Source organism: Streptomyces huiliensis (genome assembly GCF_020037025.1).
Classification (GTDB): domain Bacteria; phylum Actinomycetota; class Actinomycetes; order Streptomycetales; family Streptomycetaceae; genus Streptomyces; species Streptomyces huiliensis.
The window spans coordinates 1-57,114 of sequence record NZ_JAIQLH010000059.1 but is presented as its reverse complement, the minus strand read 5'-3'; the positions used below and the strand labels follow the sequence as shown (position 1 = coordinate 57,114).

50 protein-coding genes and 2 tRNA genes (1 of these 52 only partly in view) are annotated in these 57,114 nt (G+C 73.3%); 20 read left to right on the top strand and 32 right to left on the bottom strand.

The features are described 5' to 3' along the window. The 14 genes from glyA to JNW98_RS13120 all read right to left on the bottom strand — a co-directional run. On the bottom strand, positions 1–773 hold the 5' portion of the coding sequence (glyA, locus tag JNW98_RS13185; protein ID WP_223768360.1) for a serine hydroxymethyltransferase. Its footprint begins 469 nt before the window's first position; 773 of the gene's 1,242 nt are visible here — the first part of the coding sequence; it begins with the start codon at positions 771–773; its stop codon lies off the left edge, out of view. A 271-nt stretch (positions 774–1,044) separates the two neighbouring features. Further along, entirely contained in the window at positions 1,045–1,695 is a 651-nt protein-coding gene (locus JNW98_RS13180; RefSeq protein WP_223768359.1) for an arsenate reductase/protein-tyrosine-phosphatase family protein, read from the bottom strand. Continuing rightward, on the bottom strand, positions 1,692–2,339 hold the full coding sequence (locus tag JNW98_RS13175) for an L-threonylcarbamoyladenylate synthase (RefSeq protein WP_004953289.1): 648 nt from the start codon (positions 2,337–2,339) through the stop codon (positions 1,692–1,694). The genes JNW98_RS13180 and JNW98_RS13175 overlap by 4 nt, the downstream gene beginning before the upstream one ends. A 47-nt stretch (positions 2,340–2,386) precedes the next feature. Continuing rightward, entirely contained in the window at positions 2,387–3,232 is an 846-nt protein-coding gene (gene prmC, locus JNW98_RS13170; protein ID WP_223768358.1) for a peptide chain release factor N(5)-glutamine methyltransferase, read from the bottom strand. Positions 3,233–3,280: 48 nt separating this feature from the next. Beyond that, entirely contained in the window at positions 3,281–4,360 is a 1,080-nt protein-coding gene (gene prfA, locus JNW98_RS13165) for a peptide chain release factor 1 (protein WP_223768357.1), read from the bottom strand. Between the two features lie 117 nt (positions 4,361–4,477). Further along, positions 4,478–4,702 (bottom strand): 50S ribosomal protein L31, encoded by a 225-nt coding sequence (rpmE, locus tag JNW98_RS13160; RefSeq protein WP_223768356.1) that lies wholly within the window; start codon positions 4,700–4,702, stop codon positions 4,478–4,480. A gap of 167 nt (positions 4,703–4,869) precedes the next feature. Beyond that, on the bottom strand, positions 4,870–5,985 hold the full coding sequence (locus tag JNW98_RS13155; RefSeq protein WP_223768355.1) for an LCP family protein: 1,116 nt from the start codon (positions 5,983–5,985) through the stop codon (positions 4,870–4,872). 387 nt (positions 5,986–6,372) lie between these two features. Beyond that, a complete protein-coding gene (gene rho / locus JNW98_RS13150; RefSeq protein ID WP_372459234.1) occupies positions 6,373–8,781 on the bottom strand; it encodes a transcription termination factor Rho in 2,409 nt (802 codons plus the stop codon). A 414-nt stretch (positions 8,782–9,195) separates the two neighbouring features. Further along, entirely contained in the window at positions 9,196–10,110 is a 915-nt protein-coding gene (gene thrB, locus JNW98_RS13145; RefSeq protein WP_223768354.1) for a homoserine kinase, read from the bottom strand. Between the two features lie 492 nt (positions 10,111–10,602). Continuing rightward, positions 10,603–11,685: a threonine synthase gene (gene thrC / locus JNW98_RS13140; RefSeq protein WP_223768353.1), complete on the bottom strand. Its 1,083-nt coding sequence runs from the start codon at positions 11,683–11,685 to the stop codon at positions 10,603–10,605. Between the two features lie 16 nt (positions 11,686–11,701). Beyond that, a complete protein-coding gene (locus tag JNW98_RS13135; RefSeq protein WP_223768352.1) occupies positions 11,702–12,994 on the bottom strand; it encodes a homoserine dehydrogenase in 1,293 nt (430 codons plus the stop codon). A gap of 151 nt (positions 12,995–13,145) precedes the next feature. Beyond that, complete coding sequence (gene lysA, locus JNW98_RS13130; protein WP_223768351.1) at positions 13,146–14,537, bottom strand: diaminopimelate decarboxylase; 1,392 nt, start codon at positions 14,535–14,537, stop codon at positions 13,146–13,148. Positions 14,538–14,581: 44 nt separating this feature from the next. Then, the gene (gene nrtL, locus JNW98_RS13125) at positions 14,582–15,409 is read right to left on the bottom strand and encodes an ArgS-related anticodon-binding protein NrtL (protein ID WP_223768350.1); all 828 of its coding nucleotides are present in this window, start codon (positions 15,407–15,409) and stop codon (positions 14,582–14,584) included. Positions 15,410–15,518: 109 nt separating this feature from the next. Then, positions 15,519–16,025, bottom strand: a complete 507-nt coding sequence (locus JNW98_RS13120) for a response regulator (protein ID WP_223768383.1) — start codon at positions 16,023–16,025, stop codon at positions 15,519–15,521. Positions 16,026–16,161: 136 nt separating this feature from the next. Here JNW98_RS13120 and JNW98_RS13115 point away from each other — a divergent pair. From JNW98_RS13115 to JNW98_RS13100, 4 genes are all read left to right on the top strand, one after another. Beyond that, positions 16,162–16,233: transfer RNA gene (locus JNW98_RS13115), tRNA-Arg, on the top strand. Positions 16,234–16,821: 588 nt separating this feature from the next. Beyond that, positions 16,822–19,860: a D-alanyl-D-alanine carboxypeptidase gene (locus tag JNW98_RS13110; protein WP_223768349.1), complete on the top strand. Its 3,039-nt coding sequence runs from the start codon at positions 16,822–16,824 to the stop codon at positions 19,858–19,860. 216 nt (positions 19,861–20,076) lie between these two features. Further along, positions 20,077–22,254 (top strand): penicillin-binding protein 2, encoded by a 2,178-nt coding sequence (mrdA, locus tag JNW98_RS13105; protein WP_223768348.1) that lies wholly within the window; start codon positions 20,077–20,079, stop codon positions 22,252–22,254. Between the two features lie 145 nt (positions 22,255–22,399). Then, positions 22,400–22,472 (top strand) — tRNA-Arg (locus tag JNW98_RS13100). A gap of 101 nt (positions 22,473–22,573) precedes the next feature. Here the strand turns inward: JNW98_RS13100 and JNW98_RS13095 are convergent. Beyond that, positions 22,574–23,389 (bottom strand): polysaccharide deacetylase family protein, encoded by an 816-nt coding sequence (locus tag JNW98_RS13095; RefSeq protein WP_223768347.1) that lies wholly within the window; start codon positions 23,387–23,389, stop codon positions 22,574–22,576. Positions 23,390–23,540: 151 nt separating this feature from the next. After that, positions 23,541–24,701 carry a ferritin-like domain-containing protein gene (locus JNW98_RS13090; RefSeq protein WP_223768346.1) on the bottom strand — a complete coding sequence of 387 codons (1,161 nt, stop codon included), beginning with the start codon at positions 24,699–24,701 and terminating at the stop codon, positions 23,541–23,543. Positions 24,702–24,926: 225 nt separating this feature from the next. Here JNW98_RS13090 and JNW98_RS13085 point away from each other — a divergent pair, with 225 nt between their 5' ends. From JNW98_RS13085 to JNW98_RS13070, 4 genes are all read left to right on the top strand, one after another. Further along, entirely contained in the window at positions 24,927–25,859 is a 933-nt protein-coding gene (locus JNW98_RS13085) for an AurF N-oxygenase family protein (RefSeq protein WP_223768382.1), read from the top strand. Positions 25,860–25,902: 43 nt separating this feature from the next. Continuing rightward, entirely contained in the window at positions 25,903–26,637 is a 735-nt protein-coding gene (locus tag JNW98_RS13080; RefSeq protein ID WP_223768345.1) for a TetR/AcrR family transcriptional regulator, read from the top strand. A gap of 43 nt (positions 26,638–26,680) precedes the next feature. Next, positions 26,681–26,980 (top strand): DUF8847 domain-containing protein, encoded by a 300-nt coding sequence (locus tag JNW98_RS13075; RefSeq protein ID WP_223768344.1) that lies wholly within the window; start codon positions 26,681–26,683, stop codon positions 26,978–26,980. A gap of 98 nt (positions 26,981–27,078) precedes the next feature. Next, entirely contained in the window at positions 27,079–27,756 is a 678-nt protein-coding gene (locus JNW98_RS13070) for a coiled-coil domain-containing protein (RefSeq protein ID WP_223768343.1), read from the top strand. 65 nt (positions 27,757–27,821) lie between these two features. Here the strand turns inward: JNW98_RS13070 and JNW98_RS13065 are convergent, their stop codons facing one another. Genes JNW98_RS13065 through JNW98_RS13045 form a run of 5 tightly spaced genes read right to left on the bottom strand, consistent with a single transcriptional unit; the run spans position 27,822 to position 33,261 of the window. Continuing rightward, positions 27,822–29,087 (bottom strand): styrene monooxygenase/indole monooxygenase family protein, encoded by a 1,266-nt coding sequence (locus JNW98_RS13065; RefSeq protein WP_223768342.1) that lies wholly within the window; start codon positions 29,085–29,087, stop codon positions 27,822–27,824. A gap of 20 nt (positions 29,088–29,107) precedes the next feature. Continuing rightward, positions 29,108–29,719 carry a GTP-binding protein gene (locus JNW98_RS13060; RefSeq protein ID WP_223768381.1) on the bottom strand — a complete coding sequence of 204 codons (612 nt, stop codon included), beginning with the start codon at positions 29,717–29,719 and terminating at the stop codon, positions 29,108–29,110. Between the two features lie 10 nt (positions 29,720–29,729). Next, positions 29,730–30,152 (bottom strand): DUF742 domain-containing protein, encoded by a 423-nt coding sequence (locus tag JNW98_RS13055; protein ID WP_223768341.1) that lies wholly within the window; start codon positions 30,150–30,152, stop codon positions 29,730–29,732. Then, complete coding sequence (locus JNW98_RS13050; protein ID WP_372459235.1) at positions 30,149–30,643, bottom strand: roadblock/LC7 domain-containing protein; 495 nt, start codon at positions 30,641–30,643, stop codon at positions 30,149–30,151. Before JNW98_RS13050 ends, JNW98_RS13055 begins: the two co-directional genes overlap by 4 nt. Before the next feature lie 50 nt (positions 30,644–30,693). After that, positions 30,694–33,261: a sensor histidine kinase gene (locus JNW98_RS13045; RefSeq protein WP_223768340.1), complete on the bottom strand. Its 2,568-nt coding sequence runs from the start codon at positions 33,259–33,261 to the stop codon at positions 30,694–30,696. A 343-nt stretch (positions 33,262–33,604) separates the two neighbouring features. On the opposite strand from JNW98_RS13045, the gene JNW98_RS13040 reads away from it, so the two are divergent. After that, positions 33,605–34,378, top strand: coding sequence for a protein phosphatase 2C domain-containing protein (locus JNW98_RS13040; RefSeq protein ID WP_223768339.1), 774 nt, complete (start codon positions 33,605–33,607; stop codon positions 34,376–34,378). A gap of 286 nt (positions 34,379–34,664) precedes the next feature. Here the strand turns inward: JNW98_RS13040 and JNW98_RS13035 are convergent, their stop codons facing one another. Beyond that, positions 34,665–35,159 carry a MarR family winged helix-turn-helix transcriptional regulator gene (locus JNW98_RS13035; protein ID WP_372459232.1) on the bottom strand — a complete coding sequence of 165 codons (495 nt, stop codon included), beginning with the start codon at positions 35,157–35,159 and terminating at the stop codon, positions 34,665–34,667. Positions 35,160–35,389: 230 nt separating this feature from the next. Between JNW98_RS13035 and JNW98_RS13030 the strand changes: the two genes are divergently transcribed. Beyond that, on the top strand, positions 35,390–36,247 hold the full coding sequence (locus JNW98_RS13030; protein WP_223768338.1) for a lysozyme: 858 nt from the start codon (positions 35,390–35,392) through the stop codon (positions 36,245–36,247). 108 nt (positions 36,248–36,355) lie between these two features. Here the strand turns inward: JNW98_RS13030 and JNW98_RS13025 are convergent, their stop codons facing one another. Together JNW98_RS13025 and JNW98_RS13020 are read right to left on the bottom strand one after the other, a co-directional pair. Next, positions 36,356–39,238 carry a M4 family metallopeptidase gene (locus JNW98_RS13025; protein WP_372459231.1) on the bottom strand — a complete coding sequence of 961 codons (2,883 nt, stop codon included), beginning with the start codon at positions 39,236–39,238 and terminating at the stop codon, positions 36,356–36,358. Between the two features lie 251 nt (positions 39,239–39,489). Further along, a complete protein-coding gene (locus tag JNW98_RS13020) occupies positions 39,490–40,443 on the bottom strand; it encodes an NAD(P)-dependent oxidoreductase (RefSeq protein ID WP_263420721.1) in 954 nt (317 codons plus the stop codon). A gap of 59 nt (positions 40,444–40,502) precedes the next feature. Here JNW98_RS13020 and JNW98_RS13015 point away from each other — a divergent pair, with 59 nt between their 5' ends. Both JNW98_RS13015 and JNW98_RS13010 read left to right on the top strand, forming a co-directional pair. Then, positions 40,503–40,991, top strand: a complete 489-nt coding sequence (locus JNW98_RS13015) for a MerR family transcriptional regulator (protein ID WP_223768337.1) — start codon at positions 40,503–40,505, stop codon at positions 40,989–40,991. 4 nt (positions 40,992–40,995) lie between these two features. Further along, on the top strand, positions 40,996–41,643 hold the full coding sequence (locus JNW98_RS13010) for a LysE family translocator (protein WP_223768336.1): 648 nt from the start codon (positions 40,996–40,998) through the stop codon (positions 41,641–41,643). A gap of 57 nt (positions 41,644–41,700) precedes the next feature. Here the strand turns inward: JNW98_RS13010 and JNW98_RS13005 are convergent, their stop codons facing one another. Continuing rightward, positions 41,701–42,159 carry a lamin tail domain-containing protein gene (locus JNW98_RS13005; RefSeq protein ID WP_223768335.1) on the bottom strand — a complete coding sequence of 153 codons (459 nt, stop codon included), beginning with the start codon at positions 42,157–42,159 and terminating at the stop codon, positions 41,701–41,703. A 221-nt stretch (positions 42,160–42,380) separates the two neighbouring features. Continuing rightward, positions 42,381–42,641, bottom strand: a complete 261-nt coding sequence (locus JNW98_RS13000; RefSeq protein ID WP_223768334.1) for a GntR family transcriptional regulator — start codon at positions 42,639–42,641, stop codon at positions 42,381–42,383. A gap of 158 nt (positions 42,642–42,799) precedes the next feature. Between JNW98_RS13000 and JNW98_RS12995 the strand changes: the two genes are divergently transcribed. Continuing rightward, a complete protein-coding gene (locus JNW98_RS12995) occupies positions 42,800–43,447 on the top strand; it encodes a CatB-related O-acetyltransferase (protein ID WP_223768333.1) in 648 nt (215 codons plus the stop codon). An 8-nt stretch (positions 43,448–43,455) separates the two neighbouring features. Here JNW98_RS12995 and JNW98_RS12990 read toward each other — a convergent pair whose 3' ends face one another. Continuing rightward, positions 43,456–44,460 (bottom strand): aldo/keto reductase, encoded by a 1,005-nt coding sequence (locus JNW98_RS12990; protein ID WP_223768332.1) that lies wholly within the window; start codon positions 44,458–44,460, stop codon positions 43,456–43,458. A gap of 134 nt (positions 44,461–44,594) precedes the next feature. Here JNW98_RS12990 and JNW98_RS12985 point away from each other — a divergent pair, with 134 nt between their 5' ends. Beyond that, positions 44,595–45,422, top strand: a complete 828-nt coding sequence (locus tag JNW98_RS12985; protein WP_223768331.1) for a class I SAM-dependent methyltransferase — start codon at positions 44,595–44,597, stop codon at positions 45,420–45,422. Between the two features lie 14 nt (positions 45,423–45,436). Here JNW98_RS12985 and JNW98_RS12980 read toward each other — a convergent pair whose 3' ends face one another. Next, positions 45,437–45,988, bottom strand: coding sequence for a Uma2 family endonuclease (locus tag JNW98_RS12980; RefSeq protein WP_223768330.1), 552 nt, complete (start codon positions 45,986–45,988; stop codon positions 45,437–45,439). Between the two features lie 152 nt (positions 45,989–46,140). Between JNW98_RS12980 and JNW98_RS12975 the strand changes: the two genes are divergently transcribed. After that, complete coding sequence (locus JNW98_RS12975; RefSeq protein WP_223768329.1) at positions 46,141–46,503, top strand: hypothetical protein; 363 nt, start codon at positions 46,141–46,143, stop codon at positions 46,501–46,503. Positions 46,504–46,534: 31 nt separating this feature from the next. On the opposite strand, the gene JNW98_RS12970 is transcribed toward JNW98_RS12975, so the two are convergent. From JNW98_RS12970 to JNW98_RS12960, 3 genes are all read right to left on the bottom strand, one after another. After that, positions 46,535–47,395 carry an MBL fold metallo-hydrolase gene (locus tag JNW98_RS12970; protein ID WP_223768328.1) on the bottom strand — a complete coding sequence of 287 codons (861 nt, stop codon included), beginning with the start codon at positions 47,393–47,395 and terminating at the stop codon, positions 46,535–46,537. A gap of 74 nt (positions 47,396–47,469) precedes the next feature. After that, positions 47,470–49,878 carry an endopeptidase La gene (gene lon, locus JNW98_RS12965; RefSeq protein WP_223768327.1) on the bottom strand — a complete coding sequence of 803 codons (2,409 nt, stop codon included), beginning with the start codon at positions 49,876–49,878 and terminating at the stop codon, positions 47,470–47,472. A 128-nt stretch (positions 49,879–50,006) separates the two neighbouring features. Beyond that, positions 50,007–51,050 carry a helix-turn-helix domain-containing protein gene (locus JNW98_RS12960; protein WP_223768326.1) on the bottom strand — a complete coding sequence of 348 codons (1,044 nt, stop codon included), beginning with the start codon at positions 51,048–51,050 and terminating at the stop codon, positions 50,007–50,009. A 191-nt stretch (positions 51,051–51,241) separates the two neighbouring features. On the opposite strand from JNW98_RS12960, the gene JNW98_RS12955 reads away from it, so the two are divergent. Next, complete coding sequence (locus tag JNW98_RS12955) at positions 51,242–52,117, top strand: NAD(P)-dependent oxidoreductase (RefSeq protein WP_223768325.1); 876 nt, start codon at positions 51,242–51,244, stop codon at positions 52,115–52,117. A 275-nt stretch (positions 52,118–52,392) separates the two neighbouring features. Here JNW98_RS12955 and JNW98_RS36595 read toward each other — a convergent pair whose 3' ends face one another. Then, on the bottom strand, positions 52,393–53,595 hold the full coding sequence (locus JNW98_RS36595; protein ID WP_372459230.1) for a rhomboid-like protein: 1,203 nt from the start codon (positions 53,593–53,595) through the stop codon (positions 52,393–52,395). Positions 53,596–53,804: 209 nt separating this feature from the next. On the opposite strand from JNW98_RS36595, the gene JNW98_RS12945 reads away from it, so the two are divergent. The 4 genes from JNW98_RS12945 to JNW98_RS12930 all read left to right on the top strand — a co-directional run. Then, positions 53,805–54,536 carry a spermidine synthase family protein gene (locus tag JNW98_RS12945; protein ID WP_372459229.1) on the top strand — a complete coding sequence of 244 codons (732 nt, stop codon included), beginning with the start codon at positions 53,805–53,807 and terminating at the stop codon, positions 54,534–54,536. A gap of 90 nt (positions 54,537–54,626) precedes the next feature. Next, positions 54,627–55,364 carry a response regulator transcription factor gene (locus tag JNW98_RS12940; RefSeq protein ID WP_223768322.1) on the top strand — a complete coding sequence of 246 codons (738 nt, stop codon included), beginning with the start codon at positions 54,627–54,629 and terminating at the stop codon, positions 55,362–55,364. A gap of 85 nt (positions 55,365–55,449) precedes the next feature. Then, positions 55,450–56,541: a sensor histidine kinase gene (locus JNW98_RS12935; RefSeq protein WP_223768321.1), complete on the top strand. Its 1,092-nt coding sequence runs from the start codon at positions 55,450–55,452 to the stop codon at positions 56,539–56,541. 261 nt (positions 56,542–56,802) lie between these two features. Then, positions 56,803–57,114 (top strand): 2-oxoglutarate dehydrogenase E1 subunit family protein (locus tag JNW98_RS12930; protein WP_223768320.1); only part of this gene is annotated, 312 nt, incomplete at its 3' end.

The following is a 57,114-nucleotide window of genomic DNA, read 5'->3' as shown; positions in this document are numbered from 1 at the left end:
AACACCGCCCGGTCCACGCGGTCGCCGAGCCGCCCGCCGCACAGCAGCATCCCGCCGCGCGGCCCGCGCAGCACCTTGTGCGTGGTGGCGCACACCACGTCCGCGTACGGCACCGGGCTGGGCGCCGCTCCCCCGGCGACCAGGCCGATGGGGTGCGCCGCGTCCACGATCAGCAGCGCGTCCACCTCGTCGGCGATCTCGCGGAAGAGGGCGTAGTCCGGGTGGCGCGGATACGCGGTGGAGCCGCAGACGATCGCCCTCGGGCGGTGGGCCCGGGCCAGCTCCCGCACCTGGTCGTAGTCGATCCGGCCGGTGTCCGCCCGCACCCCGTACCCCGTGAAGTCGAACCACCGCCCCGAGAAGTTCGCCGGCGACCCGTGGGTGAGGTGCCCGCCCTCCCGCGGGCCCATGGCCAGCACCCGGTCCCCCGGGGCCAGCAGCGCCGCGTACGCGGCCAGTACGGCCGCCGATCCCGAGTGCGGCTGCACGTTCGCGTGCTCCGCCCCGAACAGCGCCCTCGCCCGCTCCAGGGCCACCCGCTCGGCCATGTCCACGACCTCGCAGCCGCCGTGGTGACGCGCTCCCGGGTAGCCCTCCGCGTACTTGTTCCCCAGCGGCGAGCCGAGGGCTTCCAGCACGGCGGGTGAGGCGAAGTTCTCCGCCGCGATCAGCTGGAGTCCTGCGGACTGCCGTCTCGTCTCGGCGAGGATGATGCCGGCGATCTCGGGATCCTGACGCGTGAGCGCGTCGGCCGCTGCTTCGGTGACGGGCATCGGGGGCTCCGTGCGGTGGGCGTGAGCAGTGTGCTCACCCCCAATGTAGGCCGGGTGCGGGCCGCGTGCAGGGTGCCCCGGTCCCGCCCCTTCGCCGATTCCCGGGGGCCAGCCCCCGGGCCCCCTGAAACCGCGCTTCGCGCGGTTGTCCTCAAACGCCGGACGGGCTATATCAGCCCGTCCGGCGTTTGAGGACGAGCGGCGCAGCCGCGACAAGCGGGGTCTGGGGCGCAGCCCCAGGAAACGGTGAAAGGGCGGGACCGGGGCACCCTCAAACCGCCGGGACCCCGGTCAGGGCCGTCACCACAGGATCCAGCGCCAGCTGAATCTCATCCCCGATCGACCGGAAGAACGTGATCGGCGCCCCATACGGATCGTGCACCTCATCCGCCTCCGCGTCAGGCGCCAACAGCCACCCCCGCAACGCGGCAGCGGCCTGCACCAGAGCCCGAGCGCGCTCGACGACACCCCCCGCCCCGTCGGGAGCGGGCAAGGTCGTCGGATCGATGGCCCGCACCAGCCGCGTGAACTCCTTCAGCGTGAAGGTCCGCAGCCCGGCCGAGTGCCCCATGGAGATGACCTGGGCCCGGTGATCACGCGTAGCGGTGAGCACCAGATCCGCCCGGATGACGTGCTCGTCCAGCAGCTCCCGCCCGGTGAACCCGTCCGGATCCGCGCCGAAGTCGGCCAGCACGGTGGCCGCGTGGGCCTCCATGGGCGCGCCCTCGTGCCCCCAGGTGCCGGCGCTCTCCACCACCAGCCCGCCCGCGTCCGGGTCGCCGAGGCGCGCGGAGAGGGCATGGCGGGTCAGCCGCTCGGTGATGGGCGAGCGGCAGACGTTGCCGGTGCTGACGTGGAGGATGCGGAAGGTGTCGGTGCTCGTCTCCGGTCCCGCTATGCCACGCCCCTGCGGGGCGATCAATTCGCCACCTCGAGGTCGGGTACCACCTCGCGGAGCTGCTCGGCGCTGATGGCGCCGGCCCGCAGCAGCACCGGCACCTTGCCGGTGACGTCCACGATCGAGGACGGCACGTCCGCGGGGGTGGGGCCGCCGTCGAGGTAGACGGAGACGGAGTCGCCGAGCATCTCCTGGGCGGCGTCGCAGGTCTGCGGCGCGGGGTGCCCGGTGAGGTTGGCGCTGGAGACGGCCATCGGGCCGAACTCGGTGAGCAGTTCGATGGCCACGGGGTGCAGCGGCATGCGCACCGCGACCGTGCCGCGGGTCTCGCCGAGGTCCCAGGTCAGCGACGGCTGGTGGTTGGCGACGAGGGTGAGCGCGCCGGGCCAGAAGGCGTCGACGAGCTCCCACGCCTGCTCGGAGAAGTCGGTGACGAGCCCGTGCAGGGTGTTCGGGGAGCCGACGAGGACGGGCGAGGGCATGCCCCGACCGCGGCCCTTGGCCTGGAGGAGGTCGCCGACGGCGTCGCGGCTGAAGGCGTCCGCACCGATCCCGTACACGGTGTCGGTGGGCAGCACGACCAGCTCGCCGCGGCGGACCGCGGCGGTCGCCTCACGCAGACCGGTCCTGCGGTCGGTCGCGTCGCCGCAGTCGTATCGCCGAGCCATTGAGCCAACCTCCTCGTACGGGGCAGATGTCTGGGGTGCCGTGGCGGTCACGGCAGGGCCTTCCGGGCCGTGGCGAACCGGGGCCTGTTGTTGAGGTCGGGGTGGTCGGCCGCGTCGGCCCAGCCCCGCTCCTCGGTGAAGATCCACGGCACCTGGCCGCCCTGGGTGTCGGCGTGCTCGATGACGACCACGCCGCCGGGGCGCAGCAGCCGGTGCGCGGTGCGCTCCAGGCCGCGGATGGTGTCGAGGCCGTCCTCGCCCGAGAACAGCGCGAGCTGCGGGTCGTGGTCGCGGGCCTCGGGGGCGACGTACTCCCACTCGGTCAGCGGGATGTACGGCGGGTTGCTGATGACCAGGTCGACCTGGCCGTCGAGCTCGGGGAGCGCGTCGAGCGCGTTCCCGTGGTGCAGCTGGACGCGCGAGCCCTCGACGTTCTTGCGCGCCCAGGACAGGGCGCCCTCGTCCAGCTCGACGGCGTGCACGCGCGACCGCGGCACCTCCTGGGCGAGCGCCAGGGCGATGGCCCCGGAGCCGGTGCACAGGTCGACGATGAGCGGCTCGACGACGTCCATGGCGCGGACCGCGTCTATGGCCCAACCGACGACCGACTCGGTCTCCGGCCGGGGGACGAAGACGCCGGGGCCGACCTGGAGCTCCAGGTAGCGGAAGAAGGCGCGCCCGGTGATGTGCTGGAGGGGTTCGCGGGCCTCGCGGCGGGCGATGGCCTCCCAGTAGCGTGCGTCGAAGTCCGCGTCGGCGACCAGGTGCAGCTCACCCCGTTTGACGCCGTGCACGAAGGCCGCGAGCTCCTCCGCGTCGAAGCGCGGGGAGGGCACGCCGGCGTCGGCCAGCCGCTGGGTGGCCTGTGCCACCTCGGCGAGCAGCAGGTTCACTGGACCTTCCTCCTGTTGCGCTCCATGACCGGATTCCGTACGCGGTCTCTACTGTGCGGCAGCCAGCTTGGCCGCCGAGTCGGCGTCGACGCACGCCTGGATCACGGCGTCCAGCTCTCCGTCGAGCACCTGGTCCAAGTTGTACGCCTTGAAGCCGACCCGGTGGTCCGAGATCCGGTTTTCCGGGAAGTTGTACGTCCGGATCTTCTCGGAGCGGTCGACGGTGCGGACCTGGCTGCGGCGCGCGTCCGCGGCCTCGGCCTCGGCCTTCTCCTGCGCCGCGGCGAGCAGCCGGGAGCGGAGGATGCGCAGGGCCTGCTCCTTGTTCTGGAGCTGGCTCTTCTCGTTCTGGCAGGAGGCCACGACGCCGGTCGGCAGGTGGGTGATGCGGACGGCCGAGTCGGTCGTGTTGACGGACTGGCCGCCGGGCCCGGACGAGCGGTAGACGTCGATCCGCAGGTCGTTGGGGTTGATCTCGACGTCGATCTCCTCGGCCTCGGGCGTGACGAGCACGCCGGCGGCGGAGGTGTGGATGCGGCCCTGGGACTCGGTGGCCGGCACGCGCTGCACGCGGTGCACGCCGCCCTCGTACTTCAGCCGGGCCCAGACGCCCTGGCCGGGCTCGGTGGCGCCGTTGCCGCCCTTGGTCTTGACGGCGACCTGGACGTCCTTGTAGCCGCCGAGCTCGGACTCGGTGGAGTCGATGATCTCGGTCTTCCAGCCCACGCGCTCGGCGTAGCGCAGGTACATGCGCAGCAGGTCGCCCGCGAACAGGGCGGACTCGTCGCCGCCGGCGCCGGCCTTGATCTCCAGGATGACGTCCTTGTCGTCGCTGGGGTCGCGCGGGACGAGCAGCAGACGGAGCTTCTCGGTGAGCTCCTCGCGCTGCTTCTCCAGCACCTTGACCTCGGCGGCGAAGTCGGGGTCGTCGGCCGCGAACTCACGGGCCGTGTCGATGTCGTCCGCGGTCTGCTTCCAGGAGCGGTACGTACCGACGATCGGGGTCAGCTCTGCGTAGCGCTTGTTGAGCTTGCGGGCGTTGGCCTGGTCCGCGTGGACGGAGGGGTCGGCGAGCCGCTTCTCGAGGTCGGCGTGCTCGCCGATCAGTTCCTCGACTGCCTCGAACATCAAGATTCCCTAAGCGAAGGTGACGGAGCTGCTGAAGTGACGGACCGGCCGGACGACAAAGCGCCGGTCCGGCCGTCCCCCGCCGAGGAGGGACGACCGACCGGCGCCTGCGGGTCGCTACTTCTTGGCGGTCCCGGCGTTCTTGCCGAAGCGGGCCTCGAACCGCGCCACACGGCCACCGGTGTCGAGGATCTTCTGCTTGCCCGTGTAGAACGGGTGGCACTCGGAGCACACGTCGGCACGGATGGTGCCGTCGGCGACGGTGCTACGGGTGGTGAACGAGGCGCCACAGGTGCAGCTGACCTGGGTCTCGACGTACTCCGGGTGGATGTCGCGCTTCAAGGGTTCTCCTAGGTTCGGGAGGGCACCGGGTCGTGCGGCGGGATTGCCGTACGTGAACCGGGGCCGACGTACCAGTCTGCCAGTACCGGCCGCATCCCCCAAAACGGGGTCCGGGAGCCCGTTATTCCCGGGCCCCGGCCTGCGGCGTTCGGCGGGTTTCGGCGGGGCTACTTCACGACGCCGTCGGCGTCCGTCTTCGTCCCCTCGCCGTCCTTGAGGGCCGACGCCGGGATCTGCTTGTCCTCGTGCAGCGCCTGCCACATCTCCTTGGCGGCCTTCAGCGGCACCACGCGGTTCTTGTCCAGCGGGTCGGTGGTGACGGGCAGGGTCACCATGTGCATGTCCCCGGAGCCGATGCCCTTGAGGCCGTTGGCGAAGGAGAGCAGCTTGTCGACCGAGGCCAGGTCGGAGTCGGTGGTGAGCGCCTTGGTGGCGGTGTCCGCGATGCCGTAGAGCTTGGTGGGGCTGGTGAACAGGCCAACCGACTTGATCTGGTCGATGAGGGCCTTGATGAACGCCTGCTGGAGCTTGATCCGGCCGAGGTCACTGCCGTCGCCGACGCCGTGCCGGGTACGGACGAGGCCGAGCGACTGCTCCCCGTTGAGGGTGTGCTTGCCGGCCGGGAGGTCGAGGTGGCTCCACTTGTCGCGGATCGGCTTGGTGGTGGTCACCTCGACGCCGCCGAGCTTGTCGATGAGCTTCTGGAAGCCGGCGAAGTCGACCTCCAGGTAGTGGTCCATCCGGATCCCGGTCATGGCCTCGACGGTCTTCACCGCGCAGACCGCGCCGCCCACCGAGTACGCGTCGTTGAACTGCGCCCGCCGGACGGCCGGGCTGGTCTTCCCGTCGAGCGTCTTGCACTCCGGCCGGGCGACCATGGTGTCGCGCGGGATGCTGACCACGCTGGCCTGCTTGTGACCCGCGTAGACGTGGACGATCATCGCGGTGTCGGACCGGGAGCTGCCCTCGTCCCGGCCGTACTTCTTGTTGTCGCCGGCCCGCGAGTCGGAGCCCAGGACGAGGATGTCCTGCGAGCCGTTGTCGACGTTCTCGGGGCGGTCGGTGCCGAGCGCGGAGTTGATGTCCACGCCGTGCAGGTTGCCGTTGAGCTTGAAGTAGACGTATCCGAGTCCGGAGCCGCCCAGGACGACCAGCGCCGCGGCCGTCCAGAGGACTATTCGCCAGCCCGTGCGGCGCGCGCGGGGCTTGCGCCTGCGGCCATGGGGTCCGCCGGGACGGCGACGGCGCGCTCCCGCCTGCGTGCCCCTGGTCTCGTCCGCCATACGCTCCTCAGTCCTCCGCTGGTTCGGCTTCCCCCCTGCCGCCCGATCAGGCGCGGTGCCTCGCCACATTCAGACGGCGAGGTCTGCGACAGGGTTGCACGGGGCCGTGTGAGCGCCTTCTTAGGAACCGACCGGCCGGAACGACATGACAAACCCACCCACACCCCTTGTCACCTGCGTTTTCACCCGCCGCGTAGGCATCGGAGCGCCGTGCTGCGTCGGGTGTTCCTGTGGCGGAAGTCTCAAAAGGTCACGGTGAGGACTCGGCAAGATCACGAAGAAAACACCGGGCGACGGGGAGCCTCCCGGAAACGCTCCTGGAAACGCGGAACCTCCCCGCCACCGAGGTGACGGGGAGGTTCCGGTGGACTGCCGGCGGTCGCCGGGTCAGTCGTTGCCGTTGCCCGGCGCGGGCGCCGTCTTGGCGATCTGCATCAGGAACTCGGCGTTCGACTTCGTCTGCTTCATCTTGTCGAGGAGCAGTTCGATGGCCTGCTGCGAGTCCAGCGCGTGCAGCACCCGGCGGAGCTTCCAGACGATGGAGAGCTCCTCGCCGCCGAGCAGGATCTCCTCCTTGCGGGTGCTGGACGGGTCGACGTCCACCGCGGGGAAGATGCGCTTGTCGGCGAGCTTCCGGTCGAGCTTGAGCTCCATGTTGCCGGTGCCCTTGAACTCCTCGAAGATCACCTCGTCCATCCGCGAGCCGGTCTCGACCAGCGCGGTGGCCAGGATGGTCAGCGAGCCGCCGTCCTCGATGTTCCGCGCGGCACCGAAGAACTTCTTCGGCGGGTACAGCGCGGTCGAGTCGACACCACCGGACAGGATGCGGCCGGAGGCCGGCGCCGCGAGGTTGTAGGCGCGGCCCAGGCGGGTGATGGAGTCGAGCAGCACGACCACGTCGTGACCCAGCTCCACGAGGCGCTTGGCGCGCTCGATGGCCAGCTCGGCGACGGTGGTGTGGTCCTCGGCCGGGCGGTCGAAGGTCGAGGAGATGACCTCGCCCTTGACCGACCGCTGCATGTCGGTGACCTCTTCCGGACGCTCGTCGACCAGGACGACCATCAGGTGGCACTCGGGGTTGTTGGTGGTGATCGCGTTGGCGATCGCCTGCATGATCATGGTCTTGCCGGTCTTCGGCGGAGCCACGATCAGACCGCGCTGGCCCTTGCCGATGGGGGCGACCAGGTCGATGATACGGGTCGTCAGAACGCCCGGGTCGGTCTCCAACCGGAGCCGGTCCTGCGGGTAGAGCGGCGTCAGCTTGTGGAACTCCGGGCGGCCGCGGCCGGTTTCGGGCGCCATGCCGTTCACCGAGTCGAGCCGCACGAGGGCGTTGAACTTCTCGCGGCGCTCGCCGTCCTTCGGCTGCCGCACGGCGCCGGTGACGTGGTCGCCCTTGCGCAGGCCGTTCTTGCGGACCTGGGCGAGGGAGACGTAGACGTCGTTCGGGCCCGGCAGGTAGCCGGAGGTGCGGATGAACGCGTAGTTGTCGAGGATGTCGAGGATGCCCGCGACGGGGATCAGGACGTCGTCCTCGGACAGCTGCGGCTCGTTCGCGAACTCGTCGCGGCCACGACGGCCCCGGCGGTCGCGGTAGCGGCCGCGACGGCCGCGACGGCCGCGACGGCCGCGACGGCCGCGACGGCCGCGACGGCCGCGACGGCCGCGACGGCCGCGACGGCCGCCCGCCTCGTCGTCGAAGTCGTCCTGCGGGGCCTCGGCGCGCCCGGCGCGCTGCTGGCGGTCGCCGCGCTCCTGGCGGTCCCCGCGGTCGCCCCGCTCACGGCGGTCGCCCTTCTGGCCGCGGTCGCCGCGCTCCTGGCGGTCCCCGCGGTCGCCCCGCTCACGGCGGTCGCCCTTCTGGCCGCGGTCGCCGCGCTCCTGGCGGTCCCCGCGGTCGCCCCGCTCACGGCGGTCGCCCTTCTGGCCGCGGTCGCCGCGCTCCTGGCGGTCCCCGCGGTCGCCCCGCTCACGGCGGTCGCCCTTCTGGCCGCGGTCGCCGCGCTCCTGGCGGTCCCCGCGGTCGCCCCGCTCACGGCGGTCGCCCTTCTGGCCGCGGTCGCCGCGCTCCTGGCGGTCCCCGCGGTCGCCCCGCTCACGGCGGTCGCCCTTCTGGCCGCGGTCGCCGCGCTCCTGGCGGTCCCCGCGGTCGCCCCGCTCACGGCGGTCGCCCTTCTGGCCGCGGTCGCCGCGCTCCTGGCGGTCGCCCTTGGCACCCCGGCCCTCGGCGGTGTCCGCCGCGGCCTCGGGCTTCTCCGAGGTCAGCACCTCGGCACGGGTCTCGGTACGCGCCTCGGCCGCGGTCTCCGGGGAGCCCGCGGGGGCGGTGGCGCGACGGCGGCGGCGCTCGCCGGCCGGCGCCTCCTCGGCGCCCGGCTGGCCCGGGATCTCGATCTGCTGCTGGGCGGCGGGTGCCTTCTCGGCGGGCTTCTCGGCGGCCTCGCCGGTACGGGCCCGGGAGGTGGCGCGGCGCTTCGGCTTCTCCGCCGGCTGCTCCGCGGCCGGCTCGGCGGCGGGCTTGGCGGAGGCGCCGGAACCGGCCTGCCTCTCCTTGATGACCTCGATCAGCTGGCCTTTGCGCATCCGCGCGGTGCCCTTGATGCCGAGGCTGGAGGCGAGCTGCTGGAGCTCGGCCAGGACCATGGCGTCGAGGCCCGTGCCCGAGCGTCGCCGCTTGGGGGCGGCGGAAGCACCGGTGGCAGGCGCGGGAGCGTCCGTGGCGGGCGCGGAGGCATTGCCTGCGGCACCCTTGGTGCCCGCGGCGTTCACGCCCATCAGATCGGTGGTGTCGCTCACGAAGGGGTCCTTCCCTGGAGCGGGCGTCGGCCTGTCTGGCTCGGCGACCGGTTGTGCTGTCCGGCTGCGGTCCTGCTTGCGGACCGGGCCGGGGCGGTGGTCCGCCGCGGTACGGCGGAAGAATCAGTGCGTTGATGCCGACGTGGGGAAATCAGTGAGGACAAGACGCATCGCATCACTCATGTCGCCCACGCCGATTTCCGGAGCGTGCTCGAATCTGCTCAGGCAGTCTGGGAGGCTCCCGGAAGAAAAGCGGTCCCTGATCGGGACACAGAGCACCGAGCCGACGTGGCTTCGGGTGCAGACTTGAGGTTAACACTACCGGATCCCACAAACATTCCCCCTCTCAAAGTCCGGCAACCGCGTTTTCCGCGGGGCCTTCCTCGACGGTGTGCCACCGCGTTCCGCCCCTTGTCAGGCGAGCGGCAGCACACTCGTCCCCCCGGCGTCGAGGGACAGCCGGTTGGCCGCCCATCCCTCGCCCGCCAGCCGTGCGACCTTGTCCGCCGCACTGTCCTCGACCAGCGCGAGCACCGTGGGGCCCGCGCCGGAGACGACCGCGGGGACGCCGTCCGCCCGCAGTCGGTTGACCAGGGCCACGCTCTCCGGCATCGCCGGGGCGCGGTACTCCTGGTGGAGCCGGTCCTCGGTGGCCGGCAGCAGCAGCTCGGGGCGCCTGGTCAGGGCCTCGACCAGCAGCGCGGCCCGGCCGGCGTTGGCCGCCGCGTCCACATGGGGGACCTGCCGCGGCAGCAGGCCGCGCGCGGTCTCCGTCGCCACCGGACGGCCGGGCACGAAGACCACCGGAACGATGGAATCGGCGGGGTCCATCCGCACCGCGCGCGCCGCTCCCCCGTCCATCCACGCAAGGGTGAATCCGCCGAGCAGGCAGGCCGCGACGTTGTCCGGGTGGCCCTCGATCTCGGTGGCCAGCTCCAGCATCGCCGTGGCGTCGAGCCGCTCGGCCCCGCCTATGGTCACCGCCCGGGCGGCGACGATGCCGGCGCAGATCGCGGCGGCCGAGGAGCCCAGGCCGCGGCTGTGCGGGATGCGGTTGGCGCAGACGACCTCCAGGCCGCGCGGCTGGCCGCCCAGCAGGTCGAACGTGGTGCGCAGGGACCGTACGAGCAGGTGACCCTCGTCGCGCGGGAGCGAGTCGGCGCCCTCGCCGGCGATGTCGATGTGCAGCCCGGATTCGGCCACCCGGACCACGACGTCGTCGTAGAGCCCCAGGGACAGACCGAGGGCGTCGAAGCCGGGACCGAGGTTGGCGCTGGTGGCGGGGGTGCGCACTCGGACGGCGGCGGCGCGGAAGGCGGGACCGGCCATCGCTCGATGACTCTCCTTGATGTGGCCTTGGTAGGGCGTGCGACATCCGCAAGGGCCGCGACGGCGATGCCGCATGGAGGGCGGCTTGGGTCAGCGACGGGGCGGAGTGAGGACAGCCTATCGAAGGAAGGTTCTGTGGCGACATAGGGCGCACAGGAGGCGCGCGATGCGTGTCGCACGCCAAACCGTGCCCCGTGTCGACTTTGGCGGACTTTCGTCGGGGTTGTGACCTGGGAATTCGCGAATTCGAGGGGGAGCGGACGGAATTTTTCGCTCTCCGCGTCACCGGATCCGCCGTGTCGCGCCCGGTGTCGCCCCGTGTCGCCCGGTGTCGGAGAAACCGGGTGACTTTCCAGGGCCAGGCGGCTGTCTCCCGGAGGCCGGGTGGCCGTCCCGTGCGGGGACGGCCACCCGGATCCGTACGGACGCGCCCGGATCCGCGCGCCGCGGCGAGACCGCCGGGCGGGCCCGGGCGGCCCGGCGGGACGGCCGTTACGCGAGCCCGAGGCGCTCGGCCGCCGCGGCCGCGTCCACCGGGACGGTGACCGGCTGCGGGGCGCCGGCGACCGCCCAGTCGGGATCCTTGAGGCCGTTGCCCGTGACCGTACAGACGATGCGCTGGCCCGGATCCACCTTGCCCTGCTCGGCGGCCTTCAGCAGACCGGCGACGCTCGCCGCCGAGGCGGGCTCCACGAAGACGCCCTCCTGAGCGGCCAACAGCCGGTAGGCGGCGAGGATCTGGCGGTCGGTCACCTCGTCGATGTGCCCGCCGGACTCGTCGCGCGCCTGCTCGGCGAACCGCCAGGAGGCGGGGTTGCCGATGCGGATGGCGGTGGCGATGGTGTGCGGCTCCTTCACCGGCTCGCCGCGCACGATCGGCGCCGAGCCGGAGGCCTGGTAGCCCCACATGCGCGGGGTTCGGGAGGCGATGCCGTCGGCGGCGTACTCCCGGTACCCCTTCCAGTACGCGGTGATGTTGCCCGCGTTGCCCACCGGCAGGACGTGGATGTCCGGGGCGTCGCCCAGCGCGTCCACGATCTCGAAGGCGGCGGTCTTCTGCCCCTCGATGCGCACCGGATTGACCGAATTGACCAGGGCCACCGGGTAGTTGTCGGCCAGGGCACGGGCCAGGTCGAGGCAGTCGTCGAAGTTGCCGTCGACCTGGAGGATGCGGGCGCCGTGCACCAGGGCCTGGCCCATCTTGCCGAGGGCGATTTTGCCCTCGGGCACCAGGACGGCGCAGACCATCCCGGCGCGCACGGCGTAGGCCGCGGCGGAGGCGGAGGTGTTGCCGGTGGAGGCGCAGATGACGGCCTTCGCGCCCTCCTCCTTCGCCCGGGTGATGGCCATCGTCATCCCGCGGTCCTTGAAGGAGCCGGTGGGGTTGGCGCCCTCGACCTTGAGGTGCACCTCGCAGCCGGTGCGCTCGGAGAGCACCTGGGCCGGCACCAGGGGCGTGCCGCCCTCGCGCAGGGTGACCACCGGCGTGTCCGCGGAGACCGGGAGGCGGTCGCGGTACTCCTCGATGATGCCGCGCCACTGACGGGTGGCGGCGTTGCCGTTGTTCGCAGACATGGTCTTCCTTGCTCCCCTACTCACCTTCGACGCGCATGATGCTGGCGACGCCGCGCACCGTGTCCAGTCGGCGCAGCGCCTCGACCGTCGCCGACAGGGCGGCGTCGGGGGCCCGGTGTGTGACGACGACGAGCGCCGCCTCGCCGTCCTTGCCCTGCTGGCGGACGGTGTCGATGGACACGCCGTGCTCGGCGAAGACCGTGGCCACCTGGGCAAGGACGCCCGGCTTGTCGGCGACGTCGAGGCTGATGTGGTAGCGCGTGACGACGTCGTCCATGGGGCTGACGGTGAGCCGCGCGTACGCCGACTCGCCCGGCCCGGTGGTCCCGGCCAGCTTGTTGCGGCAGACGGCGACCAGGTCGCCGAGGACCGCGGAGGCGGTCGGCGCGCCGCCGGCGCCCGGCCCGTAGAACATCAGCTGACCGGCGGCCTCGGCCTCGACGAACACCGCGTTGTACGCCTCGCGGACCGAGGCGAGCGGGTGGCTCAGCGGGATCATCGCGGGGTGGACGCGGGCGGTGACCGACCGGCCGTCGGCGGCGCGCTCGCAGATCGCCAGCAGCTTGATGGTGCAGCCCATCTCCTTCGCGGAGGCGAAGTCGGCGGCCGTGACCTCCGTCATGCCCTCGCGGTGGACGTCGTCGAGGCGGACGCGGGTGTGGAACGCGATGCCGGCCAGGATCGCGGCCTTGGCGGCGGCGTCGAAGCCCTCGACGTCGGCCGTCGGGTCGGCCTCGGCGTAGCCCAGGGCGGTGGCCTCGTCCAGGGCCTCCTGGTAGCCGGCGCCCGTCGAGTCCATCTTGTCGAGGATGAAGTTGGTGGTGCCGTTGACGATGCCGAGGACCCGGTTGACCTTGTCGCCGGCGAGGGACTCGCGCAGCGGGCGGATCAGCGGGATGGCGCCGGCGACGGCGGCCTCGTAGTAGAGGTCCGTGCCGTGCTGACCGGCGGCGGCGTGCAGGGCGGCGCCGTCCTCGGCGAGCAGCGCCTTGTTGGCCGAGACGACGCTCGCGCCGTGCTCGAAGGCCGTGGTGATCAGGGTGCGGGCCGGCTCGATGCCGCCGATGACCTCGACGACGACGTCGATGTCGCCCCGTTTGACCAGGGCGGTCGCGTCGGTGGTGATGAGCTCGGCGGGCACCCCGGCCCGGACCCGGTCGGGCCGGCGCACGGCGATGCCGGCCAGCTCGACCGGGGCGCCGATCCGGGCCGCGAGGTCGTCGGCGTGCGTCGTCATGATGCGCGTCACCTCGGAGCCGACCACTCCACAGCCCAGCAGCGCCACTTTCAGCGGACGCGTACGCATCATCCGACCTCGTTTCTCGTACATCTTGGGTGGTACACCAGTCTCACTCACCGGTCGGAGGGTTTCCCTCCCCCGTCCAGTATCCGAGATTCCGTCATCCGCCGGCCGGTTTCCGGGCGGCTTGCGGGGGCCTCGGCCCTGCTCTCCGCTTCCGTCAGCCGACGTCGAGCCGGAGCAGATCCTCCTCCGTCTCCCGCCGGACGATCACCCGGGCCGCACCGTCCTTCACCGCCACGACCGGGGGCCGCAGCGCGTGGTTGTAGTTGCTGGCCATGGACCGGCAGTAGGCGCCGGTCGCGGGCACGGCGAGGAGGTCGCCGGGGGCGACGTCGGCGGGCAGGAAGGCGTCGCGGACCACGATGTCGCCGGACTCGCAGTGCTTGCCGACGACGCGGGAGAGCATCGGCGCGGCCGTCGACGTACGCGACACCAGGGCCACGGAGTAGTCGGCGTCGTAGAGCGCCGTACGGATGTTGTCGGACATGCCGCCGTCGACACTGACGTACGTCCGCAGCCCGGGGAGCTCCTTGACCGTCCCCACCTCGTACAGCGTGAAGGCGGTGGGACCGACGATCGCGCGCCCCGGCTCGACGGACAGGCGCGGCGCCGCGAGCCCGGCGGCGGCGCACTCCCGCTCGACGATGGCGCGCAGCGCGGTGGCGATCTCGTGCGGCTCGCGGGGGTCGTCGTCCGGGGTGTACGCGATGCCGAGGCCGCCGCCGAGGTCGATCTCGGGCAGCTCGACGCCGTGCTCGTCGCGGATCTCGCGGAGCAGGCCGACGACGCGGTGTGCCGCGACCTCGAAGCCCGAGGTGTCGAAGATCTGCGAGCCGATGTGCGAGTGGATGCCGATCAGTTCGAGCCCGTCGAGCTTGAGCGCGCGGCGGACGGCCTCGGCGGCCAGGCCGCCGGCCAGCGGAAGGCCGAACTTCTGGTCCTCGTGGGCGGTGGCGATGAACTCGTGGGTGTGCGCCTCGACGCCGACCGTGACGCGGATCTGCACCCGCTGCCGCTTCCCGGCCCGCTGGGCGATGTGCGCGACGCGCGCGATCTCCTGGAAGGAGTCGACGACGATCCGGCCCACGCCGGCCTCGACGGCGCGGGTGATCTCCTCGACCGACTTGTTGTTGCCGTGCAGGGCGATCCGGTCGGCGGGCATGCCCGCGTCGAGCGCGGTGGCCAGCTCGCCGCCGGAGCAGACGTCGAGGTTGAGCCCCTCCTCGGTCAGCCAGCGGACGACGGCCCGGGACAGGAACGCCTTTCCCGCGTAGAAGACGTCGGCGTCCGGTCCGAACGCCTCGCGCCAGGCGCGGCAGCGGGCGCGGAAGTCGTCCTCGTCGAGGAAGTAGGCGGGGGTGCCGAACTCCTCGGCCAGCCGCTTGACGTCCAGCCCGCCGACGGTGACGACGCCGTCCTCGTTCCTGGAGACGGTGCGCGACCAGACACCGGGGTGAAGGGCGTTGAGATCGGCGGGGGGCGCCGGGTGGTGGCCCTCGGGCAGGACGTCGGCGTAGCGGGGCCCGGCGGGGTGTGCGGAGCGGCTCATGGCGCTGATCTCCTCGGGTGCTCAGGTCTCGGAGAGGTGGGGTCTCAGAGATGTGCGGGTGCGGTGATGCCGAGCTGGTGCAGGCCGTCGGCGAGCACCGTGCCCGTGGCCTCGGCGAGGGCCAGGCGGGCGCGGTGGACGACCGAGGGTTTCTCGTCCCCCCGGGGCAGCGTCGGACACGACGCCTGCCAGCGGAGGAAGGCGTCGGCCAGGCGCTCCAGGGCCCGCGCGAGCCGCTCGGGGTCGCGGGCGTCGACGATGCGGGGGTGGTCGGCGAGGGCGGATATCAGGGCCTCGGAGCCGTCCCCGAAGGCGCCGCCGTCCTCGCCGGCGGCGGACGCGAACCCGAGGTCGCGCGCGTTGCGCACGAGGGCCCGGCAGCGGGAGTGGGCGTACCGCACCCGGAAGAGGGGGTTGGCTTCCCGCTGCACCAGCAGCAGGCCGCGGTCGAGACCGGGCGGGCTGAGGAGGCTCCAGCGGGCGGCGTCCTCCCCGAGCCGTCGGACGAGCTCGTCGGAGGGCCGGACGCCCAGCGGCTCCCGCCGCTCCCACCCCTCCAGGACGTCCCGCACGAGCCGCGCCTGAGGGGCCCCCGCGAGGGTGATGTTGAGGAACCCGGGACCGGCGATGTCGACGCGGGCGATCCCGGGCTCGCGGACCAGCCGGCGACGCAGCAGCCCGGCCACTTCGAGGGCGGGCCGGCCGCTCTCCTTGGCGAGCCGCAGGGCGATGGTGGTGGCGTAGTCCCCACTGCCCGGGTGCGGCGGCACCCGGACCCCGACCGCGTCCGGCACCACGACGCGCAGCTCGTCGGCGTCGACGGCACGACGCACGGCGCGCAGCACGGTGCGGGAGAGATCTGCGGGGGTCACAGGGCAAGCCTAGGGGAGGAAGAGGGGCGCTCCGCCAGCCGGTTTCCCCGATGTTCCCCGGACATGCCCCTTACACAGGTCCTCAGGGGCCTCAGAGCTCTCAGGCTCCTCAGGACCAGCCGGCCGGCCGCGCCACGGCCCCGGCGTCTCCCGACGACGCCTCCTCCGGCACCCCCGCCTCCCCCTCGCCCCCACGTCCCAGCAGCAACCCCCACACCATCCGCACCAGCTCCGCCGGTTCGAAGGGCTTCGCCAGGAACGCGTCCACCCCGGCGGACCGCCCGCCCTCCACTTCCAACTGCGTACAGGCGCTGATGATGGCGATGGGTATGTCCCGCGTCCGCACGTCGTCCCGCAGCCGTGCCGCGGTCCGCAGTCCGTCGAGGCGGGGCATCACGAAGTCGAGCGTCACCACGTCCGGCCGCACGCGGTGCACGATCTCCAGGCATTCGGCACCATCGGCCGCGGTCACGACCTCGAAGCCTTCGAGCTCGAGGTTGACCCTGATCAACTGCCGGATGACCCTGTTGTCGTCGACAACGAGGACCCGGCCGGGCAAGCCAGGCACACCCCGAGAGTAGGCGCGCCCACCGCGCCGCGTCCGGCTTTTCCCCACTTCCACCCCCGAGAGCGAGCCCCCGCCCCCCTCCCCGAGCCCCCGCGCCCCCGTTCCGGAACCCGTTACGGATCACCCGCCCGGAGCTGGTACTGTTCTTCCTGTCGCCGCGAGCGAGACCGCGACCGGAAGACACGCCCCCGTAGCTCAGGGGATAGAGCAACGGCCTCCGGAGCCGTGTGCGCAGGTTCGAATCCTGCCGGGGGCACTTCACTTGAAGTGCCGGAAGACCCCGCCATCAGCGAGTCGCTGAGGCGGGGTTTCTTCGTTTGCGGGGGACCGTGCTGTGTGGCGACCCCACGTGGTCCCGAACGACTGGTACGTGCCGACCTGGTTGTCGCCCAGAGCGCAGGGGGACGCGGCGCGCGTGAACAGGGGGACGAGTCCGCTCTCTTGCAGCTCGCAACAAGACGCGTCCGGAACGGTTCCACTCGTCCCACTCGGTCCCCTAGGTCGGGAACCTCACCACGCCGAGCGTTCCGCCGGTCCGGCGAAGGCTCCTGGACGAGGGAAGCCCTCCCCACCGAGGGCGTTCCGGCGCTATTGCGGTACAGGTCTGTCCGGTCGGCGTCGAACAGTGATCGGTTACGCTGGCGCCGCCGCACGGTGAACGGCTTTCGGGCCCTTGGGGGAAGGGCCTGTGTGGAGCCCGGCCCCGGTGATGATCCATTCCGTTTTTGTCCCGCTCGGGTGCTCTGGTGCGCCGGGCGGTGTCGGTCGTGGATCGCGGGGCCGTCGGGCCGTCGAGAGACCGCACCGGCCCGTGGCATCAGGACACGCGACGTAGGAGACATGGATGGCGGGCCGATCCCCCGACACACCCGACGAGCAGCCGATGTCGACGGATGCCGTCTCCGACGAACGTGAACCGAGCCGCCGCGACACGAAAGCGGCGGATACGCGCGAGGCGCCCGTCGCGGCGTCCGCCGGAGTGTCCGGTGAGGACGTGGGTTCCGGCGGGGCGGGCACTCTTACGGGCGATGCCCCTGTCGCCGGCGGTTCGGGTGACGGGGATGCCACCCCTTCGGCCGGCGGACGGGGCGAGGCGGTGTCGGACGAGGTCGAGCACTCGGGTGCCGGCCGGGCGGCCGGAACGCCTTCCGGGGAAGAGCCGAGCCGCATGGTGGCGCGGGCTTCGGGTCGCGCCTCCGCTCCTGAGGTCGACGAGGACGAAGCCGGAGCACGCCGGTCCGGCGCCGTGCTTCGTGTCGAGGGCGACGGCGAGGCCGGGGGCTCCGGCTCCGAGGCGTCCGTCGAGGCGGAGTCCGACGGAGGGAGCGAGGCCGAGGGCGAGGGCGAGGGTGACGCCGAGCCCGGTGTGCGCGCCGGCCACGGCGCCGACGCTTCCGCCGACGGCAAGGATCGCGTCGAAGCCGGCAGCGCGGACGTCGAGGCTCCCGTCGGGCAGGAGGCCGCGGCCCAAGTCGAGCCGGGCGCCCGGGGGGAAATCGACCCCGACGGCGAAGCGGACGCGGCGGATGCCGCTGATCTCAAGTCTGGCGGGGCGGACAAGGCTGACGGCGAAGCCGGCCCGGCCGCTGCGGAGGCCGAGGCCAAGTCCGGCGGCGCCGGGCGTGACAGCGAAGCTGTGAGCGGCCGTTCGGGTGGGGCTGATGCCGAGGGTGGCAACGGTTCTGTCTCCGGTGCCGAGGCTGAGGCGGCGGGATCCGAGCCGGGTGACGAGAAGGAGGCGGACGCCGAGGGCGGGTCCGAGGCCGCGGTCGTCGCCGAGTCCGAGTCGGCTGCGGAGTCTCCCGACGGGGGCAAGGCGTCGGCGGAAACCGGAGCCGGGCGCGATGGTGCGGGGCAGACAGAGGCTGTAGTCGGTACGTCGGGTGCTGCTGACGCCGGCGAAGGGGGCGCGGGCCAAGTCAGCGCCTCGGGCGCTGCCAAGAGCGAGGCGTCCGCAGAAAGTGGAGCCAAGCCCGACGACGCGAGCGAGGCTGACGAGGAGGATGTCGAAGCCGGGGCCCCGGCCTTGGCAGATCCTCGCGTTCCGGCCAAGTCGCAGGGCGGGACGGACGCTACGGCTGCCGCAGGCAAGGATCGCAAGGGCAAGGGCGAGTCCGACGGCGCCCGGCCCAAGGCCTCGGCTGACGCCCAGGCGGGTGCTGGGGTCAAGGGCTCCGCCTCCTCCAAGCCCAGGCGTGAGGCGGAGCCTGGTAGCGCGAGTGCCAAGGCGGAAGGCAGGCCCGCGCGGGGCGAGGGGTCGGCCGAGGGCAAGTCGTCAGCCAAGGCTGGGGGCGAGGCCGGGGGTGCGCCCAAGCCCAAGCCCAAGCCCAAGCCTGCGGGTGAGGCGGAGCCCGGTAGCGCGAGTGCCAAGGCCGAGGCCGAAGGCGGGACCGCGCGGGGCAAGTCGGCGGTCAAGGCTGGGGGTGAGACCGGGGGTGCGTCCAAGCTCAAGTCCGAGCCTGCGGACGAGGGTGGGGCCGATGGTGTTCGGCCCAAGGTAGTGGTCGTCGTTGAGCCTCCGGCGAAAGCTCCGGCGAAGGCCGCGGGGGAAGCCGCCGTTTCCGGCGGGGCCGAGGTTCCCGCGGGTGGGGGCTCCGGCGCCGGTGGTGGGGCCGCCGCGGCGCGGATGCAAGCCTTCGCCCGGGCGGTCGCCCGGCGGCCGGGGGCGGTGGCCGGGGCCGTCGTCGCGCTGCTGCTCGTCGTGTTTCTGGTCGTGCAGGTGGTGCGGCCGTTGCCGGAGCCGGAGTTGGAGGTACGGAAGGCGGCCGCCACGTTCACCGTTCCGGGGGGTCGGTTCACGATTCCCTGGCCGGCGAAGGGGCAGGGGGCCGTCATGGTCGCCGGGAGCGGGACCATCGGGACGTTCGGGGAGGAAAAGCCCGTACCCACGGCCAGCGTTGCCAAGATCATGACCGCTTATGTCATTCTTCGCGAACACCCTCTGGCCAAGGGCGAGCGGGGACCGCGCATCACCATCGACGCCAAGGCCGTGGCGGACGGCACGTCCGGGGACGAGTCCCGCGTCGAGGGGCTCCAGGAGGGGCAGACCTTCGGCGAGCTGGACATGGTGCGGATGCTGATGATCCCGTCGGCGAACAACATCGCCCGGATGCTCGCGCGTTGGGACGCCGGGAGCGAAGCGGCGTTCGTACGGAAGATGAACGACGCCGCCAAGGCGCTCGGCATGCGGAACACCACCTACACCGACCCCAGCGGCCTCGGCCGCGGCACCGTCAGCACCGCCGTCGACCAGCTGAAACTGGCCGACGCCGTCATGAAGTCCGACGCGTTCCGGTCCGTCGTCTCCATGGTCGGTGCCGACATCCCGGGCGCCGGGCACATCGACAACAACAACGCCCCGCTGCTCACCGCCGGCCTCGGCGTCGAGGGCATCAAGACCGGCTCCAGCACCCCCGCCGGCGGCACGCTGTCGTGGGCCGCGCGGGCCACCGTGGACGGGAAGGAGAGGCTCGTCCTCGGCACGATGATGGACCAGCACGTCACCGGGCCCGACCCGAACGGCGCCAACAGCCTCGACTTGGTGCTGGAGAACAGCAGGAAGGTCATCGCGGCCGTGCGCAAGGGCCTCGCCTCCGGCACCGCCGTGCGGAAGGGGCAGGTCGTCGGACACGTCGACGACGGGTTCGGCGGCCGGACGCCGGTCGTGGCCGCCCGGGACCTCACCGTGGTCGGACTCCCGGGGCAGCAGGTGCGCGTCTCCTTCCGCGCCGGCGGACGGCCCGTCTCCCGTACGGCCAAGAGCGGGACCGTAGTCGGCGAGCTGGCGGCGGGGACGGGCGTCGGGGCGCGGAAGGTGCCCGTGGTGCTGAAGTCGGCGCTCAAGGAGCCGTCCTTCGGGTCGCGGATCACCCGGATCGGCTGAGCCGCGGGGTCGCCTCCCCGCGGCCCGGCCCCGGCCTCCCCGCGGCCCGGCCCCGGCCTCCCCCGCGGCCCGGTCCCGGCCTCCCCCGCGTCGCAGCCGTCGCCTAAGCTCTGCCGCAGGTACGACTGTTCGGTTCCTGTGGGGGGAATGCCGCGCGTCCGCGCCCCCTCACGCGGCACGCAGAGGCACGCGGACGGCACAGCAGAGGGATGGCGCGTGACCAACATTCCGGAGACCGGTGGCCGGACGCAGCGGATCCGTATACGGCTCGTCGTCGTCCAGATCCTCGTCTTCTCGCTCCTCCTGACCCTGGGCGGACGGCTCTGGTACCTCCAGATCCGCAAGGGGGACGAGTACGCGGCGGAGGCGACCGGCAACCGGGTCCAGCGGTCCGTCCAGCCCGCCGTGCGGGGCTCGATCCTCGACGCGCGCGGCGTCCCGCTCGCGGACAACGAGAGCCGCCTGGTCGTCACCGCGTCCCGGACAGAGTTGTCGAAGGCGAAGGACCGCGGCAAGGCGGTGCTGACCCGGCTCGCCGGGCTGCTGGGAATGGACCCGAAGGAGGTCACGGCGAAGGTCCGGCTGTGTGACGCGAAGACGCCGCGGCCGTGCTGGAACGGTTCTCCGTACCAGCCGATCCCGATCACCGACAAGGCCACCACCCGGCAGGCGCTGCAGATCAGGGAGCGTGCCGAGGACTTCCCCGGGATCACCGCCGAGCCCACGGCCGTGCGCCGCTACCCCGCCCACGGCGACGCCAACACCGCGCAGGTCCTCGGCTACCTCTCCCCCGTCACCGACGAGGAGGTCTCCCGGGCGAAGGACACCGACTCGCCCTACCTGCGCTCGGACATGATCGGCCGCTCCGGCCTGGAGCGGCGGTACGACGACGTGCTGCGCGGCAAGGCCGGTGTGACGCGGCACGAGGTCGACAAGCTGGGACGCGTCATCGGCACCGCCGAGACCGACCCGCCCGTGCCCGGCTCGAACCTCGTCACCAGCATCGACGCGCGCGTCCAGCGGGTCGCCGAGTACGAGCTGAACGAGGCCATGAAGGCCGCGCGGACGGAGTGGGACCGCAACACCGGCGAGAGGTACAAGGCGGACTCCGGCGCGGTCGTGGTGATGGAGGCGAAGACCGGCCGCGTGGTGGCCATGGCGTCGGCCCCGACGTACGACCCGAACGCCTGGGTGGGCGGCATCTCCGCCGCCGACTACCGGAAGCTCACCGGCGAGGACTCCCACCACCCGCTGCTCAACCGGGCGATCCAGGGCCAGTCGGCACCCGGTTCGATCTTCAAGGTGGTCTCCACCACGGCCGCCGTCAACGCGGGCCACTCCTACGAGGGGCCCTACGACTGCTCCTCCTCGTACCGGATCGGCAGCCAGGTCTTCAAGAACTTCGAGTCGGCGAACCACGGGCCGATCTCCCTGGGCCGCGCCCTGGAGGTGTCCTGCGACACCGTCTTCTACCGGCTCGCCCACGACGAGTGGCGCGCGGAGGGCGGGCTGCGGGCGAAGGACGGCGCCAAGGACTGGTTCTACCGGACGGCCCGCCAGTACGGGCTCGGCAAGACCACCGGGATCGACCTGCCGAACGAGGTCCCCGGCCGGGTCCCCGACCGCCGGTGGAAGCAGCGGTACTGGGAGGCCAACAAGGACGCCTGGTGCAAGCAGGGCAAAAAGGACGGCAGCTACACGGAGCGGATCGCCTACGACAACTGCCACGGCGGCAACCTGCTGCGCGCCGGTGACTCCGTGAACTACTCCATCGGCCAGGGCGACACCCTCGTCACCCCCGTCCAGATGGCGAGCGTCTACGCCGCCCTCGCCAACGGCGGCACGCTGTACACGCCCGCCATCGGCAAGGCGGTGATCAGCCCGGACGGGAAGAAGGTGCGGGAGATCGCCCCGCGGGTGCGCGGGAAGCTGCCCGTGACCAAGGCGCTCCGCGACGAGATGGACCGCGCCCTGGCAGGCGTCGTCACCCGCGGCTCGGCCGCCTGGCGCTTCGGCGGCTGGCCGCAGGACCGGATCCCGCTGCGCGCCAAGACGGGGACGGCGGAGGTCTACGGCAAGCAGACCACCTCGTGGTTCGCCACCTACAGCGACGACTACGCGGTCGTGATGACGATCGCGCAGGGCGGCACCGGCTCCGGCGCCTCGGGCCCCGCCGTGCGCAACATCTACAGCGCGCTCTACGGCGTCACGGGGAAGGGCGCGCTCGACCCGAAGAAGGCGCTGCTGCCCACGCCGCAGAAGACCCTGCCGAAGATCAACGCGGACGGGACCGTCGAGGAGCCGAAGATCGGGAAGTACCGGCCGGAGGAGCGGGACGACGTGGAACCACCGGCCGGCGGGGCGCCGGCTCCGGGGCGGGGGCGGCGCGACTGAGGTGGCGCCACGGGACCGGGAATTCCGGGCGGTCGCGAGAGAAACGCAAGGGAAAGTGGCGACCGTCACAGACTTTCTTTTTTGCGCACCCCCCGAGGTGGTCATCGGGGGTCCGTGGGGCGTGTAAAGTATTTCTCGCAAGCCCGCGCTCGTAGCTTAACGGATAGAGCACTTGACTACGGATCAAGAGGTTGCAGGTTCGAATCCTGCCGAGCGCACAGCAAAGAAAAGGGCCCGCTTCGTTTCGACGAAGCGGGCCCTTTCGCTCGTGCGGTGAGCGGCCCCGCGAGGGGGGCGCCGCTCCGGCGCCCCCGGCCCCTCAGATCTTCGGGAACCCGAAGCCGTACCCCTGCGACTTCAGCCACGGAAGCGTTTCTTCCATCGCGGCCATGGTCTGGCTGCGGTCGCCGCCCGCGTCGTGGAACAGGATGGTCGGGCCGTTGGGCACCTCCCGCTTGACGTTGGCCACGATGCGGGCCGTGCCCGGGCGCTGCCAGTCGCGGCTGTCGACCTGCCAGCCGAGCGGCCGCATCCCGTGCGCGGCGGCCACCTTCCGGCTGTACGGCGTGAACGCGCCGCCGGGGGCGCGGTAGTAGCGCACCTTCACGCCGTCGCCCGCGGCTTCCTCTATCAGCTTCTGGGCGTCGAGGATCTGGCTCGCCTGGTACGACTCGGGGCGCTTGTCCATGGCCGTGTTGTGGTCCATGGAGTGGTCGCAGAGCCGGTGCCCCTCCGCGACGACCTTCTTGACCAGGGACGGATACTCCTTGGCGCGCGGACCTATCATGCAGAACGTCGCCTTGACGTCGTTCCGCCGCAGCAGATCCAGCACCTTGGGCGTCCAGACGGGGTCCGGGCCGTCGTCGATGGTGATGTTCACGACCTTGCCCGGGCTCTCGCTGTCGTGCGAGATCTCCTCCGACACCGGCCCGCCCGCGTCGGGTTCGGCGGCCTTGCCGCGCTCCCTCGGCGCCTTCTCCGCCGGGTTCTTGGCGTCGGCGGCGACGTGCGTGCTGCCGCCGTCGTCCGATGCCTGGTTGGCCACGGCAACCGATCCCAGTATCACCGCCACGAGCGCAAGGCCCGATCCGGCCGCCACCGCGATCTGCCGCCTCCGTCCGGTAGTCCGCGTCATGAACGATCCCCACTCCCTCGCACGCCTGTCTGTTCCCTGCCCGCGAAGACGTGCTTGTACCGCATGCCGTTCCGGTATGCGGTATCGCTCACAAAACAGTGACAAAGCAGGCGCTCACGCGCCTGAGACGTCCTCAATCACCGTACGGCGGTCACTCTTCCGGCTTTCCTCCGCCATCTTCTCGCGGAATGCCGTCCTCCTTCACGTCCGGCGCTTCGCCCTCCGCGATCACGCGGGCCACTTCGGCGACGCGGGCGGCCTCCTCGGCGGCGAAGCGCCGGGCGTCGAGTCGCTCGGCGAGTTCCTCGTCCTGGGCCATGAGCTCCTCCAGGCTGCTGTCGCCCAGTTCGAGGACGCCCAGGTCGACGTAGGCGCGCTGCAGGCGTTCGCCCCACAGCCCGATGTCCTTGACGCAGGGGACGATCCGGCTGAACAGCATCCTCCGGAAGGCCCGCAGGTAGTCGGAGCGTTCGCTCAGCTCCACCGCGTCGGCGATGGGGATGCCGAAGTCCGTGAGGACCTCCTCGCCGCGCAGCCGGTTCCGCATCAGGTAACAGCCCTCGATCACGAACTCCTCGCGCTCGCGCAACTCGGCGTCGGTGAGCTCCGCGTAGTAGTCGCGCAGCGCCAGCCGGCCGAAGGCGACGTGCCGGGCCTCGTCCTGCATCACATAGGTGAGGATCTGCTTCGGCAGGGGCTTCTCGGTGGTGTCGCGCAGCATGCCGAACGCGGCGAGGGCGAGCCCCTCGATGAGGACCTGCATCCCGAGGTAGGGCATGTCCCAGCGGGAGTCGCGCAGGGTGTCCCCGAGCAGTGCCTGAAGGCTGGTGTTCACCGGGTAGAGCATCCCGATCTTCTCGTGCAGGAAGCGGCTGTAGACCTCCACGTGCCGGGCCTCGTCCATGGCCTGGGTGGCGGAGTAGAACTTGGCGTCCAGGTCCGGCACCGACTCGGTGATCCGGCTCGCGCACACCAGCGCGCCCTGCTCGCCGTGGAGGAACTGGCTGAACTGCCAGGCGGCGAAGTGGCGGCGCATGTCGCGGCGGTTGGCCTCGCTCATCCGGTCCCAGTACGGGGTGCCGTACACGAGCATGTTCTCGTCGGGGACGCCGAGCGGGTCGTACGGGTCGACCTCCAGGTCCCAGTCGATGCGCTTGGCGGCGTCCCACTGCTTGTCCTTGCCCTTCCGGTAGAGGGCGAGGAGCCGCTCCCGGCCCTCCTCGTACTCCCAGCCGAAGCGGGCGGCGCCGTGCGCGGGAACCTCCCACAGCGGCTCGTCGGGCTCGTGCGCGTAGAGCTGTCGCGTCGCCATCGGACGCCTCCTTCACTGCCGGTTCACACCCGGTCTCTCGCGGCTCGCGCTGTGGGCAGGCTCACACTCGTTTGACCGGTGGTCAATCCGCCGGAGGCGGTTCGGGTCACGCGGGACGGCAGGGGCTCCCGGGGGTCTTGACGGGCTTGCTGACACGCAGTCTTATAAGCAGGTAACCCCGGGTAACCCGCAATTGAGGTGGGATCAGGCATGGCAGCAGACCCGATGACGCCGGCCGGCACGGCCGGATCCGCGCTCCGCGACGCGCTCGGGCCGCTCAAGGACCGCGAGCAGATCGCCCAGCGGTTGCTGGAGTCCTCGGCGAGACACTCCTTCGACCCGGACACCGAACTCGACTGGGAGGCCCCGCCCGAGGAAGGCAAGTGGTACTGGCCCCCGGAGCTCGTCTCGCTCTACGGGACGCCGCTGTGGCGGCGGATGTCCGAGGAGCAGCGCATGGAACTCTCCCGCCACGAGGCCGCCTCGCTCGCCTCGCTGGGCATCTGGTTCGAGATCATCCTGATGCAGCTGCTCGTCCGGCACATCTACGACAAGCCGGTGACCAGCGCCCACGTCAGATACGCGCTGACCGAGATAGCCGACGAGTGCCGGCACTCCAAGATGTTCGCCCGCATGATCCAGCACGGCGGCGCCCCCACGTACCCCGTGGCCCCCCTGCACCACAACCTGGCCCGGATCCTGAAGACGATCTCCACCACCCCCGGCTCGTTCGCCTGCACCCTGCTCGGCGAGGAGATCCTCGACTACATGCAGCGGCTGACGTTCCCCGACGAGCGGGTGCAGCCGCTGGTGCGCGGCGTGACGCGGATCCACGTCGTCGAGGAGGCGCGGCATGTCCGGTACGCCCGGGAGGAGCTGCGCCGCCAGATGAAGACCTGCCCGCGCTGGGAGGCCCAGCTCACCCGGCTCAGCTGCGGGGAGGCGGCCCGCGTCTTCTCCGTCGCCTTCGTCAACCCGGCCGTCTACACCAACGTCGGGCTCGACCGGCGCGAGGCGGTCGCCCAGGTGCGGGCGAGCGGGCACCGGCGCGACGTGATGCAGGCCGGCGCCAAGCGGCTGACCGACTTCCTCGGGGAGATCGGGGTGCTGCGGGGGGCCGGGCGGCGGCTGTGGCGCAGTTCCGGCCTGCTGGCCTGAGCGGCCCGCGTCCCCGCGGGAGGGCTGCCGTAACCTGCCCTGCATGACCGGCAGCGGAACGACCAGCGGAACGACTTCCTACCGCCGGCTGGGCGTCGCCCAGCGCCGCGCCCAGCTGATCACCGCCGCGCTCGGCCTGTTCGCCCAACGACCGCCCGAGGACGTCTCCCTGGACGACGTGGCGGCGGCGGCCGAGGTGTCCCGGCCGCTGGTCTACCGCTACTTCCCGGGCGGCAAGACGCAGTTGTACGAGGCGGCGCTGCGCAGCGCGGCCGACGAGCTGGAGCTCTGCTTCGCCGAGCCGCAGACCGGCCCGCTGACCGGCCGGCTGGCCGCCGCCCTCGACCGCTACCTCGCCTTCGTCGACGGGCACTCCACGGGGTTCAGCGCGCTGCTCCAGGGCGGCAGCGTCGTCGAGACGTCGCGGACCGGGGCGATCGTGGACGAGGTGCGCCGCACCGCCGCCGGGCACATCCTCGCCCACCTCCAGGTGCGGGAGCCCGGAGTGCGGCTGCGGATGACGGTCAGGACGTGGATCGCGGCGGTCGAGGGCGCGTCGCTGACCTGGCTGGACGAGGGGAAGCGGCCGCCCGTCGAGGAGCTGCGGGACTGGCTGGTCGACCACTTCGTGGCCCTGCTGATCACCACGGCGGCGAGCGACGAGCAGACGGCCCGGGTGACGCGGGCGGCGCTCGCCCTGGAACCGGCCGACGGGGTGGTGACGCGGCTGGTGCGGCGGCTCGGGCCGGTGCTGGCGGAGGCGGGGCATCTGCTCTGACGGTGCGGGGGCGGGTCCGCCGGAGCGAACGTACGCTCGTACGGTGCGAAGCGAAGAAGTGCCCTTCGAGGGCGGGCCCCTGGACGGGCGGGTGCTGCCGGTGCTGCTGGGGCCGACCGGCCACCCCCCGAAGACGTACGAGGTCCCGGTGCCGGACGCGGCCGGCGGCCCGGCCACCGTCCTGGTCTACCGGCGGGCGCAGGCCGGGGTGACGCGGCGGCTCGGGCTGCCGCGGGGGTGGAAGTACGTGCACGATCCGGAGGGGCGGCGGAGCGAGGGGGTGCGGTGGCCGTGGTCCCGGCCTCGGTCTCCGGCCGGGGACGGGTCGCCGCCGTCCGGGTGAGGGGGCGTCGTCCGGACGGTGTGCGGCTTGGGCGGTTCCGACCCTGATGCCCTAAAAGTACGACCGGTCCGTGGCACGATCACCCCGGAGGTGAGCCCGTGTCCGGACGGCTGGTGCGCTGCTTCTGCGCTCTGGCGCTGGCCGCCGCCCTCGTGTCGGCGGCCGCGCCGCCGCCCGGGGGGCCGGAGCCGCCTTCCGGCGACCGGTCCGTCGGTGCCCTGCTCACGCGGCTGCGGACGCTCTACCGGCAGATCGAGGCGGCCACGACGGAGTACGAGGCGGCGGAGCCGGCGCTGCGGCGGCAGCGGGCGGAGGCCGATCGGGCGGCCGAGGAGGTGGCCTCGGCGCGGGTCGCGCTGGCTCGGAGTCGGGACGAGGCGGGGGTGCTTGCCCGGGAGCAGTATCGGGAGGGGGTGGGGGGGTTGCCGCCCGCCGTTTCGTTGCTGCTCGCCGCGGATCCGGGGGGTGCTTTGCGGCGGCAGCATGAGGTGGAGCGGGAGGCGGCGCGGCGGGCGGCCGCCCTGGCCCGTCTCGCTTCCTCCGCGGCGCGCGCGGACGGGGTCGCGCGGCGGGCTCGGGTCGCTCTGGATGCTCAGCTGACGCTTGCCGATCGGCGGGATCGGCGGCGGGAGGGGGCTCGGCGGGGGTTGGACGAGGTGGAGCGGCTGCTCGCGGGGCTGACGGATGGGGAGTTGGCGGCGCTGGGGGCGCCGGGGGAGGGTGCCCCAGCCCCGCCCCTTCGCCGTTTCCCGGGGGCAAGCCCCCGGACCCCCTGAAACCGCGCTCCGCGCGGTTGTCCTCAATCGCCGGACGGGCTGATTCAGCCCGAACCGGGGCCCCCTCACCCCCCACCCACCTCCCGGAGGTAAGCCTCCGCCCGCCCCTCCTCGTAGAACCACCCCTCGAAATCGGCCGGATCGTCGTACCCGTTCGCGAACCGGTCGGCGACAGGCTGACAGCCGGAAGCCGCCCCGATCAGCCGCTGCGCATGCAGCGGCAGCGGCGCGAGCATCGTGTTCGTCCAGCGTGTGGCGTGCCGCGCCGTCGTGGACCAGTGGCGGGCGGAGACCGAGCGCATCCAGGGCTCGTCGAACGGTTCGTCGCCCCGCTCGACGATGGCGGCGAGGCAGGCCGCGGCGCACTTGGCCGCCGAGTTGGCGCCCTGACCGGTGACGGGGTCGTCGACCACGACCGCGTCGCCGATGCCGAGGACGAGGCCGCCGGAGGGGAGGCGGCCGACGGGGTCGCGGACGGTGGGGGTGTAGCGGCCGGTCAGGGTGGCGCGGGGGTCGGTGAGTTCGACCTGGGTGGCGCGGCCGTACTCCCAGGGTGCGTAGCGTTCGATCAGTTCGAGCATGCGGGCCAGGTGCTCCGCCGGGTTCTCGCCGGTGCCGAAGACGTCGAGGGGGCCACCGGGGAGGCCCTCCCAGAAGAGGATGTCGGCGCGGCCGGAGAGGGTCAGGGCGGGGATGACGAGCAGTTCGCCGACGCCGGGCACGAGGGTGCAGCGGACGGCGTCGTACTCGGGGTGTTCGGGGCGCGGGCCCAGGCCGTGGACGTAGGCCAGGGCCAGGCAGCGCTGCGGCGCGGCGTACGGGGAGCGGGCGGGGTCGCGGTCGAAGAGGGAGACCAGCTCGCCCTTGCCGGCGGCGACCAGCACCAGGTCGTAGCGGCCGGCGAAGAAGTCCAGGTCGCAGACGGTGGCGCCGTGCAGGACCAGCTTGCCGCCGCGCGCCGCGAAGGTCTCCAGCCAGCCGGCCATCTTCAGCCGCTGGTCGACGGACCGGGCGGGTGCGTCGAGCCGGCCGACCCAGTCGACGATGCGCCGGACCCGGCCCGCCGGGGCCGTGGCCGGGAGCGGTGGGCCGGCCACGGAGAGGCCGAGTCCCTCGATGGCGGGGGCGCGGTCCTCCCAGAAGCCGAGGCCGAGCTCGCGCTCGTGCCGCAGGGCGGTGCCGAACATGACCTGGGTGGAGGTGACCCGGCCGGAGCGCATCTCGTCCGGGGTGCGGTTGGAGAGCAGCGTGACGTCGTAGTCCCGGGCCTGGAGGCCGAGGGCCAGCTGGAGGCCGGACTGGCCGGCGCCGACTATGAGGATCCGTCGCATGGGTCCGTTCGTCCGCGCCGTCAGCGCTTGTCGGGGGTGACGTCGAGGGCGCGGCCGACGAGGGTCAGCAGCGAGTCGACGACCGTGTCCCGCTTCCGGGCGTCCATGATCAGGATCGGGACCCGGTCGGTCAGCGACAGTGCCTCGCGGACCTCCTCCGCGTCGTGCCGGGGCGTCCCCTCGAAGTGGTTGACGGCGACGACGTACGGCAGTCCGCTGCTCTCGAAGTAGTCGAGGGCGGGGAAGCAGTCCGCCAGCCGGCGGGTGTCGCACATGACCACGGCCCCGATGGCGCCGCGCACCAGGTCGTCCCACATGAACCAGAACCGCTGCTGGCCGGGGGTGCCGAACAGGTAGAGGACCAGGTCCGGTTCGAGGGTGATCCGGCCGAAGTCCATGGCGACGGTGGTCGTGGCCTTCTCCGGGACGGCGACGGCGTCGTCCACCTCCTCGCCGGCGACCGTCATCACGGCCTCCGTGCGCAGCGGGGTGATCTCCGAGACCGAGCCCACGAACGTCGTCTTGCCCACGCCGAAGCCGCCCGCGACGACGATCTTCGTGGCGGCGGGGGCCCTGGTCCTGCCCTCCGGGGCGTGCTGCGGGCGCTCCCGTACCGGTTCGGAGCCCGCTATCGTCTCCGTCTCAGATCCTGCGAAGTCCACACTGGACCCTTTCGAGCAGCGCGCGGTCGGGCCTGCCGGTGCCGTGACCGGGGCCGTAGACGCGGATTCTTCCCTGGTCCGCCAGGTCGCCGAGGAGGACGCGGACCACCCCCAGCGGCATCCTCAGCAGCGCGGAGACCTCGGCGACGGCCCGCAGGCCGCGGCAGAGGCCGACGATGGCGCCCGCCTCGGGGAGCAGCCGGGCGGTCCCGGCGTCGCCGGGCCGCCGCTCGTGGGTCTGCACGAACGTCTCCACCTGGAGGACGTGCCCGCAGGGGGCCCGCCCGCCCGCGGCGGAGTACGGGCGCACCCGGGCCGTCCGGCCGCGGCGCGCGAGGGCGACGGGCGCGGCGGCCCGGGCAGGCGGGGCGGCCGGGGCGGGGACGGCGCAGCCGCCGGTCACCTGACCGCCTCCACCGACTGCCGCAGTTCGCGCCGGAGTTCGGGGGTGAGGACGTGTCCGGCCCGGCCGACGAAGAGCGCCATGTGGTAAGCGACGACGCTCATGTCGCAGTCCGGGGCGGTGTGGACGCCCAGCAGCGAACCGTCGCTGATGGTCATGACGAACAGGCTGCCCTCCTCCATGGCCACCATGGTCTGTTTGACCGGGCCCCCGTCCATCAGGGACGCGGCCCCGGTGGTCAGGCTGCCCAGCCCCGCGACGATCGTCGCCAGGTCGGCGCTGGAGTGCCGGGGGCCGTCCACCGGGCCGCCGCCGTCCGGCCGCTGCCGCGGGTCGGAGGAGAGCAGCAGCAGCCCGTCGGACGACACGACCGCCACGGAGCGGACGCCGGGTACCTCCTCGACGACGTCGGTGAGCAGCCACTGGAGGTTGCGGGCCTCGTGGCTCAGTCCGTAGCCGACACCGCCGATTCCGGCGACGCCGCCGGGGATTCCGGGGGTGCCGACGGGGGTGACGGGGGTCGCCCCCCGGGAAAATGCAGTCAACCGCGTGCCTCCTCGACATCGCCGACGTCACCACCTGCGTCCGGCGCCTGAGCCCGGCGCCGGTCGTCCTCGCGTCCCGCGAGCTCCTGCTCGACGTCGCGCCGTCCCTCCCGCGCCCCCTGCTGGAACCCGGCGAGCCGGGCCCGCAGCGCCTCCGCGTCCACGCCCTTGCGCACCCGCTGGACCGGCGGGGGCTGTGGGACCTGGCGCGGGGTGCGCTTCGGCAATCCGGTGCCGGTCACCGGGCCCTCCGCACCGCCGGCGGTCCCGGGGTACGGGTCGGGGGCGGCCGGCCGCGCGTGCCGTCCACCCCCGGCCTGAGCGGGGATGACGGGGTGGGCCTCCGGGCTCAGCGGGCGCACCGTGGGTGGCACGGTGGCGGCGCCGGGAACGGCGGGGCCACCCTGCTCGGGGACGATCAGCTGGATGGTCGCGTCGTCCGGCGGCCCCGACGCCGCGGGCTGGGGCGCGAACCCCGCCATCCGCCGCGAACGCCCGGGCAGGACGTGCGCGTTGGCCTCGGCCGCGGCGCCCGGCAGCTGGACGGGCGGCGCGGTCGAGGCGCCGGGCACCGGGGGCGCGGACTGCGGGTCGGCGGCGGCCGGCGGCTCCGCGGGCAGCAGCCGGGCGGGCAGCACGACGACGGCCGTGATACCGCCGGGCCGCTGCTCGCGCAGCTGGACGCGGACGCCGTGCCGGGCCGCGAGCCGGGCGACGACGTAGAGGCCGAGGCCCATCACGGCGTCGTCCGCGTGACCCGAGGGGCCCGAGGGACCGGCGCCGGGGGGCTCCGGATCGGCCTGCGCCAGCAGGGAGTTGATCTGCTCCAGGCGGTCGGGGGCCATGCCGATGCCCTCGTCCTGGACGGACAGCATCACGTCGCCGTTCTCCAGCAGCCAGCCGCAGACCTGCACGGGCACGTCCGGCGGCGAGAACGCCGTGGCGTTCTCCAGGAGTTCGGCGACGAGGTGGCTGATGTCGTCCGAGGCGAAGCCGGCGAGCTGGGAGCGGGCCGGGAGCGAGTGGATGCGGACCCGCTCGTACCGCTCGATCTCGCTGACGGCGGCCCGCAGCACGTCCAGCAGGGAGACCGTCCCCGCGTGCCCGCCGACGTGCTCGGAACCGGCCAGGACCAGCAGGTTCTCGCTGTGCCTGCGCATCCGGGTGGCGAGGTGGTCGAGCTTGAAGAGGACGTCGAGACGGTCGGGGTCGGCCTCGTGGGCCTCCAGGCCCTCGATGACGGTCAGCTGCCGTTCGACGAGGCCGAGGGTGCGCAGCGACAGGCTGGCGCAGGTGGTGTGGGCGCGTCCGGTGAGGCCGGCGAGGCGCTCCTCGCGGTCCCGGTCGCGGGCGCGCAGCGTGTCGCGCTCGTCGGCGAGGTCCTGGCGGGCGGCGTCCAGCCGGGCGCGTTCGCCCTCCAGGAGGGCGATGCGCTCGCGCTGCCGGACGACCGTGCCGTGCAGGACGTTGACCGAGCGGGCGATCTCGGCGAACTCGTCGTCCCGGCCCTTGAAGGCGACCGGCTCGGTGGCGCCCGGGTCGGCGCAGACCCGGCGGGCGCCCTGCCGGAGGGCGGTCAGCGGGCGGGTCAGCGAGCGGGTGGCCCGGACGCCGCCGAGCAGGGCGGCCGCGAAGCAGAGGGCGACCAGCCCGGCGCGGACCTGGAAGGCCGTCACGTCGCGGTCGTGCACCCGCGCCAGGTGGGCGGCCTCGGCGGCGGCGAGGTCGGACTCGACGCCGCGCATCCGGTCGAGGCGGGTGGCGAGCAGGGCGCGTACCGGCCCGGTGTCCTGCACCCGCTCTCCCGCGACCAGGGCGGGGAGCCGGGTCTCGGCGGCGGAGACGTCCGGGCCGCTCATCTCCCGGGCGTAGGCGTCACGGGCCTTGGCCGGGGCGAGCTGGGCGAAGTCGGCGCGGGCGGCGCGCTCGCGGGTGTCGGTCTGCTGGGCGGCGGCGGCCAGTTCGGGCCGTTCGCGGTGGGCGGCGGAGGCGGCGTAGGAGGCCAGGAGCAGTCCGCGGGTGGCGGACGCCTCCTCGACCGCGCGGCCGAGCAGCGCCACGGCCTCGCCGTCGCCCGTCCCGGCCCGTTCGGGCAGCCGGGCGGCGAGGGTACCGGCGACGCCGTGCAGGGCCTGCACGGTGGAGGTGTACGTGCGGAAGACGGTCAGCGGGTCGGCGGAGCCGGTGAGGGCGGTGCGCCGCTCGCGGGCCAGGCCGTCGAGGCGGGTGCGGACGGCCTCGGGAAGGCCGGCACGCGTCGTCGCCGAGGTGAGGAACGCGCCGAGGCGCCGGTCCGTCCGGCCGTGCCGGGCCGCGAGGGCGGCCGGTACGGGGCCGCGGCCGGCCGCCGCGTACTCGGTGACCGCGTCGCGCTCGTCCGCCAGCTCGTGGGCGAGGCGCACGGCGTCGCTCGCGGCCCTGGCCGTGGGGACGAGCCGCGCGGTGTCCGCGGCGTCGCGGTAGGCGTCCGCGACGCCCAGCGCGCCCGCGCCGAGGACCGCCAGAGAGGCGGTCGCGACGGAGAGGACGAGCCGGTTGCGGGCGCGGGCGGTGCCTTCCGGCACCCCCGTGGTCTGTCGCTCCCGTCGCCCGCCCCGAAGCCGCTTCTTCCGCACCGGTGCTCACAATCCGATCTCGTCCGGTCTGGGTCCCGCCCACCCCTGGCGCTGAGTGGACCTTGTCAGCACGGGGGCGGGGCGGGCGCCGGTCATCCGTCCGCCACACCCGAAGGTGTGGGGTTCCGTCCCGGAAGTTGCCGTGATCGTCCACCGGCCGCACGCCGCCGCTGCCGCGTTCGTCGTGTCCGCCGCGCCCGCCCCCGGCAACCGCCACCCGGTAAACCGCCCGGCCCGCCGGAAGGATGCGCGTCAACCGCCGCGGAAATCGGGGCTCGTGCACACTGGCCCCATGCGCATCGAGCTGGCCACCCTGCCGGGCGACCCGGCCCGGCCCAACGAGGACTTCGTGTCGGCGGTCCTGCCCGCTTCCGGGCAGGGTGGCGCGCTGGCGCTGCTGGACGGCGTGACGCCGCCGCAGGACGGGGACGACGGGTGTGAGCACGGCGTTCCCTGGTTCACGGCGCGTTTGGGCGGCGCACTGCTGGAACTGTGCGCCACCCGGCGCGAGCTGACGCTCCGCCAGTGCCTCACCGACGCGATCACCCGCACCGCGGACGCCCACCGGGACCACTGTGATCTCGGTCACCGCCGCACCCCGCAGGCCACCGTGGTGGCGGCCCGGTGGGACGAGCGGCGGGTGGAGTACCTGGTGCTGTCGGACTCCGTCCTCCTGGTGGAGGGCGCGGACGGCGCGGTGACCGCCGTCCTCGACGACCGGATCGCCCGGCTCGCCGCCCTCGGGCCGGTGACGGACGCCCACCGGAACGCGGAGGGCGGCTTCCACACGGCCGCCGCCGACCCGGCCGTCGCCGCCCTGGCCGTCGCGGGCGTGCTGCCGCGCGCGGAGGTCCGCGCGCTGGCCGCGCTCAGCGACGGCGCGGCCCGCTGGGTGGAGGTCTTCGCCGAGGGCGACTGGACCGCCTGCGCCGGGCTGCTGGCGAAGAGCGGCCCACGGGGCCTGGTCGACCGGGTCCGGGCGGCGGAGCTGGCCGACCCGGACCGGCGCCTCTTCCGGCGGGGGAAGGTGCACGACGACGCGGCGGCGGTGTACGCGGAGCTCTAGCCGGCCGGGGGCAGGGCGGGAGACCGGGGGCGGCAGGGAGGCCGGGGGCGGCAGGGAGGCCGGGGGGGGTGCAGGTGCCGTCCGCGGCCGGGACCCGTTCGGGCGGGGCGCCCGTTCGGTTCGGACGCCCGTTCGGCCGGAGCCTCGTTCGGACGCGGCGGTCCGGGTGATTCTCCGGCGGTGGACGGCCCAGGGCGGGTATCCGTCCGGAACGGCCGTCCGCCGTCACGCCCCCGCCAGCGTCACCGGGAGACAGATGAACGATCCGCTCTCCCCAGGGAGCCCGTCAGCCGCCCAGCGTGGTGTTGAGCCGGTGCAGCAGGCGGGCCAGTTCGCCGATCTCGCCGCGGTCCCAGTCGGCGAGTTTGCGCATGTACTGGCCCCGGCGGGCGTCGCGGACGCGGCTGAAGCGGGCGTGCCCCTCCTCGGTGAGGGCGACCAGCGACGCGCGGCCGTCCGCCGGGTCGGGGGTGCGGGTGACCAGGCCGAGTTCGCCGAGGGCGCGCAGCTGGCGGCTCATGGTGGCCTTGCCGACGCCGAAGTAGGCGGCGAGGTCGGTGGCGCGCTGGCGGCCGGCGTCGGCCAGCCGGACGAGCAGGCCGTAGGCGGCCGGTTCGAGCTCCGGGTGGACCTCGCGCGCCATCTCCCCCGAGGAGGCGCGGGCGCGGCGCAGGAACACGGAGAGCTCGCGTTCCAGGGCGAGGAACGGGTGGTCCTCACCACTGGCGGTGCGCTGGTCCGTGCCGCCCTCCTCGGGAGGCGGCGTGGTGGTCTGGTGCACGTGGGGCCCTCTCCGGCTTTCCAGTACGTGAAACTTTGCCCGGGTCGCGGCAGGTCGCCGCAGCTCCGCCAGTATTTCGCAGGATTAGACCAACGACGGCAACCCGGGGGCCTACCGCCCGGCGGAGCTACCCGCGTAGCTTGTCGAGTGACCCCACTCATGTCATGGCCGCGCCAATCATGCGCGTACCGATCGGTTCCTCCTCCCCCCACCGAGGTCCCGGAGGCAGCATGTCCGCACTCCCCTCCCCCACCACCCCCCACACCCGGGCGGCTCTCCGCACCCTGCTGACCGCCCTCCTCTCCGTACTCGCCCTGCTCGCCGCCCTCCCCGGCACCGCCCGCGCCGGCGGTGACGGCTTCGCGCCGCCCCGCCCGGGCCATCCGGACCGCGACTGGATGGGCTCCACCGTCCGCCTCCACGAAGGCGGCGGGGCCGGCGGCGAACCGCCGCGGCTGACCGCGTCCGTCGAGGGCGTGGACGTCAGCAGCCACAACGGCAACGTGGCCTGGAGCACCCTCCGGGGTTCCGGCGTCCGCTTCGCCTACGTCAAGGCCACCGAGGGCACCGGCTACACCAACCCGTACTTCACCCAGCAGTACAACGGCTCCTACAACGCCGGCATGCTCCGCGGCGCGTACCACTTCGCGCTGCCCGACCACTCCGACGGCACCGCCCAGGCGAACTACTTCGCCGACCACGGCGGCGGCTGGTCCGCCGACGGCAAGACGCTGCCGGGCGTGCTCGACATGGAGTACAACCCCTACGGCGACGTCTGCTACGGCATGGCCGGCGCCGCCCTCGTCGACTGGATCGGCGACTTCTTCCGCGCCTACCGGCAGCGCACCGGCCGCGACGCCGTCATCTACACCTCCACGGGCTGGTGGCAGCGGTGCACCGGCGACTACGCGGGCTTCGGGACCGTCAACCCGCTGTGGATCCCGCGGTACGCCGACTCCCCCGGGACGCTCCCGTCCGGCTGGAGCTTCCACACCTTCTGGCAGTACACCGACACCGGGCCGGTCGTGGGCGACCACGACCGCTTCAACGGCTCGCTGACCCGCCTCCAGGCACTGGCCAACGGCTGAGGCCGCCGCGGGCGAAGCCCCTGCGGGCATAGGCGCCCGCGGGCGAGGCCGTGCCCCCGGCACATCGGCGCCGGGGGCACGGTCGTGAGCGCGCGAACCGTCAGAACCTCAGCCGCAGCTGCCGGCCGGGCGGTGCCGGGTCACCAGATCGGTGTAGCCGGTCGTCGCGTCGTTCCACACCACGCGGGTGCCGGTGTCCGCCGCGCCGCCCAGCTGCTCACCGCGGTTGCAGGAGACCCGGCCCTTGCGGGCGCCGTCCGGCGAGAACTGCCACAGCTTGGACAGCGTCTCGTTGCGGTACTCGGTGTCCGGGGTCTGCGCCAGGACGGTCACCGCCTCGTCGGTGGCCGTGAGCAGCACGCCGGCCAGCGCGTCCTTGCCCGCCGCGGGGCTGATGTCGACGATGTTCCCGCCGTCCAGATCCGCGCGGCGCACCGCGGTCAGACCGGTCCCGTACTCCGCCATGCTCAGCCAGAAGACGTGCTTGCCGGTGATCGCCGTGGCGTTGACCGTGGGCTGGACGTCGGCCGGTTTGACCGCCGTCCGGGTGCCGCTCGCGACGTCGATGATCCCGAGCTCGTTCCGGTACACCTGGTCGACGCGGTGCGTGTCGGCGAAGGCGATCCGGCCGTCGCGCAGCGAGGGGTGACTGGTCCGGTTGAAGCGGCCGGTGCCCTCGGAGGGCGGGATGCGGACCGGTTCGTCGTCCTGGCCCAGCCTCATGTACATCGCCGCGGTGTAGCCGCGCCGGCCGTGCTCCTCGAAGACCACCGTCTTGCCCTCGACCGCCAGCGAGGTGAAGCGGTACCGGTTGTGGTGAAGCACCTTGATCGGCCCGCCGGCCAGCGACCGGGACAGGAGATCGACGCTCCGGCCCTTGTACGCCATCCACACCACCGTCTTGCCGTCGGTGACCGGGTCGACGTGGAAGCGGCCGTCGTTGGGGCTGATCAGCTTGGGCGTGCCGGTGCCGTCCGTGCGGCCGGCCCAGACGGAGTACGCCTCGGTGCCGTCGTCGTTGGACTTGGACGCGGCCCACCAGCCGCCGCCCGCGCCCGCGCGGCTCTCGTTGGTGTTGACCTTGCCCAGCAGCTGGTCGGAGTCCACGCCCATGGCGAGCTCCCAGCCGGGGACGATGCCGTGGGCGTTGAACGAGCGCTCGACCGTCCGCAGTTGGGCGTCGGTGAGCTTGAGGTCCTTCGCCGCGGCGAGCACCGCGTTGCGACCCTCGGTGAAGCCGTCCAGCGGGGTGATGTACTCGGTCAGCGCCTTGTAGACGAGCTTGTCGGCGAGCGTCTTGTCCAGGTCCTGCCGGATGTCCCACAGGGCGCCGGAGAAGATCGTCGAGTTGAGGTGGACACCGCCGTTGTCGGTGCCGAAGCCCACGCCGAGGAAGGACTTGGAGGTGGTCCTCCCGTCGTTCAGGTCGCGGAACGCGCAGGCGCGCGGCGACTTGGTGCGGCACAGCGACTCGCCCAGCAGACCCGAGTCGGGGTCGTCCATGGCGATGCCGTGGGTGTCGTTCTTGATGGCGTTGCCGAAGTAGTCGGCGATGGCCTCGTTCATGGCGCCCGACTGGCCGGCGTAGACCAGGTTCGCGGAGTTCTCGACGACGCCGTGGGTCATCTCGTGGCCGACGACGTCCAGGCCGGCGGAGAGCGGCCGGTATTCGGCGTCGCCGTTGCCGTACACCATCTTGGTGCCGTCCCAGAAGGCGTTGACGTACGGCATGCCCCAGTAGCTCACGCCCACCAGGGACTTGATGGCCATGCCGCGGCCGTTGAGGCTGTTCCGGCCGTGCACGGTCCGGTAGTAGTCGTAGACCTTGCCCGCGGCCCAGTGCGCGTCGACCGCGCCGGCCTCGGTGGCCTCCTTGCCGAACGCCGGTCCGGCCGAGCCGAACTCCTTGACGCCCTCGGGCCAGGTGCCGGAGGTCTCGTCGACGGACTTGCCGCGGGCGTCCCAAGTGGAGAGCTCGTTCTTGGTGCTGTCGCGCATCCGGGACAGGTCGCGCATGACGTACTCGTTGCGCTCCGCGTCCTTGAACACCTGGAGGTCGACGGACTTGCCGTCGAGCCGGACGCCGGTGCCGGCGGTGCCGTCCTGGGGCCCGTCGGCCGCCAGGCCGTGCCGTGCGGCGGTGCGGGTCCCGTTCGCGGCGGCGGGCTTTCCGGCGGGGGTACCCTGCGGGCCGAACGTCTTGATGGCGCTGTACTGGAGGACCGGGTAGCCGGACTTCGCGTCGACGTACACCTCCTCCAGCACCGGCCGGCCGGTGGCCGGGTCGGCGCCGCGGACGGTGACGTGCTGGGTGAGGACGCCCTCGCCCTTGGGCAGGACGACCAGGCCGCGGGCGGTGCCGGTGAGGGCGGGCGCCTTGTCCGCGTCTTCCCGGTCGTCCGCGCCCTTGCGGGGTCCGGCAGCCGCCCGTTTCCCGGCGAGCCGGTCCTCGGTGGCGCCGACGGCCCGTTCGACGGCGAGTTCGGCGTCGACCTCGGGGGTGGTGGCGGTCTTCAGCCCCGTGAAGTACTTGCCGGAGGTGCCGGTGACGACGCGTTTGCCGTCCTTGTGCTCCATCCGCACGACGTACTGGCCGCCCAGGACCTCCACGCCCCGGTGCCGCTGCTGGAGCCGTACCGTCTCGGCCGTCCCCGAGCTCAGGGTCTGCACCGGCCGCAGGTCACGGCCGGGGTCGGCGATGCGGTAGCGGCCCTTCTTCTCCGCGAGGTGGCCGCGGGCCGCGTCGGCCGGGCTGCCGGTGGCCTTGACCGGCTCCCGGATGCCCCGGACCAGGGCCGGCGTCGCGGTCTTGCCCGCCGGGATCACCTGGCCGGGGCCGTCCGCGGGCTTCCCCGGGTCGGCGTGGGCGGGGACCGCCGAGACGACGAGTGCGGCGGCGCCGATCAGCGCCGCCGCACCCGATATGCCGCTCTGTGCTCTGCTTTTCCTCGATCTTCTCGCTCTGCCTGAACGTGCTCCGGGACTGCGCAAGGTCTCCCCCTCCGTACTTGCCGGGTGGTCGAACCGCTGACGTCGAACTGCTGCAAGGCAGGGACATGCAAGCGGCAGCCGGACGGCCGGACAATGGGGAGGGGTATTCCGCGGGCACTTTTCGGCCGGTCCGGGGGAAGGGCCGGAGCGGGGCGGAACGGGACGTTCCTAAGGCGGAGCCGAGCCGTCCGCCGCCTTTCTGTCACCGGAACCCATCCTTCCGGGGGAAAAGCGCGGTTCCCGGGACCGGTTCAGCCCTTGCGCACGGTGTCCACGACGCGCGAGAAGTCGTCCCGGCCGTGCCCCTCGGCGATCGCCCGGCGGGCGACGGCGAGGGCCGCGTCCAGGACGCCGGTGTCCAGTCCGCGCGCGGCCGAGGCGTGGAGGACGTGTTCGATGCCGGCCGCGATGGAGGTGACGTTCGAGACGTCGCCCGCGTGGTTGTCCGTGTCGGCCCGCTCCGCGTACAGCGGCACGATGTGGCCCAGCAGCGACACGATGCCCTGGGAGTACGGCAGGAGTTGCGCGGCCGTGATGCCTTCGGCCCGGGCCAGGGCCAGGCCGTGGAGGTAGCCGCTCACCGCCGTCCAGGCGAAGTCCAGCACCGCGACGTCGAACGCGGCGGCACGGCCGGGGTCGGTGCCGAGGTGGTCGGAGCGGCCGCCGAGGGCGGCCAGGGCGGCCCGGTGCGCGGCGAACTCCTCCTCCGGTCCGCTGTAGATGAGGGTGGCGGCGTCGGTGCCGATCGACGTCGCGGGCGTCAGGATGGATCCGTCCAGGTAGCCGACGCCGTGCTCGGCGGCCCAGGCGGCGGTGGCCCGGGCCCGGTCGGGCGAGTCGGCGGTGAGGTTGACCAGCGTCCGGCCGCGCAGCGCGTCGGCGGCCGGGCGGACGATCGCGTCCACCGCGGCGTAGTCGATCACGCACACGATGACGAGGGGGGACGCGGCGATCGCCGACCGGGCCGACTCGGCTTCCACGGCGCCGCGTCCGACGAGCTCGCCGGCGCGGCCGGGGGTGCGGTTCCAGACGGTCACGGGGTGGCCGGCGGCGAGCAGCGCGCCGGCGAGGGCGCGGCCCATGGGGCCCATGCCGAGGACGGTGACGGGGGTGGTGTGGGAGGTGGTGTGGGAGGTGGTGTCGGAGTGGTCGAGGACGGGATCGGGGACTCGACCGGGGACTTGACCGGGGGAATGAATCGCCATGCCGCGAAGCTAAACCCTGACGTCGACGTGAGAGTCAACTCGCCGAGTGGGGAGCCGCATTGCGCATCGGAGAACTGGCACGGCGTTCGGGCGTCAGCCCGCGGGCCCTGCGCTACTACGAGGAGCAGGGCCTGCTGCGTCCGGAGCGCCGGCCGAGCGGCTACCGCGAGTACGGCGAGGACGCCGTCCGGACCGTCCGCGACGTCCGCACCCTGCTGGCGGCGGGGTTGGGTACGGCCACCATCGCGGCGGTGCTGCCGTGCACGGCCGGGGACGAGGCGCTGGTGCTGCCCGACTGCTCACCGCTGGCGGAGGAGGTGCTGGCGGAACGCGACCGGATCCGGGGGACGATGGCCGAACTAGGCGCGGCGCTGGAGCTGTTGCAGGAGATGATCGACCGGTCGGGGCTGGAGGCCCCGGGGGCGGACGGCGCGCGGCCCGGATTCGGCCCGCCGCCCGGATGCGGCGACCGGCCCGACTACGGCGACCGGACGGCCGGTGCCGGCCGCTATTCCCTGGCACCCGCCCTGACCCCTCCCGCACAATGACCCCATGCTCACCACGCTCCTGCCCTTCCTCGGGGCCTGCCTGCTGATCGCCGCCTCCCCCGGACCCGGCACGATGCTGATCATCCGGCAGTCGTTGCGCAGCAGGCGGGCGGGGTTCCTGACGGTGCTCGGGAACGAGACCGGGGTCTTCGTCTGGGGCGTGGCCGCCGCGTGCGGACTGACGGCGCTGCTGGCGGCGTCCGAGGTGGCGTACGACGTGATGCGGATCGTCGGGGCCGGGGTGCTGGTGACGTTCGGGGTCAGGGCGCTGCTGGAGGCGAGGCGGGGCCGTGGTCGCGGTACGGCGATGGAGGGCGCGGAGGAGACGGGCGCGCCGCAGCCGTCGGAGAAACGTTCCGGCTGGTCCGCGTACCGGGCGGGCCTGCTGTGCAACCTGGCGAACCCGAAGGCGGCGGTGTTCGCGATGTCGTTCCTGCCGCAGTTCGTCCCGGACGGGGTGCCGCACCTGCCGGCGATGGTGGTGCTGGCGGCGATCTGGGCGGTGTTCGAGGTGGGGTACTACGGGCTGTACGTGTGGTTCGTCGGCCGGATGCGGGCGGTGATCGCGCGGGAGCGGGTGCGCAGGCGGCTGGAACAGGTCTCGGGCGGGGTGCTGGTGGCGCTCGGCGTGCGGATGGCCGTCGAGGGCTGAGCGCGCCCGCCGGCTCCGGAACCCGGAGCCGGCGGTGTGCTCGCGCACGCGCGTCGGTCAGCGACGGCCCCAGGCGGCAGTGGCGACGACGCGGCCGCCGGCGTCCCGCAGGGTGGCTTTGTCGCGGTCGTTGTTCCAGACGTAGGTGCGCTGGTTCTGGTACACGTCGGCGGCGGAGTCGCGGCCGGAGCCGGTGTGCACGCGGACGGAGGCGTGGGCGGCGAGGCGCAGTTTGCCGAAGCGGTAGGTGTGGCGCTCGTTGTCGGTGAGCGTCCAGCGGCTGAGGTCCACGGCCTTCTTGCCGGTGTTGGTGACGGTGACCCACTCGGCGTTCAGGCTGCGGTTCGAGCGGTCGTCGCGCCCCGGGCTGTCGTACTGGATCTTGCCGAACACGACGGCCGGGCGAGCGGCCGCGCCCTGCTGCGCCGCCACCGCGGCGGGCGCGACGACGGACGCCAGCACCGCGCCGCAGGCGGCGACGGTGACCAGACGGGCTGTGGATCGCGAACGCGACAAGGGAACCTCTGCTTTCCGGCCCGGCGGCCCGCTGTCGGCCGCCGCGGCCACGGCGTACGCCCGGCGTCCGCCGGGCCCGCTCACTCTCGCGCGGAGGCACCGGTTCCGTGAAAGGGATCCGAGATGCTGTGACGCAGTTCTCACAGTCCCGCGACGCCCCGCGGACACCGCCCGCCCGAGCGGCCTCATCCCTCCGTGCGGCCTCATCCCTCCGTGCGGCCTCATCCCTCCGGGCGGACCACGAACGTCCCCTTGGCGGGCAACGTCACCAACAGCCCCCGCTCGCGCAGCTCCCGCACGGCCCGCCGCACGGACCCGACGGCGACGCCGTACTCCTCCGCCAGGTCGCGTTCCCCGGGGAGCCGCGCCCCCGGCGGGAGTTCACCCGCGCCGACACGGGCGGCGATGTGGTCCGCGACCTGCATGTAGACGTAGACCGGCCTGGTCGGATCGACGGGCGCCGCGCCCTGCTCACCTGCCATGACCGTGAACATAGGGCACCGGCCCGCCCCGAGGACGCCCGAGCGGCGCGGGCCGCCCCCGCCGCGCCCCTCGCGCACGCGTAGCGCCGCCCCCACCCTGCCGACGTTTGTGACCATGAGGCGGTCCGGTCCGCCGTATGTGAGAGGGATGACCCGCCATGCCCGACGTTCCCGCAGATCCCACCGTGCTCCACCCGATGCCCGGCCAGTCGCGGGTGGTGCTGCTGAAGCCGCTGGTGACCTCGCCGTTGATCGAGGTCGGGGAGTTCTCGTACTACGACGACCCGGACGACCCGACGGCCTTCGAGACCCGGAACGTGCTGTACCACTACGGCCCGGAGAGGCTGGTGATCGGCAGGTTCTGCGCCCTGGGCGAGGGCACGCGGTTCGTGATGAACGGGGCCAACCACCGGATGGACGGCCCCTCGACGTTCCCCTTCCCCATCATGGGCGGCTCGTGGTCCGAGCACTTCGACCTGATCACCGGGCTGCCCGGCCGGGGCGACACCGTGGTGGGGCACGACGTGTGGTTCGGCTACCGCTCGCTGGTGATGCCCGGCGTCCGCATCGGGCACGGGGCGATCATCGCCTCCGGGTCGGTCGTCGTGGACGACGTCCCGGACTACGCGGTCGTCGGCGGCAACCCGGCCAGGGTCATCCGCTACCGGTACGCGCCCGAGGACATCGCCCGGCTGCTCGATGTCGCCTGGTGGGACTGGCCGCTGGAGCACCTCACCCGGCACGTCAGGACCGTCATGTCGGGCACGGTCGACGAACTGGAGGCCGCGGCTCCGGGCCGTGGGTAGCGGGCCCCTCAGTGCCCCAGCCGCCGCAGCGCCTGCTCCGGGTAACGTCCCCCGGCGACCGCCGCCGGTGGCACGGCCCGGTCGAGGAGGGCGGTCTGCGCGGCGGTGAGGACGAGGTCCGCGGCGGCGGCGTTCTCCGCGAGATAGCGCCGCTTCTTCGTGCCGGGGATGGGCACGACGTCGTCGCCCCGGCCGAGCAGCCAGGCGAGCGCCGCCTGCCCGGGCGTGCAGCCGATCTCCGCGGCGACCCGCCGCACCGCCTCGACCAGCGCCAGGTTGGGACCGAAGTTCTCGTCCGAGAAGCGCGGCCAGCGCCTGCGGTTGTCGTGTTCGGCCAGGTCGTCGCGCGACGCCAGGGTGCCGGTGAGCATGCCGCGGCCGAGCGGCGAGTAGGCCACTACGGCGATGCCCAGCTCGCGGCAGACGTCCAGCAGCCCGTCCTCCACGGCGTCGCGGGTGAACAGCGAGTACTCCATCTGCACCGCGCTCACGGGGTGGACGGCGTGCGCCCGGCGCAGGGTCTCCGGGCCGACCTCGCTCAGCCCGATCCAGCGCACCTTGCCCGCCGCCACCAGCTCCGCCAGGGCGCCGACGGTCTCCTCCACCGGCGTCGCCGGGTCGCGGCGGTGGGCGTAGTAGAGGTCGATCCGGTCGGTGCCCAGCCGGCGCAGCGACGCGTCGCAGGCGGTGCGGACGTACGCCGCCGAGGTGTCCACGGCGTCGACGCGGCCGGTCGCCGGATCGTGCCGGAGCCCGAACTTCGTGGCGAGCACGAGGCGTTCCCGGTCCTCCGCGCCGCGGCGCCGCAGCCACCGGCCCAGCAGCTCCTCGTTGGCGCCGCACCCGTAGGCGTCCGCCGTGTCCAGCAGCGTGACGCCCAGATCGAGGGCGTGGTCGAGAGTGCGGAGCGACTCGGCGTCGTCGGGGGTCCCGTAGGCGACCGACATGCCCATGCAGCCGAGCCCCACGGCCGAGACCTCAGGGCCGGCTTCGCCCAGTCTGCGGTACTTCACACGCACACGCTCCTCACACGGCCGGGGCGCGGCCCAGCGACGGACGCCGCACCACGCACTCGGGTACCACGGTACCCAGGAGACAACCACCGTCCCTGACACGCCCCTTAGCCCCGACCCCGTAAAGTGCCGCCATGGCACGCAGCGATGTGGACCGCACCCTTCGGAAGGTCTTCGGCGAGGCCGTCGAGGAGTACGACGCGGGCCGGCCCGCGTACCCCGACCGGCTGTTCACGGACGTCCTGGACTACGCGCGGCGCGGCGCGGACGGCCGCGTGGAGGCGCTGGAAGCGCTGGAGGTCGGCGCGGGCACCGGGAAGGCGACCCTGGCGTTCGCCGCGCACGGGGTGCGGGTGACGGCGGTCGAGCCTGACCCGCGGATGGCCGCGGCTCTGGCCCGGCACTGCGCCGGCGACCCCGGGATCATCGTGGAGGAGGGCGAGTTCGAGACCTGGGACCCCGCCGGCCGCCGCTTCGGGCTGCTGTTCTCGGCCCAGGCGTGGCACTGGATCGACCCGGAGACCGGCTGGTCACGCGCCCGTTCCGCGCTCCGCCCCGGCGGCACGCTCGCGATCTTCCGGAACGACTGGTACGTCACCGACGAGCCCCTCCGGCACGAACTGACTGCCGTCCACGACCGGTTCCTGCCCGAGCGTCCCTCGCACTCGCTCTTCGACGAGCCGCCGAGCGAGCCGGACCACGGCGAGTACGCCTGGGTGGCGACGAGACTCCGCACGGACCCCGGCTTCACCGACCCCGCCCACCGCGTCTACACCACGTCCCACACCCCCACCACCACCGACTTCACCGCCCTCCTGACCTCCCTGTCCTTCTACCGCGTCCAGCCGCCCGACACCCGCCGCCGGCTGCTCACCGAGGTCGCCCGCATCGTCGGCACCCACGGCGGGCACGTCGACCTGACGGTGACGACCGGACTGTTCCTGGCACGGACGACGGGCTGAGGGGGCCCGGCGGCTCACTCGAAGGCGAACTCCGCCGTGTCGAGGGCGAGTCCGACGACCGTGTTTGTCAGATCGACCGACTCGCCGAACTTCACGGCCGGCTCCAGGCGGTACGCCCCGTCCTTCGGGTCCCGGTAGACGTGGCAGAGCCCCGTGTACGGGTCGACGATGAGGAGCACGGGAACTCCGGCCGCCGCGTAGGCGTCCTTCTTGGGCCCGTAGTCGTTCCGCGCGGTGTCCTTGGAGATCACCTCGGCGACGAACGCGACGTCCTGGTACTTCCAGCGGCCCTTGGCGTTCTTCTCCGCGTCCTCCTTCAGGAGGACGACGTCCGCCGCGAAGCCGTTCAGGTGGCCGGGAAAGTCGATGCGGACGTCCGACCGCAGCCGTCGGCGGGGGAATCCCCTGCGGAGTTGATCGATGACATTGGCGGTGAGGTCCCAGTGGTTGTCCCGCTGCGGCCAGAAGGAGACGCCTCCTTGGACGATCTCCACCTTCCAGCCCTCGGGTACGGGCAGGCTCTCCAGCCACGCGAACAGCGTGTCCAGACTCGGCTCGGCGGTCACCGCTCACCGTCCTTCCCTCCGCCGCCGCGCGGCGCGGACGGTCACGCTGCACAACGCCGCCGATGACGAGCGCGTCACTCGTCCGCCAGGACCGTTCCCCACCTCCGCGCGGGCGCTATCCTCCCCCTCCACGCCCAACAGACGGAGGGCCCATGCCCGCAGGGCGCGACGAACGGCCGCCACCCGCGCTCGTCCCACGGCCGGACACGACCTTCCCCGCGCTCCGCGCGGCGCTCGCGCGGGTGGCTCCGTCCCGCATGGCCGAGTTCCTGGCCGACCGGGACGCGGCCTTCACCGCGGCCACGCAGGACGGCTCGTTCCAGCCGATCCGGTTCTTCCAGGAGAAGTGGGCCACCGAGGTCGAGATCGAGCGCCGGCCGCTCCTGGCCGCCCGCTACCGTGCGGCGCCGGCCGCGGCCAACGGTCTCGATCGCGATGATCCGGGGTGGCGGGATGCCATGGACGTCTGCCTGGCCGTCTACGAGGAGGCCCGGTCCGCGGTGGCCGGTGGGTGAGGCAGGGAGCGCAGGGGACGCGTTCCTCACCTCACTCGTCCACCGCCTCCCACGCCACCCCGCCGTCCGCCGTCCGGCGGGCGCGGCCGAAGGGGACGTCGGCGAAGTGGATGCCGAAGCCGAGGGTGTCGGGCTCGGAGAGCTGGGTGACGAGGTCGCGGCGGAAGACCGCGGACTGGGCGGGGTCGTGGTCGACGACGGCGGACCAGTCGGGGTGGGCGACCTGGAGCGGGGAGTGCATCGCGTCGCCGAAGGCGACCAGGCGGCGGCCGCCGCCGGTGATGACGTAGGCGGCGTGGCCGACCGTGTGGCCGGGGGTGAAGTGGGCGCGGACGCCCGGGAAGATCTCCTCGCCGTCGGTGACCGTGCGCAGGTCGGAGGCCATGGCGGTCAGCGCCTCCGCGGGCACGCCGTGCTCGGCGGCGAGGTGGCGCTGCTTCCACTCCGGCTCGGCGACCAGGTGGGTCACACCGGCGGCGGCCAGCCGCGGTGACCAGCCGACGTGGTCGCCGTGGAGGTGGGTGATGGCGACCGCCTCCAGGGTGGCCGGCGGGCGCCCGAGGGCGGTGAGGTGGTCGAAGAGCGTGCCGCCCTCGATCCGTCCGATGGGCCTGCCGGGCACGGCCGGCACCGCGACGGGGCCGAAGCCGGCATCGATCAGCAGGGCGCGGTCGCCGTGTTCCACCAGCAGGCCGCCGACACCGCCCACGAGGTAGCCGTCGGCGTCGAGGTACTCGGGGTGGGCGGCCCACACCTCGTCCGTCGTGGCGGGCAGCCAGCCGCGCGGCGACAGCTGGACCAGGCCGTCGGGCACGTAGGTGACCTTGGTGTCACCGAGGCGGAGGGAGCGGATGCCGGCGGGGCGGGTGAGGCGCGCGTCAAAGTCAGTCACACATTCGACAACGGACCGCCGGATCGCGGCATTCCCACGATCCGACGGTCCGTCAGTTTTCGTTCGCGAGCCGGTTACGCGGCCACCGGCACTCCGCCCTCGACGGCGGCCGTCGCCGGTTCGAGGGCCAGTTCCAGCACCTGCCGCACGTCCGAGACCGCGTGCACGTCCAGCTTTTCCAGGACCTCGGCCGGGACGTCGTCCAGGTCGGGCTCGTTGCGCTTGGGGATGACGACGGTGGTGACCCCCGCCCGGTGCGCGGCCAGCAGCTTCTGCTTGACGCCGCCGATCGGCAGGACGCGCCCGGTCAGCGACACCTCGCCGGTCATCGCGACGTCCGGGCGGACCCGGCGGCCGGAGAGCAGGGACGCCAGGGCCGTCGTCATCGTGATGCCGGCGCTCGGGCCGTCCTTGGGGACGGCGCCCGCCGGGACGTGCAGGTGGACGCCGCGCTCCTTGAAGTCGCCGACCGGAAGCTCCAGTTCGGCGCCGTGCGAGCGGAGGAAGGAGAGCGCGATCTGCGCGGACTCCTTCATCACGTCGCCGAGCTGGCCGGTGAGGGTCAGGCCGGCGCCGCCCGTCTCCGGGTCGGCGAGGGACGCCTCGACAAAGAGGACGTCGCCGCCCGCGCCCGTGACGGCCAGGCCGGTGGCCACGCCCGGGACGGAGGTGCGCCGCTCGGCCGGGTCCTGGGCGGACTCGGGGGTGTGGTGCGGCCGGCCGATGAGCGGACGGAGTTCATCCACGCCGATGGCGAAGGGCAGCTCGGACTCGCCGAGTTCGTGCCGCGCCGCGACCTTGCGGAGCAGCCTCGCCAGGTACCGCTCCAGAGTGCGGACGCCCGCCTCGCGGGTGTACTCGCCGGCGAGCCGGCGCAGCGCCGCGTCGTCCACCGTGACCTCGCCGGGCTCCAGGCCGGCCCGCTCCAGTTGCCGGGGCAGCAGGTGGTCGCGGGCGATGACGACCTTCTCGTCCTCGGTGTAGCCGTCGAGGCGGACGAGCTCCATCCGGTCGAGCAGGGGCTGCGGGATAGCCTCCAGGACGTTGGCGGTGGCGAGGAACACCACGTCGGAGAGGTCGAGTTCGACCTCCAGGTAGTGGTCGCGGAAGGTGTGGTTCTGCGCGGGGTCGAGGACCTCCAGGAGGGCCGCGGCGGGGTCGCCGCGGAAGTCGGAGCCGACCTTGTCGATCTCGTCGAGGAGGACGACCGGGTTCATGGAACCGGCTTCCTTGATGGCGCGCACGATGCGGCCGGGGAGCGCGCCGACGTACGTGCGCCGGTGGCCGCGGATCTCCGCCTCGTCACGGACACCGCCGAGCGCCACCCGGACGAACTCGCGCCCCATGGCCTTCGCGACGCTCTCGCCGAGGGACGTCTTCCCGACACCGGGCGGCCCGACGAGCGCGAGCACCGCGCCCCCGCGCCGTCCTCCGACCACGCCCAGCCCCCGGTCGGCGCGCCGCTTGCGCACCGCCAGGTACTCGGTGATCCGCTCCTTGACGTCGTCCAGGCCCGCGTGGTCCGCGTCGAGCACGGCGCGGGCGCCCGGGATGTCGTACGCGTCCTCCGTCCGCTTCGTCCAGGGCAGCTCCAGGACGGTGTCGAGCCAGGTGCGGATCCAGCCGCTCTCGGGGCTCTGGTCGGAGGACCGCTCCAGCTTGTCGACTTCCTTCAGGGCCGCCTCGCGGACCTTCTCGGGCAGGTCGGCGGCCTCCACCCGGGCGCGGTAGTCGTCGGACTCGCCGTCCGCCTCGCCGTTGAGCTCGGCCAGTTCCTTGCGGACGGCCTCCAGCTGGCGGCGGAGCAGGAACTCGCGCTGCTGCTTGTCGACGCCCTCCTGGACGTCCTTGGCGATGGACTCGGCGACGTCCTGCTCGGCGAGGTGGTCGCCGAGCTGCTTCACGGCGAGCTTCAGCCGCGCGACCGGGTCGGCGGTCTCCAGCAGCTCGACGCGCTGGGCGACGGTGAGGAAGGGCGAGTAGCCGGAGTTGTCGGCGAGCTGCGAGACGTCGTCGATCTGCTGGACGCGGTCGACGACCTGCCAGGCGCCGCGCTTGCGGAGCCAGCTGGTGGCGAGGGCCTTGTACTCCTTCATCAACTCGGTCACGGCGCCCGGCAGCGGGTCGGGCGTGACCTCCTCGACGGCCGTGCCCTCCACCCAGAGCGCGGCGCCGGGCCCGGTCGTCCCGGCCCCGATGCGGACGCGGCGGACGCCGCGGATGAGGGCGCCCGGATCACCGTCGGAGAGCCGGCCCACCTGCTCCACCGTGCCGAGGGTGCCGGTGCCGGCGTAGGTGCCGTCCACCCGTGGGACGAGCAGCACGCGCGGCTTGGCCCCACCTTGGGCGGCGGCCTGCGCGGCCTCGACGGCGGCGCGGACCTCGGAGTCCGTGAGGTCCAGGGGGACGACCATCCCCGGCAGGACCACCTCGTCGTCGAGCGGCAGCACGGGCAGGGTGAGCGGTGCGGACAGCGAAGCCATGATCTCCCCTTCGGCAGGCAAGTTGAGCTATGCAGACTCAATGCATGTGAGTGCGGGGATGTTCCCGGGCGCTTGTTCGCCGTGAGCGATCAGGGGGATGCGGGGTGGGGCACCCCGGCCCCACCCCCTCAGTGCCCTACCCGACGCCCCGCCCGGGCCGTCCGCCCCGCGTGAACGGACCGCCCGCCGTGCCCCGGGAAGGCCCGGCGGTAGTCCGTCGGGGTGATGCCGAAGTGCAGCGTGAAGTGGCGGCGCAGGTTGGCGGCCGTGCCCAGGCCGCTCAGTTCGCCGACGCGCTCCACGGGGAGGGCGGTGGCTTCGAGGAGGGACTGGGCGCGGGCCAGGCGCTGGGCGAGGAGCCACTGGAGGGGGGTGGTGCCGGTGGCGGCCTGGAGGCGGCGGAAGAAGGTGCGGGGGCTCATGCCGGCGCGGGCGGCCAGGTCGTCGACGGTGAGGGGCTGGTCGAGGCGTTCGGTCGCCCACTGGAGGACGGGCGCCAGGCCGTCGTCGCCGGTCTCCGGGACGGAGACCTCCACGAACTGGGCCTGCCCGCCGGGGCGGTGGGCCGGGACGACGAGCCGCCGGGCGAGCTGGTTGGCGACATGGGCGCCCAGGTCGCGGCGGACGAGGTGAAGGCAGAGGTCGAGCCCCGCCGTGACGCCGGCGCTGGTGAGGACGGAGCCGTCGTCCACGTAGAGCACCGAGTCGTCCACCTCCACCTCGGGGTGGCGGCGGGCCAGCGCCTCGGTGTGCATCCAATGGGCCGTCGCCCGGCGGCCGTCGAGGATCCCGGCGGCGGCCAGGGCGAAGGCTCCGGCGCACAGGGAGACCATGCGCGCGCCCCGGTCGGCGGCGCGTCGGAGCGCGCGGAGGAGCTCGTCCGGCAGTTCGCGCTCGCCGTCGACGCACGCCTCGGGGACCGACGGGATGATCACGGTGTCCGCGCCCTCCAGCCCCTCCAGCCCGTAGGGGGTGCGCAGGGTGAAGCCGAGTGGGCCGGGCGGGGGCTGGTCCGGGGAGGGGCCGGCGGCACACAGCCGGAGGTCGTACCAGGGGTCGGCGAGGTCGGGGTGCGGGATGCCGAAGACCGTGCAGACGACCCCCAGTTCGTACAGGTCCCAGTAGGGGATGTCGTCGTCGATCACTGCCACGGCCACGGAACCAGCGCTCATGCCGGCCAGCCTAGTGGCAGGAGTGGCAGGAATTTTGCGGAGGCGGGCAGCCCTGCCACTGTCGGGGCCGCGCGGGCGGTGGAAACGTAGGGGTCACGCGAGAGCACTTCCGCGCGAACCGCGACAACTTCCGCTGATGTCGCATCAGTTCTCACACCGCAGCACTTCCGCATGAAACGGGTGACTTTTCCATGAGCACGAAGGTGACCGTCCTCGGCCTGGGTTCGATGGGCACCGCACTGGCCGGTGCGTTCCTGGCGGCCGGCCACCGCACGACCGTCTGGAACCGCACGGCGGGCAAGGCCGCCGCCCTGGTGGAGAAGGGCGCCGCCGAGGCCCCGGACGCCGCCGCGGCCGTGGCGGCGAGCCCCCTGGTGGTCGTCTGCCTGGCCACCTACGACACCGTCCACGAGGTCCTCGACCCGCTGACCGGCGACCTGGCCGGCCGGACCGTCGTCAACCTCACCTCCGGCACGCCGGAGCAGGCCGCCGAGGCGGCCGACTGGGCCGAGAAGCACGGCTTCCGCTACCTCGACGGCGCGATCATGACCACCCCGCCCGGCGTGGGCAACCCCGACTTCATGTTCCTCTACAGCGGCTCCCCCGAGGCCCTCGCCGAGCACCGCGCGACGCTCGCCGCCCTCGGCGACCCGGTGGACCTTGGCACCGACGTCACCCTGGCCTCGCTCTACGACACCGCGCTGCTCGGCCTGATGTGGTCCTCACTCACCGGCTGGGCGCACGGCGTGGCGCTCGTCGGGACGGACGGCGAGGGCAAGGCCGCGGCCTTCACCGCGGTCGCCGGCCGCTGGATGCGTGCCGTCGAGTTCTTCATGAGCACCTACGCCCCGCAGGCCGACGCCCGCAGCTACCCGGGCGACGACGCCACCCTGGACGTCCACCTCGCCGCCATCGCGCACCTCGCCCACGCCAGCGAGGCGCGGGGGGTCGCGTCCGGCCTGCCGGAGCTGTTCCGGGGCCTGGTCCAGCGGGGCGTCGACGCCGGGCACGGCGGCGACAGCTGGGGCCGGCTGGTGGAGTTCGTCCGGGCGGAGGGACGCGCGTGAGCACCGCGATCGCGCTGGACCGGGCCTCCCTGGTCACCGAGACCGCCGACCCGGCCTCCCTGGTCACCGAGACCGCCGAGCGGGCCACCGCCTTCCTGGACGGCCTGGCCCCCGACGCGGACTGGTCGCGGCCGGCCGGCCGGCTGGAGTGGTCCTGCCACGCGACCCTGGACCACCTGGCCCTGGGCCTCACCGGATACGCGGGGCTCCTCACCGCCAAGCCGCGGGACCGCTACATCACCCTGTTCGCCTCGCTCGACCCGCAGGCCCCGGTCTCAGCCCGACTGGAGGGCGTCCGCGTCGCGGCGTCGTTCCTCGCCGCCGCCGTCCGCGCCGCCACGCCCGAGGACCGGGCCTGGCACCCCTGGGGCCACTCCGACGGGCCCGGCTTCGCGGCCATGGGCGTGGTGGAGACCCTCGTCCACACCCACGACATCGCCGCCGGCCTGGGCGTCGACTGGACCCCGCCGGCCGAGCTCGCCGCTCCCGCCCTCGGCCGGCTGTTCCCCGCCGTCCCGCCGGAGGACGAGCCCGGCCGGGCCCTGCTCCGTGCCACCGGACGCCTCGCGCGGCCCGGGGAGGGGCACGTCGGCGAGTGGAGCTGGGACGGAACCGTCCGCTGAGGCTTCCGGGCCTCGCGGGGCGGTGGTGCCGTGGCCGCTCGACGAACGGCCACCGGCCAGAGCCCCGTCGGTCCCGGCGCCGGCGGTCTCGGCCGCCGCGGGCCGGAGGGGAGCCCGCGGCACCGGCACCGGCGCCCCCTCCCGTACGTCCCCCCGCAGTAGCACCTCGGACGCGACCCCCGCCAGCAGGGCGATGGGATGCCCCCAGCTGGCCAGCGGATCGGCGAACTCGACCAGGTCCTGGGCACACATCAGGGACGCGGCGCCCAGCAGGCCCCACTTCCAGGGCGGGCGCTGGAGGCTCGCGAGCGCGCCGAGGCAGGCCATCAGGCCGAAGCTGATGCCGTAGTCGAGCCGGTGCAGGGAGTCGGCCGGCAGCCGGCCCGCGGCGACCGCGCCGGCCACCGGCAGCTCCGTGGCCAGGGTGGCCAGCACATGGCCGAGCAGGAAGACGCCGGCCGTACGCAGCCCGCCCACGCGCCGTTCCAGAGCGCCGAGCACCGGGGCGAACGCCCAGCCGAAGAAGGACCAGAGCCCGCCGGCGATCCAGAGGGCGCTGGCGAACAGGACGACCAGCGGCCGGTCGGCCAGGTGGGCCGCGTCCGTACTGGAGTCGCGGAGCAGCTGGTTGACGGTGGACTCGTCGCCGAGCTCGGCGTAGACGGCGGTCGCGAGCAGGACGAGGCCGTAGCAGAAGGTGAAGGGCGTGGCCCGGGGGGTGGGGACCATCTGCCGCAAGCCGCCGGACCGGGAACGGGGTCTCCGCGGGCGTTCCGGCCGCCGTCCGGTGGCGGTGCCGTCGTCCGGCGCGGGCGCGCCCGGCTCGGCGGCGTCGGCGGGATCAGCGGCGGTCACTCGGCCGGGCTCCCTTCCGTTTCCGTTCCGGTCCGTTCCTGTTCCATGGACGGCCCGCCCGGCGGCGGGCCGCAGTACGAACAGTACGGGCCCGGGCGGCCCGCCGACCCGCCTTCGGGCCGTGAACAAGCGCACGCCCGCCGACGTCCCGGCCTTCTCATAGCCTTCGGGTGCGTCCGTCGAACATCAACGGTCTCCGGAGGTTTCCCGTGCCCGTCCCGTATGTCCCGAACGATCCCGTGACCACCACCCTCGACCGCCGCGACGGCCCGTACGGAGAGGTCGTCCTGCGCCGGCGCGGCCCGGCGGAAGCGGAGGAGGGGACCCCGCCGGTCTACGAGATCATCGCGAACGGCTGCTTCCTGATGGACACCTCGGACGGCCGCTCCGAGCGGCTGCTGGTGGACGCGGCGCTGAAGGCGCTGCCGCCCGGGCGGCCGGAGCCCGCGGTGCTGATCGGCGGGCTGGGCGTGGGCTTCTCGCTGGCCCACGCGGCGGCGGAGCCGCGCTGGGGGCGGATCACCGTCGTGGAGCGGGAGCGGGCGGTGATCGACTGGCACCGCACGGGCCCGCTGTCCGCCGTCTCGGGCGCGGCCCTGGCCGACCCGCGGGTGCGGATCGAGGAGGCGGACCTCCTCGCGTACCTGGACGCTCCCGCCGCCGACCGGACGTCCGCCTACGACGCGATCTGCCTCGACATCGACAACGGCCCCGACTGGACCGTCACCGACGACAACAAGAGCCTCTACTCCCCCACCGGCCTCGCCGCCTGCCGCGCCCGGCTCCGTCCCGGCGGAGTGCTCGCCGTGTGGTCCGCACAACCGTCCGCCGCGTTCGAGGAAGCCCTCCGGAATGCCGGGTTCGCCGGGGTAACCACCGAAGAGATCATCGTTGCCCGAGGCGTCCCCGACGTCGTCCACCTCGCCGTCCTCGCCGCGTAGCCGTCCCCCGCCACCTGCCCGTACCCTGCTTGCCACAGTGGGAGGACCGGCACCGGAAGACGCTGGGGACGACGGCTAGGGGCGGGGCACATGGAGCAGACACACACGGGCCCGAGCGGCGCCGGAGCCTCCGCCGGGGCGCAGCGGCGGGTACTGATCGTCGAGGACGACCGGACCATCGCCGACGCCATCGCGGCGCGGCTGCGGGCCGAGGGCTTCCAGGTGCGGACCGCGGGCGACGGGCCCGCGGCCGTGGACACCACCGAGGCGTGGCAGCCGGACCTGCTGGTGCTGGACGTGATGCTGCCGGGCTACGACGGCCTGGAGGTGTGCCGGCGGGTACAGGCCCGGCGCCCGGTGCCGGTGCTGATGCTCACCGCGCGCGACGACGAGACCGACATGCTGGTCGGGCTGGGCGTCGGCGCGGACGACTACATGACCAAGCCGTTCTCCATGCGCGAGCTGGCGGCCCGGGTGCACGTCCTGCTGAGACGGGTGGAGCGGGCGACGCTCGCCGCGCACACCCCGCGCAGCGGGATCCTGCGGCTGGGCGAGCTGGAGATCGACCACGCGCAGCGGCGGGTGCGGGTGCGCGGCGCGGACGTGCACCTGACGCCGACCGAGTTCGACCTGCTGGTCTGCCTGGCGAACACCCCGCGCGCCGTGCTCTCGCGGGAGCAGCTGCTGGCCGAGGTGTGGGACTGGGCGGACGCCTCCGGCACCCGGACCGTCGACAGCCACATCAAGGCGCTGCGCCGGAAGATCGGCGCGGAGCGGATCCGGACGGTGCACGGTGTGGGGTACGCGCTGGAGACTCCGGCGGCATGAGCACGGGCATGGGCACGGGCATCGGCACGGGCGCAGGCGCGGGTACCGGAGCGGCGGGAACGGGCACGAGGGGCGCGGGCGCGCGATGACGACCGGCTGTCCGCGGCCGGGTCTGCTGAACCGGGCCTGGGAGGCGCTGCGCCCGCTGGACCCCTACCGGTCGGTCAAGGCCGCGCTCGGGTGGCTGGTGGTCGGCTCGGTGGTGATCACGACGTTCCTGGTGTTCGTCGCGTTCCGGTCGGCGACCGGGCTGCGCGTGATCACCGTCTTCTCGATCATCGCCTCGCTGCTGATCACCCAGTTCGTGGCGCACGGCCTGACCGCGCCGCTGGACGAGATGACCGAGGTCACCCGGGCGATGGCGCACGGTGACTACACCCGGCGGGTGCGGGACGGGCGGCGGGACGAGTTCGGCGACCTGGCGCACGCCTTCAACCGGATGGCGGCCGACCTGGAGGCGGTGGACACCCACCGCAAGGAGCTGGTCGCCAACGTCTCGCACGAGCTGCGCACGCCGATCGCCGGGCTGCGCGCGGTGCTGGAGAACGTGGTGGACGGCGTCTCGGCCGCCGACCCGGAGACCATGCGGGCCGCCCTCCAGCAGACCGAACGGCTGGGGCGGCTGGTGGAGCAGTTACTCGACCTGTCCCGGCTCGACAACGGTGTCGTGCCCTTGCACGCCCGCGGCTTCGAGGTCTGGCCGTACCTCGCGCAGGTGCTGAAGGAGACCAGCATCGCCTGCGGCACCGGCGCCGCGCCGCGGGCCGCCCGCAAGGACGTCCACCTGCACCTGGACGTCTCGCCGCCCGACCTGACCGCCCACGCGGACGCGGAGCGGCTGCACCAGGTCGTCGCCAACCTGGTGGAGAACGCCGTCCGGCACAGCCCCCCGCACGGCCGCGTGACGGTCCGGGCGCGGCGCGGCGAGGGGCCGCAGTCGCTGGACCTGGAGGTGCTGGACGAGGGCCCGGGCATCCCGCCGGCCGAGCGGCACCGGGTCTTCGAGCGGTTCAACCGGGGCGGCTCCGGGCAGCACGGGCCGGGCAGCGACGGGGGGACGGGGCTGGGGCTCGCCATCGCCCGCTGGGCGGTCGACCTGCACGGCGGCAGCATCGGCGTGGCCGAATCCCCGCGGGGCTGCCGGATCCGGGTCACTCTTCCAGGACGAGCCTCGTGATCCGAGTTGACGTAGGGTCGAAGACGGAAGCACACGTTCATCCGGATGTGGGGCACCATTCCGCGTACCCACGGAGGGGTCGGAAACAGTCGGGGAGTGCGAAACCTCGGGTGTTTCCCGCCAAGTCATGCCCTGAAACGCGGGACCAAGTGTGACTTGCGCGACGACTGGCCCCGGTGGCCTGCATCAGGGCAGCGGACAGGCGTAGCCTTTATTCCCGCTGTCCACCACCTTAGGAAGCGGAAGAGGGCGGTTGCCGCCGTGTCGCCACAGTCCCCGAACACCTCGAGCACTTCGACCGACCAAGACGGGCAGGGCAAGAGCCCTGCTGATGTGTTCGGTCCAAATGAGTGGCTCGTCGACGAGATCTACCAGCAGTACCTCCAGGACCCGAACTCGGTCGACCGAGCCTGGTGGGACTTCTTCGCCGACTACAAGCCGGGCAAGGACGCGAGTTCGCCCGCCGCTCGGCAGGACGTGACCGGGGGTACGGCTCCCGCCGCCCCGGCCGCTCCCCCGCAGCCGCCCGCGGCCCCCGCCGCGCCCGCGCAGGCCCCGGCCGCTCCGGCCGCC

Bases quoted from the DNA above. Each gene is read 5' to 3' on its own strand.
- JNW98_RS13175 (WP_004953289.1), bottom strand. From the start codon at position 2,339: ATGGCTCGGCGATACGACTGCGGCGACGCGACCGACCGCAGGACCGGT.
- prfA (WP_223768357.1), bottom strand. From the start codon at position 4,360: ATGTTCGAGGCAGTCGAGGAACTGATCGGCGAGCACGCCGACCTCGAG.
- JNW98_RS13155 (WP_223768355.1), bottom strand. From the start codon at position 5,985: ATGGCGGACGAGACCAGGGGCACGCAGGCGGGAGCGCGCCGTCGCCGT.
- thrB (WP_223768354.1), bottom strand. From the start codon at position 10,110: ATGGCCGGTCCCGCCTTCCGCGCCGCCGCCGTCCGAGTGCGCACCCCC.
- thrC (WP_223768353.1), bottom strand. From the start codon at position 11,685: ATGTCTGCGAACAACGGCAACGCCGCCACCCGTCAGTGGCGCGGCATC.
- JNW98_RS13135 (WP_223768352.1), bottom strand. From the start codon at position 12,994: ATGATGCGTACGCGTCCGCTGAAAGTGGCGCTGCTGGGCTGTGGAGTG.
- lysA (WP_223768351.1), bottom strand. From the start codon at position 14,537: ATGAGCCGCTCCGCACACCCCGCCGGGCCCCGCTACGCCGACGTCCTG.
- JNW98_RS13110 (WP_223768349.1), top strand. From the start codon at position 16,822: ATGGCGGGCCGATCCCCCGACACACCCGACGAGCAGCCGATGTCGACG.
- JNW98_RS13095 (WP_223768347.1), bottom strand. From the start codon at position 23,389: ATGACGCGGACTACCGGACGGAGGCGGCAGATCGCGGTGGCGGCCGGA.
- JNW98_RS13090 (WP_223768346.1), bottom strand. From the start codon at position 24,701: ATGGCGACGCGACAGCTCTACGCGCACGAGCCCGACGAGCCGCTGTGG.
- JNW98_RS13085 (WP_223768382.1), top strand. From the start codon at position 24,927: ATGACGCCGGCCGGCACGGCCGGATCCGCGCTCCGCGACGCGCTCGGG.
- JNW98_RS13080 (WP_223768345.1), top strand. From the start codon at position 25,903: ATGACCGGCAGCGGAACGACCAGCGGAACGACTTCCTACCGCCGGCTG.
- JNW98_RS13065 (WP_223768342.1), bottom strand. From the start codon at position 29,087: ATGCGACGGATCCTCATAGTCGGCGCCGGCCAGTCCGGCCTCCAGCTG.
- JNW98_RS13040 (WP_223768339.1), top strand. From the start codon at position 33,605: ATGCGCATCGAGCTGGCCACCCTGCCGGGCGACCCGGCCCGGCCCAAC.
- JNW98_RS13030 (WP_223768338.1), top strand. From the start codon at position 35,390: ATGTCCGCACTCCCCTCCCCCACCACCCCCCACACCCGGGCGGCTCTC.
- JNW98_RS13020 (WP_263420721.1), bottom strand. From the start codon at position 40,443: ATGGCGATTCATTCCCCCGGTCAAGTCCCCGGTCGAGTCCCCGATCCC.
- JNW98_RS13010 (WP_223768336.1), top strand. From the start codon at position 40,996: ATGCTCACCACGCTCCTGCCCTTCCTCGGGGCCTGCCTGCTGATCGCC.
- JNW98_RS13000 (WP_223768334.1), bottom strand. From the start codon at position 42,641: ATGGCAGGTGAGCAGGGCGCGGCGCCCGTCGATCCGACCAGGCCGGTC.
- JNW98_RS12995 (WP_223768333.1), top strand. From the start codon at position 42,800: ATGCCCGACGTTCCCGCAGATCCCACCGTGCTCCACCCGATGCCCGGC.
- JNW98_RS12985 (WP_223768331.1), top strand. From the start codon at position 44,595: ATGGCACGCAGCGATGTGGACCGCACCCTTCGGAAGGTCTTCGGCGAG.
- JNW98_RS12975 (WP_223768329.1), top strand. From the start codon at position 46,141: ATGCCCGCAGGGCGCGACGAACGGCCGCCACCCGCGCTCGTCCCACGG.
- lon (WP_223768327.1), bottom strand. From the start codon at position 49,878: ATGGCTTCGCTGTCCGCACCGCTCACCCTGCCCGTGCTGCCGCTCGAC.
- JNW98_RS12960 (WP_223768326.1), bottom strand. From the start codon at position 51,050: ATGAGCGCTGGTTCCGTGGCCGTGGCAGTGATCGACGACGACATCCCC.
- JNW98_RS12955 (WP_223768325.1), top strand. From the start codon at position 51,242: ATGAGCACGAAGGTGACCGTCCTCGGCCTGGGTTCGATGGGCACCGCA.
- JNW98_RS12940 (WP_223768322.1), top strand. From the start codon at position 54,627: ATGGAGCAGACACACACGGGCCCGAGCGGCGCCGGAGCCTCCGCCGGG.
- JNW98_RS12935 (WP_223768321.1), top strand. From the start codon at position 55,450: ATGACGACCGGCTGTCCGCGGCCGGGTCTGCTGAACCGGGCCTGGGAG.